We start from the raw sequence: 56583 nt of genomic DNA, 5'->3' as shown, positions 1-56583 counted from the left end.
GCGGGCCCGCGCAGCAGGTCGCCGCCTCGCCCACCCTGTCGCTCGAGGTGCTCGGTCTGCGCGCCGCAGCAGGGACCGACGCGGCCCGCCCGATCGGGCTGACGGCGACGTCCACCGCCTCGAGCGTCACCCTCCGCTGGAAGGGCGCTCCGGGCGTGACGGGGTGGCGCGTCCGCACCGCTCCGGGCACCGGGCCCGCGGCCAGCACGGCGGCAGCGGTCTGGGCACCCGGGACGACGTGGACCGGCGCGGCGACCGGTGTGACGACGCTCAGCGTCAGCGCGGTGACGAGCGACGGGGTCGAGCACCCGGCCAGCAGCGTGACCGTGCACCCGCTGGGGGCCGTGGCGGTCACCGCACCTCGGCTGGTCAGCGCCACCCCGTCCGGATCGCGGCCGTGGGCGCTGCACCTCGCGAGGACCAGCGGGACGGCCTCGGTGGCGACCCGGTGGGTCGAGTCCTCGGGTGCTGCCGGCGAGCACCCGGCCTGGCGCCCGTGGAGCGCCGGGGTCACCGCCGTCACGCTGCGCCCGGGCGGTGCCGCGACGGGACCGCTGCTCGAGGAGCACACGTACGCCGCCGAGCTCGTCCCGCTCGACGAGTACGGCAACCGCGGGCCGACGACGGTGGCCTCGATGGTCGTGGCGGAGGACGAGCGGGGCGCGGCCTACCGCGGGAGCTGGACGTCCGCGCGCGTGCGGCGGGCCGCGGGCGGCACGCTCGCCGTCACCACCTCGGCCGGAGCCAGCGCCCAGCTCGCGGTGGCGTACCCGGCCGCAGGCGGGCGGGTGCTCTCCGTGCTCGGCGAGCGCTCCCCCCGCGGAGGACGCTTCGCCGTGCTCGTCGACGGCCGGCGCACCGCCGTCGTCGACACGCGAGCGCCGAGGACCGCGGAGCAGGCCGTCCTCTGGCAGGGACCCGGGTGGCAGCGCGCCGGCCGGCACACCCTGCGCCTCGTCGCGCTCGCCGGGCCGCGTACGCGCGTGGCGGTGGACGGCTTCGCCGTGCGCTCGCCCCTGCCCGCGAGCTAGCCCACCTCCACGATCCCGTGGACCACTACGAAGCGCTCCACCTCGGCGAGCTCGACGTCCGCGTCCTGCGCAGAGGGGACGACGGGGCCGGCGACCCACCACTCCGCGCCGGGCAGCCCGGCAGAGAGGTACGCCCGGGTGCCCACCGCCGGCACTGCACGCGGCCGAGCGAGGACCCTGCCGTGGCCGGGCTCCCAGAGCTCGACGAACCCGCCCTCGGCGCCGGTCACCACCGCGTCGTACCACCGCCACACCACGCGGCCGCCAGCGGTGGCGACGAGGTTGCCCGGCGCCACCCGCTCGGCGCGGGGCCGCGGGAACGCGGCGGCCCAGGGCACGTCGCGGATCCGCCCGCCGTCGACGAGCCGGCAGACCTCCTCGTCGACGGCGAGCACCGTGCCGAGCTCCAGCCTCACGCGGCCACCGCCGTCAGGTGGCGGGCGAGGAAGTCCTCGTCCAGACCGAGCCACCGAGGTCGCCGGTGGTCACCCGGGTTGGCGTGCAGCGTCTTCTCCTCCGAGCCGAACGCGTCGAAGAGGGCGAGCGAGTCGGCGCGCGACGCGTGCTCGTCGTCCCAGGGCAGGAGGAACTGCACGGGTACGCGGATCCTGCGCGCCGCCTCGACGACGGCAGCACTGACGAAGAAGCCGCCGCCGAAGACCGCGGCGCGGATCCGGGGTTCCGCTGCGGTCAGCGGGATGCCGATGGCGCTGCCCAGCGAGATGCTCCCGCCGTAGCCGACCGGGGCGTCCGCCCCGACCTCGGGCAGGGCCTGCAGCGCGTCGATGACGGCCTGCCACTCGGGCACGGCCTGCTCGGCGAGCTCGGCCATGTAGCGGGTGCTGACCGCGGCGAAGCGCGCGGAGTCGTCGGCCGTACGCGCCGCCCGGATCTCGGCACGCGCCGCGTCGTCACGGGGAAGGCGAGGCCGCGCTCCGTGGCCGGGGGCGTCGATGGCGGCGACCGCGAAGCCGTGGGCGCTCACGGTCGCGCGGGCGCTGGCCACCAGGCGCGGGACGTCCATGCGCATCCCTCCGCCGTGCCCGAGCAGCACGAGCGGGCGCGGACCCGTCGCCCCCTCAGGGGTCCAGAGGATGCCCGGGACGTCGCCCAGGTGGAAGCGGCGCTCGGTGACGCCGTCGGTGGTGGTGGAGCTGGTGAGGAGCAGAGAGTCCATGGCAGGAACCCTTCGAGGAGGACCGGGACGCGGTGCTCCTCGGCGGCTCCTAGGCCGCTGGCTCGGCCGGGACGGCGAGCCGGAGCACCCGCGTGGGGGATGCGTGCACGGGTGCCACCTCCTCGAGCCGTTCGGACGGGTCCAGGTTAGCCCGACGGTCCTCGGTGCCGTCCAGTCCTTTTGCGGTCAGCGGCTGGCGGCGGGCTGCGCCAGCGCCATCGTCATGAACACGTCGGCGCGGGCGTACGGCATGTGGATGCTCTCCGGCGCGACGTGCTCGAAGCCGACCGACTCGTACAGGTGCACCGCGGGGGCGAGCTTCGTGGAGCTGCCGAGGAACAGCGTGGCCGCGCCCCGCTCGCGTGCGCGCTCGATGGCCGCGAGCAGGATCTGGCGGCCGAGCCCGGCGCCGCGGTGCGCGGGCGCCACCGTCATCTTCGACAGCTCGTAGACGCCGTCGCCCTCGGGACGGAGGGCGACGCAGCCGACGACCTCCCCGTCGAGCTCGGCGAGGAGGACCTCGCCCCCGGGCGCGACGATGGAGGTGAAGGGGTCCTCGAGCTGGCGGCGGTCCTCGTCCTCGAGGGTGAAGTGCAGCCGGATCCACTCCTCGTTGAGCGAGCGGAAGGCGGCGGCGTCCTCAGCGGTGGCCATGGGCCGGAAGGTGAGCTCCATGCGTCCATTGCAGCCCGTCCGTGGCGGGACGTCCAACATCTCGTTCGTCCTGAGTGAGACGCTGCAGATATGGACGTCGAGCTCCGTCACCTGCGCTACTTCGTCGCCGTCGCGGAGGAGCTGCACTTCGGTCGCGCCGCCGCTCGCCTGCACATGGCCCAGCCGCCGCTGTCGCAGGCCATCCGGCAGCTCGAGGAGATCGTCGGACACCCGTTGCTCACCCGCAGCTCGCGCTCGGTCCTGCTGACGCCGGCGGGCGAGGCGTTCCTCGACCGCGCTCGTCGCACGCTGCGCAACGTCGGCCGCGACGTCGAGGAGGCACGGAGCATCGGTCGGGGCGAGACCGGCGTGCTGAACCTCGGCTACGTCGGCTCGGTGATGATGACGCTGCTGCCGGGGATCCTGCGCGACCACCTCGCTGAGTTCCCCGGGGTGCAGCTGCGGCTGCACGAGTCCTTCACCTCGCGCGTCGTCGAGGGCCTTCGCGACGGCAGCATCGACGCGGGCGTCGTCCGCGACCGCGACCCGGTCGACGACCTCGTCGCCACGCCGCTGCTGCTCGAGCCCTTCGTCGCCGTCGTCCCGGCGGACCACGCCGCCGCGCGCGGGGACGCGACCTCCGCCCGCGCCCTGCGGGACGACGCCTTCATCTCGCCGATCCCGGCGGCGGGCACCCGGGCCTACGAGAAGCCCTTGAGCATCTGCGAGGAGCAGGGCTTCCGGCCGACGGTCGCGCACCAGGCGTCGCACTGGCTGACCATCATGCGGCTCGTCGGCGTGGGGCTCGGGGTGACGATCGCGCCGGAGTGCGTGCGCTCGATCGCCTCGCCCGACGTCCGCTGCCTCGCCCTGCCCGAGGCGCGCGTCACGAGCGAGGTGGCCCTGGTGCACCGGGCCGGCGAGAGGCGCCCGATGGTCACGGCGTTCGAGCGCGTCGCGCGAGGACATGCGCCTGCCGTGTGAGGTGTCGCCGTGGTGGTCGTCAGGTGCAGGGTTGGGGCTCGCGCTCGGTGAGGTAGTGCCGGCCGAACGGCGTGCGGGTGACGAGGGTGCCGTCGCGGTCGCGCCACGCGCCCCACCCGTGCCACGTCTTGAGGTTGTGGTCCCGCTGGCACTTCGGGTCGAGGTTCGCCCCCGTCGTCGGCCCCCCACGCGCCGGGTGCTCGTGGTCGAACGCCTCCCGGTGGTCCAGCTGCAGCTCGCGCGCCGCCCGGTCGCACGTCGGGTGCCCGCACGTCTGCTCCCGCGCCACGACGAACGCCCGGAGCCGTGCCGAGGGCTGGTGCCGCAGCGGCGCCGTCGCGAGCAGCTCCCCCTCCGGTCCGGTCACCCGCAGCGCCCACTCCGCGTCCGCCGCCACCGCCCGCCCGAGCTCCGCCGGGACCGGGCCGTAGCCCTCCAGGTGCGCCGGGTCCTCCGCCAGCCCGGCCACCGTCGCCAGCGACACCACCACCGAGACCGCCGGGCGTGCCGGCACCGTCCGCACCAGCCCCGGCAGCGCCTCCAGATCCCCCACCACCGCCGACGCCACGAGCACCAGGGCGTCGGCCCGGCGCTGCGAGAGGGACCGACGACCCGCAGGACCAGCACCCGCACCCGGACCCGACCCCGCGGCACCTGCCTCCGGCAGCGCGTCCACCACGGCGTCGAGCGCGCCCATCACGCCGAACGCCTCCGTCGCGGATACCACCGCCACCACCTCGGCCATCGCGTCCGGCAGCGGCCGCATGAACACCCCGCGGTCGCGCCGCACCGCGTCCGCGTGCCGCTCGGACGCGCCACGCGGGTCCGCCACCGCGACCGCCGTCCGCAGCCGCCGGCGCAGCTGCGCCACCGTCTGCTCCGGCGCGCGGCGCAGCACCCGCGCCTCCACCGCCGCGCAGCCCGCCAGGTCGAGCGGCTCGCACGCCTCCACCACCGCCGCCGCGTGCCGCGGGCTGATCTCCCCTTCCGCCAGCAGCCACCACGTCCCCGGGTGGCGGCCCACCAGCGCGGCCGCCTCGCCTGCCTGCAGCGCCGCCACCGCCGAGGGCAGCCGCAGCTCCAGCCCCAGCTGCGCGTGCACCGAGGGCTCCACCCCGTGCTTCGCGTGCCCAAGCTCCCGCGCCCGCTCCCCGAGCAGCGCCTCCGCCTCCGCCAGCGCCACCGCCCGGTGCGCCGATGCCCACGCCACCACCCGGTCGAACGACCGCGCCAGCGCCACCCGCGCCGACGCCTCCCGCTCGCGCCGTCCCAGGCCCGGATCCGGGTCCCCCGGGTCCGAGAAGGGGTGCACCCAGGCCGCCAACAACGCCGGGTCCCGCACCAGCTCCGCCAGCACCCCCGGCAGCACACCCGCTTCGATCCCCGTCAACGCGTCCTCGAACGGCAGGTGCGCCGACGGCTGCCGCACCTGATCGCTCGAACGCATGTTCGAAGCCTACCTCCTCTGGTCGTGCGGGGGAAGGCCCTTCTCGTCGCCCAGCGATGAACTGCGGACCTCGGCCCCGTCCCCCCTCCGACCCCGGCACCGCGACCAAGGAGCACCCCGTGGGCAAGGTCCTCGCCTCCATCACCACCTCCGTCGACGGCCGCGTCACCGGCCCCGACGACGGTCCCGGACTCGGACTCGGCAGGGGCGGCGAGCGGCTGCACTACTGGGTCATGGGCGGCCCCTGGACCTATGAGGGTGGTCACGACTTCGCCATGCACGGCCCTGACAAGGAGTTCTTCGACGAGCTCGTGAGCGGCGTCGCCGCCGGGGTCGTGGGGCGGGGCATGTACGACGCCTCCGGTGCCTGGGGCGGAACGAACCCGTTCCCGGGGCCGCTCGTCGTCCTCACGCACCGCCTGCAGGACCAGCCCGCTCCCGAGAGCGGTTTCCGCTTCGTCGGCGACCTCCACGAGGCCGTCGACCAGGCGCGGCGAGCCGCCGGCGACGGTGACGTCTCGGTGGGCGGGGGCGCGGACGTCATCCGCCAGGCGCTCGCCGCCGGCCTGGTCGACGAGCTCGTCATCTCCACCGCGCCGGTCATCCTCGGTGCCGGCAAGCGGCTGTTCGAGGGGTTCGCGCACGACCTCGACCTCGAGGTCCGCAGGGTGGTCAGCTCGCCGTACGCGACGCACGTGCGCTACGCGGTCCGCCGGACCGCGGGCTGAGGCCTGACCGGCTCAGGGCTCCCCGAGGTCGTACGCCGGCTCCCGCAGCTGCCCCCAGCCGAAGCGCGACTCCGCGACCCAGTCCTGCAGCTGGTCGGCGAAGCCCGCCGCGACCTCCTCGTCGCTCGGCCCCGTCTGCGCCCACTCGCCGCTCAGCAGCATGGCGACGTACTGCTCGCCGCACGCCGTGACGCAGACCCAGACGTCGTCCGGGTGGCCGTGCACCCCGTCCCTGACCGCGACCGCCTCGACCTCCTCCGGGGTGAGCAGGGACGCGACGACGGGGTCGACCACGACCCTGCGCCAGCGCCGCAGTCCCGGGTCACTGGCGTCCGTGCGCTCGCCGGAGCTCGCCCTGGGCGGCGGCGACTGCCCCGGAGGGTGGATCGTGAGCGAGCTGCGGTACGCGCTGGACACCCGCCGAACCTAGCCCGCCGACCCGCTCAGAACACCCGCTGGCGCGCCTTGCTCAACGAGAACCCGTGCCCCTGGCCGTTGGTGCAGGTGACCCCGCCCTGCGTCACCAGGCAGGAGAACGGCCCGAGGTGCCGCGTCGAGCCGTACGCCGCCACCGGCATCGCCGGGTCGGCGACCGTGTCGCCCGCGCAGCCGCGTACGCCCCTGCCGCGCGTCGCGAGGAGGTACGCGTGGCCGTAGTCGAGGTCGCACGAACGCGGACGGGCCGGCTCGTGCGCGACGGCGAGGATGTCGCAGCGCAGCCCCCACGAGCGGTCGTGCGCGGCGACGCAGTAGATGTTGTGCGACGGCGTCTGGAAGCTGCGCGGGACCGTCGCCGCGCGAGCCGTGGCGGGCGCGGCCGCACCGGTCACTCCGGCGGCGAGCAGGACGAGCACGGCGGCACGGGAGCGGGAGTTCCTCATGCCGCTGTTCCTACCGGGTCCGGCGCCGGGCGCGCACGTCCACCTGCCCGATCGGCCCTTCCCGCAGGCCCGCCGACCAGGGGTCTTACGACCATCGGCCACTGGTGGGCGCGACGCGGCGTGCCGCCTCATGGAGGGGTACCACTCCTCCTCCTCGAAGGGCACGCCCGTGAAGCGCCTCCTCGTCCTCACCGCCGCCGCCGGCATCGCCGCGGTCCCCGCCGTCCTCGGCCTGAGCGGCGGTGCATCGCTCGCGCAGGCCGTCCCCCTGCGCGCGACCAGCACCGCCTCCCCGTCGCCGGCGCCCAGCGCGACCCACCACCGCGCGGAGGACCGGCCGCGTACCGCCACGACCCGCTCGTCGAACCGTCCCTCCCCCCGCCCGACGGCGACCCGCGCCGACGACCGGCGACACGGGCCCGAGGCTTCGGACGACTCGCGCCAGCGCAGCCGCCACGGCGGGGGTCACGGCGCGGACGACTGAGACCCTTGCCGCGTGAGCCCTCCCGACGACGCAGGTGCAGCGGCCTGGCTGGTGCTGACCGGCCCGACCGAACGGCGCCACCGCGAGGAGCCGCCGGGGGCGCGCTCGATCCTCCTGCCGGTCGCCGCGGGCATCGCCCTCGTGCTCCTCGTCGTCGTCCTCGGGGGTACGTGGGCGAGCCGCCGCGTCGCCGAGCGCGAGGCGGTCGCCGAGGCGGCGCGTACGGCTGACCTGCTGGCCGAGGTCGTCGTGTCGCAGTCGCTGAGCGACGGCCTCGTCGCCCGTGACCACCAGGCCCTGGCACGGGTCGACCAGGCGGTCCGCTCGCACGTGCTCGGTCCCGGGATCCTGCGCGTCAAGCTGTGGGCGGCCGACGGGCGCATCGTCTACTCCGACGAGCCCCGCCTCGTGGGCGAGCGGTTCGCCCTCGGTCAGGAGGAGCGCGACGCCCTCGCGCACCCGCGGACGCGCGCCGAGGTGTCCGACCTCAGCCAGCCGGAGAACCGCTACGAGCGGGGACGCGGCAAGCTGCTCGAGGTCTACCGACCGGTCTGGACCCCCGGCGGGACACCGCTGCTGTTCGAGACCTACACGCCGTACGGCTCGGTCACCCGGCGCGCGCACGACCTGTGGCGAGCGTTCGCGGGCATCACGGCCTCGAGCCTGCTCTTCCTCGCCGTGCTGCTCCTCCCGGTGATGTGGCGGCTGCTCGACCGGCTGCGCGCGGCGCACGCCCAGCGGGAGGGGCTGTTGCAGCGCGCGGTCGACGCCTCGGACGAGGAGCGGCGGCGCATCGCCGGCACGCTCCACGACGGGCTGGTGCAGGAGCTCGCCGCCTCCTCGTACGCGGTTGCCGGCGCCGCCCAGCGCGCCGCGTCGGCGGGCCGGCCGGAGCTCGCCACGGAGCTGGACCGCGTGGCGGGGACGGTGCGCAGCGGCATCGGCAGCCTGCGCTCGCTGCTCGTCGACATCTACCCACCGACCTTGGAGCAGGCGGGCCTGGCCCCGGCCCTGGGCGACCTCGTGCCGGGGCTGCGCGCCCGGGGGACGGCCGTCCTCGTCGAGGTCGACGGGCAGGCGGCCGACCGGCTGGCGCCGGACGAGGCTGCTCTGGTGTACCGGGTGGCGCAGGAGTGCCTGCGCAACACGGGGAAGCACGCCGCGGCCACGGAGGTCTCGGTCCTGCTGTCTCCCGCGCCCGGGGCGGCGGCAGTGCTCGAGGTGCGGGACGACGGCCGCGGCTTCGACCCGGGCGAGGTCCTGCGCGGCCCCGAGGCCGGGCACTTCGGGCTCCGGGTGATGATCGACCTGGCGCGTGCCGCCGGCGCCACCCTCGCGGTGCGCAGCGCCGAGGGGCAGGGGACGACGTGGAGGTTGGAGGTGCCCGCGCGATGATCGGCGTGCTGCTGGTCGACGACCACGCCCTCGTCCGCTCCGGGCTCGCGGGACTGCTCGCGGCCACCGACGACATGCAGGTGCTGGGCGAGGCCGCGGACGGCGCGCAGGCCGTGGAGCGTGCCCGCGAGCTCGCGCCCGACGTCGTGCTCATGGACCTCTCGATGCCCGTCCTCGACGAAGTCGCTGCCACGCAGATGATCCTCGCGGCTCGGCCGGAGACGCACGTCGTCGTGCTGACGTCGTTCTCCGACCGCGAGCGCGTCGGTGAGGCGCTGGCCGCCGGAGCGGTGGGCTACCTGCTGAAGGACTCGGAGCCGCGCGACCTGCTCGCAGCCGTGCGCTCCGCGGCGCAGGGCCACGCTCCGATCGATCCCCGCGTGGCGCGGTCGCTGCTGCCCTCAGCGGCTCCGCGACCGCAGGACGCGCTCAGCGCCCGCGAGCGCGAGGTCCTGCTGCTGATCGCGAAGGGTCTGGCCAACAAGCAGATCGGCCGTGCCCTCGGCATCAGCGAGGCGACGGTGAAGGCCCACGCCGGCAGTGCCTTCCGCCGCATCGGCGTGGCCGACCGCACCTCCGCGGCGCTCTGGACCCGGGAGCACCTGGCGCCGTGAAGGCCGGTCAGCGCGCGGCCGGCAGCGGGGCGAACAGCCGCGACGCGGTCCGTACCAGACCAGCCACGCCGGGTGAGGTGCTGTGCGGCGGCCACGCGATGACGGTCCTGACCCGGGGCGCGTCCGCGAGCGGGACGACCGCCAGGCCGTCACCGGCGCCGGCGCGCGACGACTCGGGCAGCACGATCGCGCAGCGGCCGAGCCGGACGAGCTGCAGCACCTGGGTCAGGTCGCGCAGCTCCGGCCCCGGCCCGTCGCGGTAGGAGCCGTCGAGCTCGGGCCAGCGCGGCAGCGGGAGGTCGGGGATGGACCTCACCTGCGCCATGGTGAGCGAGCTCTCCCGGCTGAGCGGGTGCGCGGCCGGCACGACGACGACCTGGTCCTCCACCCGCAAGGTGTCCGTGTCGAAGCCGCGGAGGTCGTCGAAGGGCTCGTGCAGGAGCGCGACGTCCGCCCGGCCGTCGCGCAGCATGAGCGCCTGGTGGCCGGGCGCGCTGAGCACCACGTCGACCTCGACGGCGCCCGGCTCCGCGGCGTACGCCTCGAGCAGCTCAGCCATGAGCCCGCCGGACGCCCCCGCCTTCGCGGTGAGGACGACCGGCGCGCGGCCGCCCGCCTGGACGGCTCGGCGCGTACGCCGCTCCGCAGCCTCGACCGCCGCGACGGCCGCCCTGCCCTCCTGCAGCAGGGTCTCGCCGGCGCTCGTGAGGGTCATGCCGCGCGGCGAGCGGACGAACAGCTCGGCCCCGATCCGGCGCTCCAGCTGCGCGATCGCCCGCGACAGCGGGGGCTGGGCCATGCCGAGCCGCTGCGCAGCGCGGCCCACGTGCGCCTCTTCGGCGACAGCGATGAAGTAGCGCAGCTCGCGGATCTCCACCCGGGCAGCGTACGTCGCGCCATACCCTCGCGGTATCGCCCGCGACCCGATCGGTCTTGGCGTCCATGGCGATGGGGCCAGCACGATCGAGCCATGACCGAGAACACCATGCAGCACAAGAGGACCGCGCTCGTCACGGGCGCGAACAAGGGGATCGGCTACGAGATCGCCGCCGGTCTGGCGCGGCTCGGGTTCCGGGTCGGCGTCGGGGCGCGCGACGCAGGACGCCGGGAGGCCGCGGTCGAGGAGCTGCGGGCCGAGGGGCTCGACGTCTTCGGCGTCGCCCTCGACGTGACCGACGACGCGAGCGTCGCGGCGGCGGCCGAGCAGCTCGAGGCCCAGGGTGGCCTCGACGTGCTCGTCAACAACGCGGCGATCACCGGAGGGATGCCGCAGGAGCCGAGCAGGGTCAGCGCCGCGCAGGTGCTGCAGGTCGTCGACACCAACGTCATCGGCGTCATCCGCGTGACCAACGCGGTGCTCCCGCTGCTGCGCCGAGCGGAGTCGCCGCGCATCGTCAACGTGTCCAGCACCGTGGGCTCGCTAGGACTGCAGACCGCGCAGGCGGACGCGGTCGGGCCGGTCTCCGCGGCGTACTCCCCCACCAAGACGTACCTCAACGCCGTCACCGTGCAGTACGCGAAGGAGCTGGCAGGCACGGGGATCCTCGTCAACGCCGGCTGCCCGGGCTACGTCGCGACGGACCTCAACGGCCACCAGGGGACGCGTACGCCGGAGCAGGGCGCCGCCGTCTTCCTCGAGCTGGCCACGCTGCCCGACGGCGGGCCGAGCGGCACCTTCCGAGACGAGACCGGCATCCAGCCCTGGTGACCGACGCGGTCAGGGCTCCTCGTCGAGCGCGCGCTTCGGGGTGAGCGCGATCGCCGCGGCCACGTCGGGCAGCTCGCGCTCGGTGCGGAGGGCCAGGCTGACCAGCATCTCGAAGGCGCGGTCGACGTCGACGTCGTAGCGCTCCATGAGAACGCCCTGCGCGAGGCCGACGACGTGGCGGGCCTCGAGCGCGGCCCGCAGGTCGGCGCTCTCCGCCTCGGCGGCCTCGCCGCGCTGCGCCGCCTGCTCCCGGTCGGCCGAGGCGCGCTCCCGGTCCGCGGCAGCCCGACCCCGGTCCGCTGCGGCGGCAGCGCGCTCGGTGCGGGAGTCGCCGCGGTCCGCGGCGGCCTCGTCCCGGTCGCGGGCCGAGAGGTAGCGGTCGGCGAAGCCCCGGTCGGAGTCCCCGCTGCGTCGGCGGGCGCGCCGGTCGCGGGCGCTCGCCACGCCCTCCCGAGCCTCAGCGGCGACGTCCCGCTCGGTCGCCACCGCATCGCGGGCCTCCGCGAGCTCGTCCCACTGGGCGGCCAGGGCGTCGCGCTCCTTGGCCAGGGCAGCGAGCTCGTGCGCGGTCCAGTCCCCCGCATCCGCCGCGGCGGCTTCACGGTCGGAGAGGTCGGCATCGAGCCTGCCGAGGCGCTGTTCCCAGGACAGCACCTCGGACTCCCCCTCATTCGGCCGGCTCACGCCTGCGACCCTAGCGAGCCGTCACCCACCGTGGGTTCCGGAGCCCAGCTCGCGAGCAGCGGCAGGGTCTTCGCGGTCGAGGAGTCCGGCTCGACGGTGTAGACGACGAGGCGCTGGTCCGGGTCGTGCGGGCCGGCGACCACCTCGATGCCGAACTCCAGCGGACCGGCGACGGGATGCGCGATGCGCTTCTGCAGCGAGGTGCGGAACGTGACGCGCTGGTCGGCCCACCAGGCGGCGGCATCGGCGTCGCGGCGGCAGAGCTCCTCGACGAGCGCCGCCAGCCTGCTGTCATCGGGGTGCAGACCCGCCTCGTAGCGCAGGGATCCCATGGCCGCCGCGGCGAACTCCGCCCAGTTCGTCAGCCGGGAGCGGGCATCCTCGTGCAGGAAGAGCCAGCGCACGAAGGACCTCCCCGGCCGCACCTCGGGACCGAGGACAGCGGCGAGCAGGGCGTTGGTCGAGAGGACGTCCGAGCGCCGCCCCAGCAGCAGCACCGGGAGGTGGTCGAGCGCCGTCATCAGGCGCAGCAGGCCGCGCTGCGGCTGCTGCGGTGGCTCGGCAGCGGTGGCGCGTGCCCGGCGCGGAGCCGCGAGCGCGCGCAGGTGCGCACGCTCGAGGTCGTCCAGCTGCAGCGCCCGCGCCAGCGCCTCCACGACATCGTCGGAGACCGCGTGCTGGCGGCCCTGCTCGAGCCGGCTGTAGTGCTCGGCGCTCATCCCCGCGAGGACGGCGAGCTCCTCCTTGCGCAGGCCGGGAACCCTTCGTGCGCCGGGGAAGGGTGCGATGCCCGCCTGCGCCGGGGTCAGTCCGTCACGGCGCGAGCGCAGGAACGCCCCCAGCGCGGATCGGTCGGTCGGCACCCGACCAGCGTACGGACCGGCGGACGGATGAGCCTGGTCATGCCGTGACCCGGCACGGACCGCTCTGGCGCCCCTGTCGTCACCCCTCCACGGTGATGGGCATGACCTTCCCCGAGACCCTGCCCACCGTCCTCGTCACCGGCTCCACGAGCGGCATCGGCGCCGCCACCGCACTCAGCCTCGCCGCCGCCGGCTGGGCCGTCGTCGTCACGGGCCGCGACAGCGCCCGCGGCGCCGAGGTCGTCCGTGCCATCGAGGACGACGGGGGCTCCGCTGTCTTCGTGCCCTCGGACCTCGCCGCCGGAGCCGAGGAGCTGCGGGCCTTCGCCCGGGCCGCCACCGCTGCTGCCGGCGGCCGGCTCGACGCCCTCGTCCACAACGCCGCCCTCTGCCCGCCGGTGGACACCCCGTCCCTGTCGGACGCCGACCTCGAGGCCACGCTCGCCGTCAACATCCGCGCCCCGCACGTCCTCACCGCTGCGCTCGCTCCCGCCATGGCCGAGCGCGGACACGGCACCGTCGTCGTCATCGGCTCGTGGATGGCGCACGTCGGCTCGCCCTTCGTCGGGCTCTACTCCGCGACCAAGGCGGCCGAGCTGCAGCTCGCGCGCAGCTGGGCGGCGGAGTTCGGCGCCCGCGGCGTGCGGGTGAACTCCGTGTCCCCAGGCGCGACGCGTACCCCGATCAACGCCGATGCTGGCGACGTCCTCGACCAGCTGACCCGCGACCTGCCCGCCGGCCGGACGGGCACCCCCGAGGAGGTCGCCGCCGCGGTCACCTGGGTGATGTCGGACGCCGCGGCGTACCTGCACGGGGCAGAGATCGCCGTCGACGGAGGGATCACCAGCACGCGGACGTGAGAACCTGCTGCAGCCTCGCGGGAACCGGCCGGCCGCGCGGCGCGTCCCAGCGGTCGACCGGAGGAGGTCGACCGATGAGAGTCGCGTACGTGGCCGTGCTGACCGCGGCCCTGGTCGCCGGGTGCGCGCCGGCAGCCGGCACGGGTGCCGGCGTCGTCACGTCGGCGGCACCGGCGCCAGCCCCGAGCGACACCCGACTCCCGGCGATGACCGTGAGCTGCAGCGCGGATCCGGCCGCCGACCCAGGACCCGCCACGACGACGTACGCGCCGCTCCCCGGCGGCGTCACCGTGACGGGCGCACGGCTCTGCCGACAGCTGGTCGTGCCGCGGCCAGGGCGAGGGACGTGGCAGCAGACCGTGACGTACGCCGTGGTCGGCGGACTCGACGCGCTCGTCCGCACCTACCAGCGTCCGGACGGCCCGGCCGGGACCGGGATCTGCAGCGCGGTCGGGTACGTCCCCCTCCTCGTCACGTTCACGACGGCCCGCGACGGCGACATCGAGGCGCGCGAGCCACGGGGTCACTGCAACGAGCCGGTCGAGGAGGCGGTGCACGCGTACGCCTCGCTGCGTCTCCAGCGGATCCGCTCCGTCTGGGGGCGGCAGGTGGAGTCCCAGCGAGCCGTGGACAGCGGCTGCGCCGAGCAGTGGAAGGACATGCTCGTGGTCGAGCGCACCCGCGCCGCGGCCACGCTGCAGCCACGACCTCTCCAGGGACGCCAGCGGGTCTGCGTGTACCACGACCGCGCGCCGAACGGCTCGGCAGGGGATCCCGTGCTGGTGGCCGCTGCTCCTGCGGCACGGGAGCAGGTGGAGGCCGTCGTGCAGCACCTCCACGCGGGCGGTCCGGTGTGCCGCTCGACGGGGCGGACGTTCGTCGTGCTCGGCGAGCCGCAGGGCGACATCGTCTACGTCGCCCTGGACCGGTGCCGCGGCCGCGCCCTGTGGGACAGCGGGACGGGGACGCTGGACCGGCCCGGCCTGCGGCTGCTCGACGGGCTGCTCGCGCGGGCGCGCTAGCAGCTCAGCGCGGCGCGTCCTGGATGAGGCTCACGACGTTGCCGGCGGGGTCCTGCACCAGCGCCTTCGTGACCCACCCGTTGTCGGTCGGTGGCATGAGGACCTGGCCGCCGAGCCCCTCGACCGCGGCGACCGTCGCCGTGAGGTCGGCGACGGTCACGCCGAGGGTCACGCGCGGCTCCTCCGCGTCCACGACCGCACCGCCGGGTCCGTTCTCCGGGCGCAGCAGGGCGTATCCCGGACCGCGCTCGTCCACCTGCCAGCCCAGCAGGACACCGTAGAAGCGGGCCAGACCCTCGGACGGGCCGGCGATGTCGAAGTGGGCGACCTGGGCGGACACGGGTTCCTCCTGCTGTCTCGGTGGTCACTGCTCTGGTCGAGGGCCGAGGTGGGCCGACAGGGCGTCGCGGACGCGCTCCACGACGGTGAGGTCCGCGCGGTAGCGCCGCCACGTCCCCTCGGCGGTGAGCACGACGAACCCGGTCTTCCGCAGCACCTTCAGGTGCTCCGACGCCGTCGCCGGCGCGACCCCGAGCGCTGCGGCGATCTCGCCCGCCGGCAGCTCGCGCGCAGCTGTCAGACGGAGGATCTCGCGTCGCGCCGGGTGCGCCAGCGCGCGCAGGCACTCGTCGAGCTCGTCGTCACCCATCGGGCGGGACTTCCCCTCGGGCACGTCCCGACGATACTTCGGCTAGTGCCGAAACAGCAAGCCCCGAGCAGGAGGTTCAGGCGCTCCCGCCGAACGGGTGGTCGATGACGTACTTCCACGAGCCGTCGGCCTGGCGGCGGAGGAGCTCGGAGGTGACGCCGGCCAGCGGCACGGGGTTGCCGTCCGGGTCGGTGCCGCCCGACATGCTGAAGGCGACACTCGAGAGCGCGAGGTCACCGCTGACGAGCCAGTGGCGCGGGGTGAAGTCGAGCTGCCCACCGAGGCCGAGGAAGCCGCGCAGGGCAGCAGCGATCGCCTCGGTGCCGGCGATGGGCTCGGCCCCGGGACCCGGGACGAGGACGGCGTCGTCCTCGTACATCGTCATCAGCCGGGCGAGGTCACCGGCGTTGAAGGCCTCACCCCAGGCGCGGTTCAGCGTGTGCGGGGTGTCGTGGTGGGTGGTGGTGGTCTGCGTGATCGTCATGGGACCACCGTGCCGGGCGCGGGAGCCGCTTCCCATCCCAGGAACCTGGGGTTCTCGCCACGAGGCCCGGACCCGCTCAGAGGTCGTCTTCCCGCAGCAGCGATCGGAAGGCGAGCCAGCCCGGCACGGCCGGGAGGTACTGGGAGATCAGCTGGTAGAGCAGGACTCCGCCGATCGCCGCGCTCTTGGGCACGCCGAGGGCGAGCAGGGCCCCGGACAGGCCGACGGTGGCCACGGCGGCTCCCCCGCCGGGGAAGGGCACGAGGGCCGAGATGATGGTCACGCCGAGGTTGGCAGCGATGAGCGTCCAGATCGGCGGTGAGCTGCCGACCGCCCTCAGCGCAGCGGACAGCGCCAGGCCGTACAGCACGTACGCGAGGACGAACCCGCTCAGCAGCAGCGTGATCTGCCGTGGGCTGCGCATCACGTCGAGCACGCTGCGCGCCCCCTGGTGCACGGGCGGGAGGACGCGTCGACGGACGTACGGCACCGCGAGGACGAGCAGCGACGCCGCGACGACAGCCGCTGTCCCGATCTCCAGCAGGGCCGTGATCGCGCCCGTCGGGATCTGACCCAGGTCGATCCGCTCCGGAGAGGCCTGCGCGGCGACGAAGAACAGCGCGACCTGCGTGCCCGTCGCCGCGACGAGGTTGACGACGCCTCCCCCGGCAATGGCGGTGGCGGCGTCCACGCCCTGCTTCTGCAGGAAACGCACCTGCATCGCCTGGCTGCCGAACGGCAGGGCGAGGTTGCAGAACGCCCCTGCCGCCTGCAGCTTCACGTTGGGCCACAGGGGAAGCCGCTGGCGGACCGAGCCGGCGAGGGCGAGGGCGAAGCCGACGTTCGTGGACAGCACCAGGGCGAACCCGAGCAGCAGCGGCAGCGGGTGCGCACGCGCGGTCTCGCGCGCGAGGATCTCGGGGTCACCGACCGCGCTGAGCAGGGCCCCGACGCCGACGACGGTGCCGAGCGCGAGAGCCAGGCTGGAACCGCGTACGCGCTGGAGCTGCAGCAGTTCGGGCACGTCCGTGCCGACGGCGGCGGCGACCGTCGCCCGCAGCTCCTCGAGCCGCTCCCCGAGCTGGCGGCGCGGGAGCCCGACGATGCGGCGGGCCGCCCTGCTGAGCACGCCGGCCTGCAGCAGCGGCAGTGCGGCGCCGACCGCGTCGGCGCCGAGCGCAGCGACCGCCGCGCGTACGGCACGGTCGGGACCCACGAGATGAGCCGTCGTCACCAGCAGTTCTGCGGTGTCGGCGGCACGCGCCTCCTCGGGCGCCGCCGCGCTCGCCTGGCCGAAGCCCACGATGACGACACCCTGGTCGGTGGCGACGAGCTGACCGGTGTTGAGCCGGCCGTGCGCGATGCGCAGGTGGTGCAGCTGGGCGACCTGCTCCCAGACGTCCTGCAGCAAGGCGTCGTCGAGCTCCTCGGCCGGCAGGTCCGAGACGGGCCGGCCGCCGACGTCGCGCTCGGCCAGCAGCACCGTGCCCGGGCCACCGGTGCCGGCGACGACCAGCGGCGGGACGCGGACGCCGCCCTGGCTCGCGAGCAGGCTGACGTAGGCCTGGTGCTCGACCTCCTGCGTGCGCGTCAGGAAGAGCGTGGGGCCGGAGTCCTTGTAGTAGACGAACCGAGCGAGCTTGGCGAGGAGCTGGGCGTCGCGCTCGTCGCGGCCGAGGACCTTGACGACGAGGCGGGCGGTCCCGTCCGTCGCGTGCATGAGGGTGTTCTCGCGCGGCTGCTCGGGCGCGAGCTCGACGTGCGACACCGCGATCGCGCCGAGGTCGTGGAGGGCGGTCCGCACCTGCGCCGGTGTCGGACGCCCGCCGGGCGACCCGAACAGCAGGTGGATGGCCGCAGCAGCACCCCACCCGACCACCGCGGCGCACATCAGCGACCGAGGGAGCGCCACACCGAGGTAGAGCGCGGCCGGCGCCAGCAGGGTCGCGAGGACGACGCCGAGCCAGCGCACCTTCCGGGTGAGGTACGGACCGGCGGCCGCGACGACCGCGACCACCAGGGAGAGCGAGACCGTCGGGAAGTTCGGGGACACCCGCGAGCGGACGACGGCACGCAGGCCGGGCCGGAAGCCCTCGGCGAGCACCAGCCCCAGCCCGCGCGCCAGCAGCCACCCGAGGAGCCCGGCGAGCAGCAGGTCGCGGGCCAGCCGCCACCGCCGAGCGGCGAGCGCGGCGGCGACGACGAGCCCGACGGCCCACAGCGCGGCAAGGCGGTAGACCAGCTGGAAGACCGGCCGGAGGTTGCCGGGCAGCCCGTTGACGGCGTGGAAGACATCCAGCGACAGGGTCGAGTTGCGGGTCGAGTGCCGCGAGAGCCAGAGCACCGCCGCCACCGCCAGGACCACGCGCACGGCGTCGGTCACGCGCCGGCGGTACGGCTCCTCCGAGGCCCTGGCGAACGGCGGCTGGCGCGAAGGGAGGCGGTGCAGCACGCGCGCCATGCGCCGTCTCCAGCCTGCCCGTCGGGTCCCGACTCCTCGGGAGGACGGTCCTGCCGGACCTCCTCGGGCCCCATCGTAGGGACCGGGTCGGCCGCAGCCTCCTGGGCGCGCTCGCCCGCCTCAGCGGCGCCGGAGTGCCGGCGTGAGCAGAGCCGGCGGGGCGTCGTACTTCTCCTCGGGGGCGAGGTCGACACCCGGCGCGACGATCGCGTCGATGGCGTCCAGGACATCGGCCGGGAGGATGGTGTCGGCGGCCGCGAGCTGGGACTCCAGGTGCTCGGCCGTGCGGGGTCCGATGAGCGCGCTCGTCACGCCGGGGTGCGCGGTGACGAAGCCGAGAGCCAGCTGGACGAGGGTCAGGCCGGCCTCCTCGGCGACCCGGGCCAGCTCCTCCACGGCGGCGAGCCGGCGCTGGTTCGTCTCGCGGGTGAGGTCGAACCGGTCGGCCATGAAGGCGGAGCGGCTGGTCGTGACCTCCTTGCCGGCGCGGACCGCGCCGGACAGCCAGCCCGAGGCCAACGGGCTCCAGGCCAGCACTCCCATCCCGTACTGCTGGGTCACTGGCAGGACGTGGGCCTCGATCCCGCGCTGCAGGATGGAGTAGCTCGGCTGCTCGACGACGTAGCGGCTCAGGTGGTGCTCCCGGGCGGCCCACTGGGCCTCGACGATGCGGTGCGCCGGGAACGTCGAGGACCCGAAGTAGCGGATCTTCCCCGCGCGCTGCAGGTCCGTCAGTGCGGACAGGGTCTCCTCGTCACTGGTCTCCGGGTCCCACCGGTGCACCTGGTAGAGGTCGACGTGGTCGACGTCCAGACGCCGCAGGCTGTCCTCGAGCGCGACCGTGAGCCAGGAGCGGGAGCTGCCGCGGTGGTTGCGCTGCTCACCCATGGGCAGCCCTGCCTTCGTCGCGAGCACGACGTCGTCACGGCGGCCGGCGATCGCCTTGCCGACCATCTCCTCGGACTGACCGGCGCTGTACGCGTCGGCCGTGTCGATGAGGTTGATGCCGGCATCGAGCGCGGCGGAGACCATGGCGGTCGCCTCCTCCTGCGTCGTCCGGCCGATCGCGCCGAAGTTCATGGCGCCGAGGGCGAGTGCGCTCACCTGGACGCCGGTGGCGCCGAGAGTGCGGTACTGCACGGGGGTTCTCCTTCCGCCGCCAGGAGGCGGCGTTCGACCAGCGAGTGGGTCGGGCGGTGGCGCGGGTGGGCCGCCGCCCTCGGAGCGGGAGGCGCGCGCGGGGCGACGGCGGTGCCGTACGCTCTGTAGCGGAACGTCCTTCCAGAACAGTACCGGACGACTGTTCCGGAAAGCAAGACGAGCGTCACCGGACCGGTGGCGGAAGGGAGGTGCCCGTGGCCGTGGTGCCGGTCAGCGACGACGAGGAGCCCAGTACGCCCGCCGGGCGCCGCCGTCGGGTCGACGCCCGCCGCAACGAGGACGCCGTGCTGGAGGCGGCCGCCGCCGTCTTCGCCTCCTCCGGCGTCGACGCGCCGGTGCGGCAGATCGCCCAGGCCGCCGGCGTGGGCGTGGGCACGGTCTACCGCAACTTCCCGCAGCGCTCGGACCTCATCGCCGCGGTCTTCCGCCGCGAGGTCGACGCGTGCGCCGACGAGGCAGCGACCCTGGCGGCCCGGTTCGCGCCGATCGACGCGCTCGAGCGCTGGCTGCAGCGCTACGCGGGCTTCATCGCCACCAAGCAGGGCCTGGCGGCGGCGCTGCACTCGGGCGACCCGGCGTACGACGCGCTCCCCGCGTACTTCGACCAGCGCTTCCGGCCGGCCCTCGAGGACCTGCTGGCGCGCGCCGGGCTCCCGCCCGACCTCGATGCCGGCGACCTGCTGCGGGCTGTCGCGGACCTCAGCCACGGAGCGCCCCGGTCCGAGCGGATGGTCGCGCTGCTCGTGGACGGCCTGCGGCACCGCCTCTCCAGCGGCTGAGGATCCACGAGGGCCCGAGCAGCAGCTCAGGCTCTAGTCAGCGGGCCGTTCGCCGCGCCAGCGCACGCGCGCCCAGACGGACTTGCCCCCGCGTCGCCGCAGCTCGATGCCCACCTCGTCGGCCAGTGCGGTGACCAGGGTCATCCCGCGCCCGTGCTCGAGGCCCGTCGTGGGCGCGAGCACGTCAGGGGTCCGGTCGTCGTCGTCGGTGACGGCGATCAGCGTGCCCGACTCCTCGGCGACGACGCTGACCTCGACCTCGTGGTCGGCATGGCGCACCGCGTTGGACACGAGCTCGTTGGTCACCAGCTCGACCGCGTGACGGGTCTCGTCGTCCGCGGCTGGTGGGAGGGCAGCGACAGCGAAGCGGCGGGCGAGGACGGTCGCGACCGGCCAGGCGGGGAGCGTACGGGACCGCCGCACCGGTCTGCCGGGCGGCACGGCCACCGCGAGGACGCCGCGCACGCACGGCTCCAGCTCTGCCGCACGGAGCGCGGACTCGACCTCGTGGAGGAGGTGGCGGGCGGAGCTGTGGTCGTGCTCCTCGTCGAGTAGGGGAGCGAGCGCGGCGCGGACGGCCTCCCGCTCCGCGGGGGCGACGTGCGGGTCGAGCGCGACGGCGACGACGGCCGCGCCCCCCTGGGTCGTCATGACGAGCCGCTCCCCCGCCAGCCGGCCGTCGTGGGGCGGCGTCGGACTGCCGTCGCCCTGGGAGGTGCTCAGCAGGAGGATGTCCCCGTCCAGCGGGGCGACCGCGATCCAGCCGGATGCCGGTGAGACCTCGATGTGCGCGCCGGTGATGGGGCCGTCCAGGTCGACGGCCATGACGGAGATCGACTGGCCGACCAGCGCAGGGGGGACCCCCTGGCGGCGCGCGAGGGCGAGGACCCCGCTGACGGAGTCCAGCGTGGTAGCGGCGACGTGGGGGTCGGAGTCCAGCAGCGAGGCGAAGACCGAGGAGCTGCCTGGCGGCGAGCCCACCCGGTGCTGGAGGACCGCGACTCGGGCTCCGCCGGGCTGGGTGAGCGAGCAGATGCTCACGCCCTCAGGAGCTGGGTGCTCCTGGAAGCCGAGCCGGGCACGCGGCGGGGGGGACCAGTGCGCGCACGCCGCCGCCACCAGCTCGGACACGCTGACGAGGGCGTGCCGCTCGGGCTCCCCGAACTCGTGGCGGTCGTGCCAGCCCAGGCCGAGGACCCCGATGACGCGGCCATCGGCGTGCAGGGGGAGCGCGCAGAGGCTCGCGTTGTCGGGGTTCTCCGGCAGGGCGGGGTACGTGGCCCGCGCGGCCGCGACGTCCGAGACCCACAGCGGGCGGTCCTCGCGCACGCTCGCCGCCAGGGGCACCGCCGCGCTCGGGTCGAACTCGCGCCAGGGCTCCACCACCGACAGGTGCATCCCGGTCGCCGCCAGGACGTGCAGCGTGCCGTCCTGCGACTGCAGCGCGAGGGTCGCGACCTCGGCCTGCAGCACCTCGGCCACCACGGGCAGCACGCTGCGGATGACCTCGCCCGGGTCGGCGCGCTGCGCCAGGGCCCCGGCCACGTGCGAGACCAGGCCCAGGAGCCGCTCCGGCTCCACCCCCACCACCACGACGCGCCCCTAGTCGCTCATCCCCACTGTCGACGGCTCGGCTCGCAGGGGGTCGCGCGGGCGTCGCCGGCAGACCGGCACGCACCCAGACGCCACCTGCTCAACGACTGCACGCGCCCCATTCCCGCGCCAGCCTGCCCCCACACCGACGCGTACCGCGGTCACGAGCTGGACCAGCGGACCTCCCCGTCCACCACGTCCGCGGTCGGGCGCAGGCCGAGCGCCCGCGCGACGCCCGCGGAGGCCGCGTGCTCGGGGTGGACGTGGGCGACGAGCGTGTCCACCCCCTGCTCCCGCAGCCAGACGACCATCCCGGCGGACGCCTCACGTGCGTACCCCTGCCCCTGGTGCCCGGTGCTGACGACCCAGGCGACCTCAGCCGTCGGTCGTCCGTTCGCGACGGAGACCGTGGCCTGGACGGTGCCGACGAGCTCCCCGGTGTCGAGGCGACGGAGCATCCAGTTGAGCCAGCTCTGCGCGGAGTCCGCGGAGCGGCCGACGACCTGGCGCTCGTAGCGTGCGCGCAGCTGGTCGACAGTGGCCGGGCTCCCGCCGATGTACGTGTGCAGCGCCTCGTCGTCGAATGCCGGCGCCGCCTCCACGGCGTGCTCGACCCGTAGGGGGTCCAGCAGGAGCCGCGAGGTACGGATCGGCTGGGCCGCGAGGTGAGGTGGAGTCGCGGGGCTCACCCGCCGAGTGTCGCGCTGGCTGCCCCTCCTGCACAGCGCCTCGTGGTCGGGACCGGCGAAGACCCCAGGAACATGGGATGGGAGCACACCGCCCCGCGCCGGACCCTGGTGGCGAAGACGACTCGACCGCTGCACCTCACGCGGCCGCACCTCGCAAGGTCGCGGCAAGGAATCCGCGAGGAGCCGCGGCCACAGTCGTCACCAGCCGGCCGCACGAGGCGGTCGCCACAACCCGAGGAACCCCCATGCCCTCCCCCTCCGCCGCCCTCACGACCGTCCTGGCGCTCGCAGCCCTCGTGCCCGCGACCGCGGCTGCCGGTGCGCAGCCGGCTCCGGCCCGTACGAGCCTCGGCTCGATCGTCTACATCCGCGGTGCCAACGTGTGGATCGCCCGCGGTGACGGGGCGGGCAAGCGCCAGGTCACCCACGACGGGACGCGGAGCGACCCGTACTGGTCCCCGTCCGAGGCCGACGACGGCACCATCGCCGCCGCGCGTGGTGCCGCGATCGTCCGCCTGTCGCACACGGGCAAGGTGCTGGACCGGATCGACCCCCCAGCGCTGAAGGACTCCGCCGGCGAGTCGATGGACGGCCCGGTCTCGCAGGTCGCCCTCAGCCCTGACGGCAGGACGATCGCCTGGACCTACGTGCGGGCCGGCTGTCCCATCGGCGGCGACTGCCTCTTCCGCGCGGCGACCGGCTACACGGCGGCCAACCGCTACCGGTCCGTCGGCGTGAGCACGTACTTCCACGACCCGTCCTGGGTGACGAGCACCCGCACCTTGCAGAACGGGGGCTACGGGTCGCAGGTCCAGCTGCAGGACATGCGGTCGGCGCCGCAGTACTGGTTCGACGACCGCGACTACGCCGGGATGAAGGACACGGACCTGGCCGACACCGAGCTGAGCCCGGACGGCCGCCACCTCGTCGCCGTCCGCGGCTACGGCGACACCACCAGCATCATCTGGTACGACGTGGCCGGCGACGCCCGCCACGGGTCGGCGCCCGGGGTCCCGTCGCCCGTGTGCCTGACGGGTCAGCAGGCCGGGAAGTCCAGCCCCACCTGGTCGCCGGACTCCTCGTCGCTGGCCTGGGAGGCGCAGGGCGGCATCTGGATCACTACCGACGTGGCCGAATGCGGGGCGCACCAGGGAGTCCTGGCGATCCCCGGCGGCCACTCCCCCGACTGGTCGCCCGCGGCACGCTGAGCCCTCGGCACCAGGGGACTGCCACGTCGCCCTCCTGTGGGGCGGTCAGTGGTGGTACTCGTGGACGAGCGCGTGTCCCTTGCCCCGAGCGATGAGCGCCCGGTTCACCGGGACCGTGACCGCGAACGCGACGACGAGCGAGGCCGCCAGGGACGCCCAGAACAGCAGGTCGGAGAGCCCCGCGTCGAGAGCGCTCGGGACGGCGATGATGACGAGGTTGTCCATGACCTCCATCGTGACGATCGAGAGGGTGTCGGCCGCGAGGGCTACCTTCACGGCCTGCCGGAACGGCAGCCCCGAGCGCAGCACCGGGGCGATCGTCAGGGAGTACCCGAACACGAAGGCGAGAACGACCGACAGGGCGATGTTCGCGGCGTTGCCCCAGCCCCACCACGTGGACAGGACCATTCCGAGCACCTCGCCGATGGCGCAGCCGGTGAGGCAGTGCAGGGTCGCCGACACCGCGAGACGGGTGAGCTCGGTGGGGCTGGTGGGCGCCGTCCCCGCATGACCCTCGTGGTGGTGAGCGGACGGGGAGCCGGTCGGTCGCTGTTCGAACATGCCGTTAGTGTACCCCTGGGGGGTATCGGGGGGCAGTGTCGAGGGGCCCGCCCGCTGAGTCCTCGCGCCGACGACCCTCCGCGACACGCGCCGAGGGGAGCAGACCCCTGCTGCGGGGAACGCGCGTGCTCCCCGCGGCCCGGTCCTGCTCCCCTCGGCGAGTGTCGCCACAGCCACCGCCACCACGCAGAGCAACCCGCCGCGACGCCCATGCCAGTACGTCCTCGTGGCGGCGGGTTGCTTCCCGTCGTGCGCTGGCACCCCCCGATCAGCAGGGACATGCGCAGCGCGCGGGCATCGTGGTGGGATGTCGTCGTGCAGCGACGGCTCCGGGCGTGCCTGCGCAGCGCCGCACCTGCTGCTGCGGCGGCGCTGGTCCTGCTGGCCGGGTGCAGCGCGCCCTCGCACCCGCCGCACACGTACCGCGTAGCCGTCTGCGTCTCCCCGCGCCAGGGCATCCCCGCAGACGAGCAGGTCGAGCTCGACTTCCGCCAGCAGGGCGTGCGGGTCGCGGCGGGCTCCGTCCCCGCGGGCGGGGTGTTCGAGGCACCAGTGCCGAGCGGGAGGGAGACCGAGGTCTACGCCGACGGCAGGCTCACCAGGACGGCGACCGGCGGCGGTGGCACGGCGGCGGTCTACCTCCGCGGGCCCGGCTGCCCGGAGACACCCACGGGCTGAAGGGCCCCCAACCTGCTCACGTCGACGAGCCGTGCGCGGTGACCGCGGCGTACAGGCTGTCGTACGCCGCTGCCCGGCCCCGGTAGTAGTCCGCGCGCTCGTGCGAGGGCGTGAAGGTCGGGCCTGTCGAGGGAGGAGTCCGCTCCGTATCGGGCGCGAGGACTTCCAGGGCGTGCAGCGCGGTCCCGTGCAGCGTCGTGCGCTTGATGGTGACCGGCTCGACCGGCGCCTCCAGCACATCGGCGAGGATCTGCTGCCACGCAGGCACATCTTGCGTCACCCGCCCGCTGGCGAGGATGCGACCGGGCCTGGCGACGGTGCGCAGCTGATCAGCGATGCGGGCGTACGAGATCGCCACGCCCTCCATCGCGCCACGGAAGAGCTGCGCGCCCGTGGTCGCGGCCGAGACCCCGGCGAACGTCGCCCGCGCGTCTGCGACCCAGCCCGTGGCCCGCTCGCCGGAGAGGTACGGCAGGACCAGCGGTGTGGCCGGGTCCGGCTCCGCGGCCAGCACCTGGTCGGGGTCCGCCCCGCCGAGCTGCACGGTGCTCTCCAGCCAGCTGACCACGCGGCCGACGTCGTTCACCGCTCCACCGAGGAGCGAGCGGCGCGCATCGACCCGGTAGCACCAGAGGCCCGACGGGATCCGCTCGGGGACCTGGTGCACCAGCACGCGGATGGCACCGCTGGTGGCGGCAGCGACTGCGGCGGAGTCCTCGTCGTCCGCCCCCGCTCCGAGGTTGCTCGCGAAGCCGTCCGTGATCGGCGGGAACCACCGGGCCTCGGCCAGCGCCGGCCACGCGCCCGTCGCGCCGCCCGCCGTCGTCAGCGGGCGGTCGGGGTCGCGTACCTCGGACAGGTGGTCGGCCGCGATGCCCGCGGCCGCGAGCAGCTCGGCGTCCCACGCCCCCGTCCGCCGGTCCAGCATCCCGGTCCAGGCCGCGGTCGACGTGCCCGCCGCGGTGGCCCCGATCAGGGAGAGGTACGCGTACTCCCCCAGCGACATCCACCACCGCACGCGACCGAACGTCGCCGCGTCCGTCTCCTTCAGCCAGCGCAGCCGCGGTGCGAGGTAGCTGGTGTGGATGCGGCACCCGGTCCGCTGCTGCACCTCCGCCTCGTCGAGCTCGCGCCGGATCTGCGTCGCCTGCGCGGAGCAGCGGGAGTCGGCGTACGTGTAGCAGGGCGTGAGCGCCGAGCCGTCCTCCGCGACGCCGACGAGGGAGGAGGCGAAGGTGTCGAGCGCGACGCCGCCGATCTCCGCGTGCCTACGCCGCCCGGCGAGCTCGCTGATGATGTCGCGCAGCTCGGCCACCACCTGGTCCGGGTCGATCTGCGACGTCCCGTCCGCCGCGGTGGTGAACGCGTGCGGCTTCTTGACCCGCCCGCCCTCGACCGGGCGTCCCGTGGCGTCGAAGACGTCGCCCCGGCTCGCGGTCGAGCCCACGTCGAGCGCGAGGACCAGCGGCCCGACGGCATCCTCCGCCGGCACCCGGCCGAAGCCCTCCTTCATCCCGTGTCCCCTCCCGCTCGCCGCACGTCGGACGAGATCGCCCTGCCCCACCTGGGGCTGTCGTCCCCCACGCGGTCAGGTCGTACTCCAGCCCGGTCGCGCGTCAGCGGGTGAGGGGCAGCTCCGGCACACCTGGAGGGTCGAAGCCGAGCGCCTGGCCGTAGAACGAGAGCTCCGACTCCAGCGCGCGCACGATGCTCTCGGCCTTGCGGAAGCCGTGCTGCTCGCCGGCGAAGACCACCAGTGCGTGCGGCAACCCCTTGCGCCGCAGCGCTTCCGCGAAGGCCTCGGCCTGCTCCGGCGGCACGATCCTGTCCTCGTCGCCCTGCAGGAGCAGCACCGGGCACGACAGCCCGTCGACGTGCGAGAGCGGCGCGCGCTCGGCGTACGTCGCGGCCGCCTCCGGCAACGGACCGACCAGGCCGTCGAGGTAGCGCGACTCGAAGTCGTGCGTGTCCTCCGCGAGGGCGCGGAGGTCGGCCACGCCGTAGTAGGACGCCCCTGCACCGAAGGCGTCGGTCCCCGTGAGGCAGGCCAGCACGGTGAACCCTCCGGCGCTGCCGCCCCGGATCGCCACCCGTGACGGGTCCGCGTGCCCCGACTCCCCCAGCCACCGGGCGACCGCGACGCAGTCCTCGACGTCGACGATCCCCCACGCGCCCTGCAGGAGCTGGCGGTAGGCCCGCCCGTAGCCCGTGGACCCGCCGTAGTTGACGTCGGCGACCCCGATGCCCCGCGAGGTGAAGTACGCGACCTCCGGGCTGTAGACCGCGAGCGACTGCGCCGTCGGGCCACCGTGCACGAACAGCACCCAGGGCGGCCGCTCCCCCTCGGGCCCGACCGCGTCCGGGCTGGTCGGCGGGTAGAGGTGGGCATGCGTCTCGCGCCCGTGCGCCGACGGCACGACGACCGAGCGGGGCACCGGCAGCCACGCGGGGTCCGGCGCCGAGTCCAGCGAGAGCCGCGCGACGTGCGACCCGCCCGTCGCGACGTCGACCGTCACCACGGCGTGCGGCGCGGTCGGCGATCCAGCGACCGTTGCGAGCGTGCCGCCGGACGCCACGACCGTGCGGTACGCCGTCCACGGCAGGTCGAGGGGCACGAGCTCGCCCGTCGCCGGGTCGAGCAGGTCCAGCGCGTACGCGTCGCTGCCGTGCACGAGCGCGACGCGCCCGTCGTCGAGCGGCTGGTACGACGCCTGCCCGAACACCCACTGCGGGAAGGCGTGCTCCTCCGGGCCATCGGGCAGCAGCGGGCGGAGCACGGGCTCGGCGCCCTCGGGGCCGTCGACCGCGCACAGCCGCCACCAGCCGCTGCGGTCGCTCACCACCAGCAGCGCCCCGTCATGGGTCCACCCGGGTTGCACGAGCGACTCCTCGGCGCCGCCGGCGATCCGTCGCACGCCCTCGAGGCCTCCGCCGGTGACCGTCCCGGTCCAGAGCTCGGTGCCGTCCCACGGCATGCGCGGGTGCTCCCACGAGAGCCAGGCGAGCGTCGTGCCGTCGGGCGAGAGCCGCGGGGTCGAGAGGAAGCGAGGCCCGCTGTGCAGCTCCACGACCGGGCCGCCCGCGAGCGGGACGCTCACGAGGGCGCGGCGCACGTCGCCGCCGCTGACGTCCTCCTGCACGCAGACCACGGCATCGCCGACGACCGTGAGGTCGGCGTAGCGCACCTCGCCGCCGGAATCGGGCGTGAGCGGGCGCGGCTCCACCCCCGGGGCGGGCACGAGCCACAGCCGCTGGTCGTCCCACCGAGCCGCGACGACCCCGTCACCGGCCGGGGCCCAGGAGCCCCCGCCGTACTCGTGCACCCGCGTACGCGCGTTGAAGTCCCGCGGCAGCAGCTCTTCCGTCGACCCCACGCCGCCGTCCGGTCCGAGCGCCGCACGGACCAGTGCCGTGCGCCCGCCCTCGTCCGGGCGGCCCTCGGACCACCAGAGCCGGCGCCCGTCCTGGTCCAGCGCGATCTCGCCCAGCCTGGTCCCCGCCCGGGCCACCTGCTCGGCGGAGAGGGGCGAGGGCCAGGCGCCGTACGGCAGGGTGGTCGTCATCCCGGCAATCTACGGCGCGACCCCACGCGCTCAGCGCCCGGCGGCCCGGGCCGCGGCGCAGGGGCTGGACGACGCGGCGCTGGCCGCCCGCGTGCGCGCGCTGCCCGCGCGCCGATGAGCATCGGCACCGGGCGCCGTCTGCACGTCCATGAGCCGGATCACCGTCCAGACGGTCGCCACTCTCGACGGCGTCATCGAGACGCCACCCGAGGCGATGTTCCCCTACATGACCGACGAGGGGCGGCAGGCCACCCTGGACCTCGCGCTCGCCTCCGACGCCCTCCTGCTGGGCCGGGTGACCTGGCAGCACCTCGCCGTGGCGTGGCGCGACCAGTCCGGCCCGATGGCCGACCGGCTCAACTCCATGCCGAAGTACGTCGTCACCTCGACGCTCACGTCCTTCGACGACTGGGCCTCCTCGACCGGCGTCGGCTACGACGAGATCGCCGGCCTGCGCGAGCAGCACGACCTGCTCTCGTACGGGTGCGGCGGGCTCGCCCGCGACCTCGTGCGCGACGGGCTCGTCGACGAGGTGCTGCTCAACGTGACGCCGGTGGTCGTGGGGCAGGGCCGCCGCATCTTTGACGGATCGTCGGGGCTGCTGGCCTTCGAGCTCGTCGAGAGCCGGGCGTACTCGACGGGCGCCCTGCGCCTGCTCCTGCGACCGGCAGAGGCGTCGTGAGCGGCTACCGGTAGGGGCGGAAGAACTCCCGCAGCTCCTGGGCGTAGGCCTCGGGCTCCTCGAAGGGCGCGAAGTGCCCGCCAGCAGGGGGTTCTGTGACGCGGACCAGGTTGGTGGTGCGCTCGAGCCACGCGCGCGGCGGGCGGGAGAGGTCGGCGGGGAACAGCGCGAACCCTGACGGCACCTCCACCCGTCGCGCGTGCTGCGCGACCGGGATCGCGGCGTTGGCGGCGTACATCCGCATCGAGGGGCCGATCGTCCTGGTGTGCCAGTAGGTCGAGACGTTGGTGAGGATCTCGTCCTTGGTGAAGCGGGACTCGACGTCGCCGCTGCAGTCGCTCCAGGCGCGCAGCTTCTCGACGATCCACGCCGCGAGCCCGACGGGCGAGTCGGTCAGCCCGGCCGCCGCGGTGTTGGGGCGGGTGCGGTGCATAGCGGCGTACGCGCCCTCGCTCGCGCCCCAGGCCGTGACCAGCTGGACCCACTGCCGCTCCTCCTCGGAGAGGTCAGGGAACGCCGCGGCGACAGGCAGTCCTGCGTCGGTGCGGTGCACCGCCACGACGCGGTCCGGGTGGTCGAGGGCCAGGAAGCGGCAGACCCCGCTGCCGATGTCCCCACCCGCGGCGCCGAACCGCTCGTAGCCGAGCGCCGGCATCAGCTGCGCCCAGAGGCCGGCGACCGTGATCGAGTCAAGCGGCGTACGCGGTGCGTCGGACCACCCGTAGCCCGGCATGTCCGGCACCACGACGTCGAAGGCGTCGGCCGGGTCCGCCGGATCGGTGAGGAGGTCGAGCACCTTCTCGAAGCGCCAGGAGGAGTCCGGCCAGCCGTGGCAGAGCACGAGCGGCAGGGCGGGGGCACCCGACGCCGCACGGACGTGGACGGCGTGCACGCGCAGGTTCCCGAGGTGCACGAGGACCCGTGGGTGAGCGGCGAGCGCGGCCTCCTGCGCACGCCAGTCGAACTCCTCGCTCCAGTGGTCCACGAGCTCCCGCAGGTACGCCGGGTCCGCGCCCAGGCTCCACGCGGGGTCGGCCGGGAGGTCGGGCCAGCGCGTGGCGCGCAGGCGAGATCGCAGGCCCTCCAAGGCTTCCTCGTCCACGTGGACGGTGAACGGTTCGACCAGCGGCGACGTGCCCACAGCCCTCACCCCTCCGCGACGAGCCGCCCGATCATCTCGCGGCGACTGCTCACCCCGAGCTTGGCGAAGACCGCCTTCAGGTGGTCCTGGACCGTGTGCGGTGAGAGGTGCAGGGCGCTGGCGATGTCCTTGGTGGACGCCCCTTGGAGCACCAGCTGCGTGACGTCCTGCTCCCGTCCGGTGAGTCCGCGGGCGGCCAGGGTGAGCTGGCCGACTGCTGCTGCGGCCGCGGCCTCGACCGTGACGACGACCGAGCGCACGCCACCGGCGCCCTCGAGCGGAAGTGCCTGCAGCGCCGTCCATGCGCCCTGCCCGGAGGGCACGATCGTGCGCACCGGGGCGCCGGTGCGCCGAGCGGTGGCGACGACGGCGAGGATGCTCGCGGGGAGGGCGCCGTGCTCCCAGCCCCCGAGGTCGCTGATGCGGTCCTCCACCGCGGCGGTCGCGTCCGTCACGCGGTCCTCGGCGTCGACCACGAGCACCGCCGGGACTCCAGCGGCAGCAGCCCGCGGCCCGGCGAACAGGATGCGCTGCAGCGCTTCGGCGACCGGCTCCGCCAGAGCCGCGAGCAGCTCGCCCTCCGCAGCGGTGAAGGCAGGCTCTCCGGCGCGGCGGTAGACGGCCACCGCGCCCCACACCGCACCGCGCGAGCGGCACGCGAGGCGGATCTCGTCGACGAACCCGAACTGGGGCGTCATGTAGTCGCGCAGCCGCAAGCACGTCTCCGGCTGCCCGCCGGTGTCGAGCGACAGCACCCCGACCGGTACGGGCCGCTCGGCGATCTCGGCGAAGAGGTTGATGTCCGGGGCGCCGTACTCCGCGGCCGCGAACTCCTGGTCCCCGAGCGGGAGGTCGTGCGACTTCACCGCTCCCGTGATGAGCCCCGTCGCCGGGTCCGTCGTCGCGAGGCAGGCGAAGGCGAAGGGCACCGCTGGGGACAGCGCGACGAAGACCGCCCGCGCCAGGTCCTGGACGGTCCCGGCGGAGGCGCCGGTCCGGGCCACCCGCTCGGCGAGGGCCTGGGGCGCGGGCATCGGCGTCGGCATGGGGCCATCGTGCCCCACGGCCGCGGGGAGGAGGGGCGCTAGCGCGAAGACCCCAGGAAGCTGGGATGGGACCGGGGTGCTGGGCGGACGACTCTCGTCGACATGACGACTCCGCCGCTGGACTTCCTCACCGCCCCGCACGCCCACACCTCCGCCTGCTGGTGGAGCCCCGCCGAGGCGCGGTGGGTCTGCACCCCCTCGCCACCGGAGCCTCCGCTGGTCGACGTGCGCGACATGCTCGTCGTGCACACCGCCCTGCTGCGCGAGTTCCGGCTCGCGCCCGCGGCCGTCTCGCGCACGCCGGACGGCGACCGCCGGCAGGCCCGCGCCGTCGCCGGGCACCTGCGCTTCGTCGGCGACATGCTGCACCACCACCACGAGGGCGAGGACGAGCTGCTCTGGCCGCTGCTCGTCGAGCGGGCACCGGACCGCGCCCGTCTGCTCGCCGACGGCGAGGCCCAGCACGCCGCGCTCGACCTCGCGCTCACCGACGTCGCCCGGCTGCGCGACGCGTGGGCGGCCGCGCCGGACGCCGGGCGGCGCGACGCGCTGGCCGCCCGGCTCGAGACCCTCTCGGGGCTGCTGCGCGACCACCTCGACCTCGAGGAGCGCGACGTCCTGCCCGTCGCCGCGGCCGTCCTGCGACCCGAGGAGTGGGCGGCCATCGGCGCCCGCGGCGCGGCGTCCATGTCGAAGCCGGACCTCGCCCTCGCCTTCGGCATGTTCGCGTACGAGGGCGACCCGGCGGTCCTCGCCGAGATGCTGCACGAGGCACCGGCACCGGTGCGGCTCCTCATGCCCCGGCTCGCCCCACGGGTCTACGCGCGGCGGGCCCGCCAGGTGCACGGCACCCCCACGCCCTGAGACCCGCCCTCGCCTGCGTCGCGACCGGGGCCAAGGTCGCGCCAAGCACGCGCCAAGCCCCCCCGACCAGGCTCCGACCGCTCCTCCCCCCTCGCCCCTCCCCGTCCTCTGGAGACCTCTGTGCCCTCGATCCGTACGCGCGCCACAGCCCGTGGTGTGCAGTCCCCGCTCCCCCCACCGGGCCGCTTCCGCGGCGCCGTCGCCGTCGGCCTGGTCGCGACCGCGCTGCTCGCCGCCGGCACCACTCCCGCCCTGGCCTCCGGCCCCGCCGCTCGCGTGACGGCGACGGCGGGCGTCGCCGCCCCCAGCTGGGCGTACCGCACGGTCAGCGGCTACCTCCCGAGCGAGGAGGCGCCCCTCGAGGCCACCGCGACCAGCGACGACGGCAGCGTCGTGCTCTACCAGGCGCGCGTCGACGGCGGCTCCGACGCGAGCCTGCTCCTCCGCGACACCCGCGCCGGCACCACGACCCTCGTCGACCACGCGCACGGTCTGGCGACCACGGCCGACCAGGAAGCGGAGACGTTCGCGCTCTCCGGTGACGGCAGCACCGTCGCCTTCACCAGCCGCGCGGGTGACCTGCTCGGCACCGACGTGCCGAACGGCGCCGACGTCTACGTCACCGACGCGCACGGCGGCGCGGTGCGCGCGGTCGCCCACCCGGGCGTACCGGACCGCGACGTGCGCGAGGTGTCCCTGTCGGCGGACGGCTCGCGCCTCGCCATGGTCGTGGGGCACGCCGAGGGCGTCTCCGTCCTCGTCGTCGCCGTCGCCACGGGCGCGACGCTGTACCGCTACGACGGGGACTACGCGACGCGCAGCGTGCGGCTGAGCGGTGACGGCCGGACCGTGGTCTACGGCGCCACCGCAGACGGGACCAGTGCGCTCCAGGTCGTCGACGTCGCCTCGGGCACCGTGGTCGCGTCCCTGCCGGAGTGGTCGGGGGACGGCCCGCAGGTCGACCGGACCGGCACCCGCGTCGTCTACCGCGCCGGTGAGGGCCCGGTCCCGCCCGGCGGCTGGTTCGGCCCGGCGCGCTTCCTCGTCTGGGACCGCACCCACCCGGCTGACGCGGGGACCGAGGTCCTCGCCCCGGTGGGCCTGCGTCCGACCGGTCCGGTGGTGAGCGCCGACGGCAGCCGGCTGCTGCTGACCGCGGCACCGTCGGACGGTGGCAGCATCCCCAGCGCGGCGTACGCGGTCGACCTGCCCGGTGGCGCCACGCAGCTCGTCGCGGGCGGCGACCCGGACGGCGGCGCGACGGGCACCGGGGCGTACGCCGGGTCCCTGTCCGCCGACGGCAGCGCGGTGACGCTCTGGCTCGACGGCAGCATCGTCTCCGCGACCCGCAGCAGCACCAGTGCGGGTGCGCCCACCTGGCCCGGCGGCGCCTCGCTCAGCGCGACCCCGCGCAGCTCGACCGCGGTGCAGCTCGACTGGCCCGCCGCGGCGGGCGACCTCAAGGGCTACGAGGTCAGTGTGGACGGCACGGTCGTCGCGACGGTCGCCCCCGACAAGCGCTCCACCACGGTGACAGCTCCGGACGCGACAGCACCGCACACGTACGCCGTCACCGCGGTCAGCACGAGCGGCGCACGCGGCACCGCGCTGTCCGCCGACGCCCGGGCCCTCGCCCCGCTCGCCGTCACGCGCGGTGCCGCCGGCACGCTGCACCTGGCGTTCCCGCTGCCCGCCGGCACGACGGGGATCACGGGCCTCCGGGTGCTGCGCGCGCCCGGCGGCCAGCAGGCCGACCACCCGGCCGTCGACCCGGCGTCGTACGCGAAGGTCGCCGACCTCCCCGCCACCGCCACCTCCTACGACGACACGGGGCTCGCCGCCCTCACCTACTACGGCTACCGCGTCGACGCCCTCCACGCGGACGGCAGCACCAGCCCGCTGAGCGAGAGCACGGTCGAGCGCACCGACCTGCCTGACGCGGTGCCGGTCCTGGTCAGCGGTGTCGGCTCGACCTCGGCCACCGTCACCTGGCCGCCGGCTCCCGCCGGCACGCCGCTCACCGCGTGGCGCGTCGAGCGGCAGGACTCGGGCGGAGCCTGGGCGACCGTCGCCTCGCTCTCCGACGCGAGCCGCACGTCGTACGCCGACACCGCCCTCACGCCCGGCACCGCCTACGCCTGGCGAGTGTCCGCCGTGCTCGGAGCCGGATGGCCCGTGCGCAGCTGGGCGACCGCGACCGCCGCCACCACCCGCGGCAGGGCGTCGAGGGCATCACGCTCGACGCGCCGCGGGTCATGGGCGGGCGCGCCCTGCAGCTCGGCGGGGACCTCGTCGTCCGCGCCGCCGACGAGCCCGGGATGACCGGCGAGGTCCGGATCTGGGACGACCGCGCCGGCACCGGGAGCCCGCAGGTCGTGCTCCCGGTCAGCGAGACCGCTCCCGGCACGTACGCGACGGCGGCCTACCGGCTCGACGGCACCGCGCTCCACGCCGCGGGCAAGGTCGAGGTCGTGCTCACCAAGGGCGGGCGCACCGACACCGCGCAGCTGCTCGACGGCGGGCCCGTCGGCGGCCGGGCGCAGGTGAGCATCGCGGCGTCCACCGCCGACCTGCCCGGCCTCACCCTGCACCTGCGGGGGGCGGGCACCGACGAGACGCGCAGCGTGACCGCCGGCGCCGCGGTGGCCGTCGACCTGGCGCCCGACACGTACGACGTCACGCTCGAGACGGCCGACCACGACGTGGTCGCCCGCCGTGACGACCTCGTCGTCGGCCGCGGCAGCGTCGTCCCGCTCGCGCTCACCCCGCAGCGGCACGCCGAGCTCGACGTGACGCTGGCCGGGCCGGCGGGCGCCGACCCCACTGCCGGGACGCTGACGGTCGCCGACACGACCGGCACGGTCCTCGCGACCGCGCACCTGACGGCCTTCACGCCCGCGGTCGACCTGCAGGGCCTGCCGACCGGGACGGCGCTCGTCCTCACCGAGCGGCACGACGACCAGACGGCGCGGGTCACCCAGGCCACCGCCGCGCTGACGACCGCGAGCGGACCCGCTGCCGTGACGCTGCAGCAGAGGCTGATGCCGGCCGCCGACGCCGCCGTCACCGTCACCACGGCCGGCGCGGCCACCGCGGGCGGCACCGTCGTCGTCACCCAGCACCTCGACGGGCGCACCTTCACGCAGTCCGCGCGCACCGGCACGGACGGCAAGGCGCTCGTCCACGCCCTCGCCGGAGCTGCCGGCGTGCACGCGGAGTCGCCGTTCTCCGTGCCCTCCACGGTGAGCGCCGTGCTCGCCGCGGGTGCGCCGACACCGGTGTCCCTCGACCTGCTGCGTGCGCCGACCTACCGGATCCGGCCGCACGTCATGACCCGCTCGGTCGGGGCCGCGGAGGTCGAGCAGCCGGTCGACCCGGCCACGGCGCTGCACTTCGCCGAGACGCTCACAGCCGGCAGCACGGCGCTGGCCGTCGGTCCCGCCGTCGCGTACGACGGCAAGGCGGGCGACACCGTCACCCTCTGCGCCGACGGGCGGGAGGACGGGCTCAGCAAGGGCTGCGCCAGCATCGTGCTCGGCAGCGACCCCGACGTCGACGTCACGCTCCACCTCGCGCAGGCGGGCTCCGTCACCGCGCACCTCGCCGGCCCGGCGGGCACCGCGGAGACCTCGTGGAGCGCGGACGTGGTGCACGCCGGCGACGGCGGCCAGGTCTGGTCCGGTCACTTCCGCGGTGGCGGTGCTGACGCCGTCATCGGGGTCCCCGCGACGGGTGACTACGAGGTCCACTGGCGTGACGCCGACGGTGCGGTAGCCGTCTCGAAGGTGACGGTCCCCTCGTCGACCGCAGTCGCCCTGGGCACCGTCACCCTGTCCACGAGCGCGGCTCCCCCGGCCGGGCTCACGGTGCAGGCGCTGCCCGCGCCGGTGCTGCCGGGTGGTCTGCTCACCTACCGGCTCGACCTCCCTGCGTCGCCCGCGGCGCGTACGGCGCTGCGGCTCACGCTGCCCGCCGGGGCGAGCGCCGCGGCCGGCACGGCGACGGTCGACGGGCGTACGGCGTCCTCCACGGTCGCGGCCGGGGTCGTCACCGTGCCGCTCGCCGACGCCGCCGCCCACGTCGTCCGCGTGCTGCTCACGGTCGGCGACGCCACCCCGGGCGGCCCGCTCGCGGCCCCGGTCACCGTCGCCCTGGCGAACGGGTCCGTCCAGGACCTCGGGGTCGCCGAGGCGCAGGTCGAGCGGCTGACGCTCGACGCGCCGACGACGGCCGGCAGCTCCTCGTTCCCGGTCTCCGGGCTGGCCGTGCCCGGGGCTGCCGTGAGCGTCCTCGACGGTGCGGGTCGCGTGGTCGGCTCCGGGACTGCCGGTGCCGGCGGCCACTGGAGCGCGCGGGTCCAGCTCGTGAAGCCTCTGGGGGGCCAGCGCTATCCGCTGCACGCGGTCGCCGGGACGAGCTCCAGCGCGGTCGCGGAGGTGGCGTACGACGACGACGCCGTCGACCCCATCTCCGTCACCGTCGACAACTCGACCTCGGACAACCAGCGGTCGTTCACCTTCGACCCGAGCAAGGGCGTCCCGTCCTCGACGATGGTCTACGTCCCGAGCGCGCCGGTCACGATCACCGCGACCTTCGCGGACACCAGCAGGGTCAGCGACTTCCGCGCCTACGTCGGTGAGCTCGAGGCCAAGGGCTCGTGCAGCGGCACGACCTGCACCGCGGTGGTCACCCCGTCCGGCCCCGAGGACATGGGCGACATCTCCATCGGCTACGACACTGCTGCACTGCCGGTGCCGGTGGGCGACACGACGCCTGCGCCGGTCGACTCGCTCGTCGGGAGCATCCCGTCGCCGGCCAACGCTGTGAGCGACGTCGACGTGCAGGTCGCGGACGACGGCTCCAGCTGGAAGGGCACGGAGAAGGTCTCGGGGGTGCCGGTCGAGGTGACGGGCACGTTCGGTACGCCCACGACCCTGCCGGCCCAGACCGCCGACGAGCAGCAGGTGCAGAGCGCATCCGGCCTGCAGCTGCGGAACTTCTCGTCCACGGTCGAGGAGACGAAGGACGCCTTCGTCATCACGACGTCCTACGCGCTGCCCAGCGAGTACCTCGAGGGCACGCGACCCGGTCTCCGCGCGGCGGCCGACGCCCCCGGCAAGTTCGACAAGGTCACGGACATCCTCAAGGTCTACAAGGGCTACAAGAACGCCAAGACGCTCTACGACCTGCTGACCAACGGGGGCAACACCCCGCAGCTCGACGGCCTCGACGACTGGATCGACCTCAACGTCACCGCCTGCAACCCGGAGATCGGGGCGGAGCTGCACCACGACGTCGACGACGCGCGCAGTGTGCTGTTCGTGAACAAGGCCGCCACCAACGCCGGCGACTGGATCAGCCTGCTCGCCAGCAGCTGGCAGACGGCGGTCGGGCTGGACAGGACGAAGCTGGGGAAGGCGACGTCGTTCCTCATCGACCAGTCGATCGGGTACGGCATCAAGAAGCTCGACCAGATCGCGGTGGACCGGGCCGTGGAGGACGTGAAGCGGGTCAAGGAGGGCGGTCTCAAGGAGTGCGACCCGCGCATCAAGTTCAGGCCCAAGGGGTTCCGCTACCCCGCGCCGAAGAAGGTCGCCACGCCGACGTGGATCTTCGACCCGAGCGGCACGGCGTACGAGTCGGTGGCCGCGGCCCCGCTCTCCGGCGTCACTGCGACCCTGCTCACCGGCCCGAGCGCGACCGGCCCGTGGACCACGTGGGACGGCGCGGCGTACGGCCAGACCAACCCGCAGACCACGACCGCGACCGGCAGCTACGGCTGGGACGTGCCGAGGGGCTGGTGGAAGATCCGCTGGACCAAGCCCGGGTACGACACGGCTGAGTCGGCGGCGATGCAGGTCCTGCCCGAGCACTTCGGGGTCGACGTCGACCTGCACCGCACGGGTGCGCCCACGCTGGTGTCCACGTCGGCCGGTGTGGGCTCGAACGGCGCCGTCACCGTCGACCTCGGGTTCGACCGGTGGATGCGGACGGCCTCCGTCTCCGCTGCGGTGAGCGTGAAGGACGCGGCGGGCAAGCCGGTCCCCGGCACGGTCGTCGCGGTGGACGGCACGACCTCGCCGAGTGGGCTGGCGCTGGGCCGGGCGTACCGGTTCACCTCGAGCGTGCCGGTGAAGGCCGGCACCGTGCTCACGGTCACCGTCGGGACCACTGCTGTCGACTCGGCAGGCGCGCCGCTGGCGGGCGCGGCCACCGCGAAGGCGACGGTGCCGGGCAGCGGGACCACCCCGGCCCAGCAGCTGCTCACCGGGTTCGACGCGCTCGTCGTGGCGCAGAAGGTCAGCCCCGCCGTCGCCGCCCCGCTGCGGGTGACGCTGGAGCAGGCCGCGGTGCAGGCGGCGGCCGGGCAGCGGGCCCCGGCCCGGGCGACCCTCGCGGTCTACCGCACCGAGGTCGCCCTGGCGAAGGCGCTCCGCCAGGTCGACGAGGTGCAGCGCAAGGCGCTCAGCGGCTACTCCGACACCGCGCAGAAGGTGCTGGGCCTCTAGCCCTCCACCTGCTCGTGATCATGCACGACCTGGGTCTCCAGGTCGTGCATGATCACGTCCAGGGGCTAGTGCAATCAGCACGGGCTTTCGATCGGAAGCCGGTGATGTACGTTCCTCGCATGGACAGTCCCTCACGGCACGCCGTGATCCTCGACCGCCTCCACGCCAGCGGGCGCGTGGACGTCGGCGAGCTGGCCGTCGAGCTCGACACCTCCGAGGTGACGGTGCGGCGCGACCTCGACCTGCTCGCGGGAGCGGGCGTCCTCCGGCGCGTACGCGGTGGCGCGGTCAGCCTGCTGCTCCGCGGCCAGGAGCTGCCCTTCGCGCTGCGCGAGACCAGTGCCTCCGGGGAGAAGGAGCGGATGGCCGCCGCCGTCGCGGGGCTCCTCCGCGACGGCGAGGCGGTCGTCGTCGACAGCGGGACGACCGGGCTCGCCGTCGCCCGCGCGCTCGTGGGCCGCTCGCTGACGGTCACCCCGCTCTCCGTCCACGCGGCCGCCGCGCTCGTGGCCAGCTCGACCGTGCAGGTGCTGCTGCCGGGCGGTACGGCGCGGCCGGGCGAGGGCGCGCTCGTCGGGCCAATGGCGGAGTCGGCGCTGCGCGGACTGCGCTACGACACGACGGTCCTCACCTGCTGCGGCGTCTCGGCCGAGGCCGGGGTGATGGCCTACGACGTGCAGGACGCCGCGGTGAAGCGCACCGCCGCGCAGGTGGCGGCGCGCACGGTCCTCGTCGCGGAGGGCGCCAAGCTCGCGCGTACCGCCCTCGCCGTGGTCTGCCCCGTCGCCGAGCTCGACGTGCTCGTGACGGACACCAGCGCACCCCCGGACGCGCTGGACCGGATCCGCGAGGCGGGCGTCGAGGTGGTGCAGGCATGACCGCCGGCCAGACCGTGGCGAGCCCGAGGGCGGCTGACAGGGCCTCCCTCGCCCGCTGGCGTTGGGCGGTGACGGCGGCGTTCGCCCTGGGGGGCATCACCGTCTCGACGTGGGGACCGCGCCTGCCCGACCTGCGCGCCGACCTCCACGTCCGCGACGCCGCGATCGGCCTCATCCTCTCCGCCTTCACCGTCGGCTCGATCACCGGGCTCAGTGCGGCCTCGACCCTGCTCGCCCGGCTCGGCGGCCGCGGCGCGCTGCGCAGCCTGCTCCTCCTCGTCGCGCTCGGCCTCGCGGTCATCGGCGCAGGGGCAGGCATCGCGCACGAGATCATCCTCGTGGTGCTGGGGTTCGCCGCCGTCGGCTTCGGCATCGGCGCCCTGGACGTCTCCATCAACGTCGAGGGTGCGGAGGTGGAGCGCGCGTACGGCACGACGCTGATGCCGCTCATGCACGCCGCCTGGTCCGCCGGTGCGGTGGTCGGCGCAGCGACCGGAGCGGCGTGCGCCGCGCTAGGAGTGTCGCTGCAGGCGCAGTTCCTCGCCGAGGCGGTGCTCCTCGCCCTGGCCGCCGGCATCGCCACCCGGGCCGTCCCGGACGCGGTTCCTGCTGAGGCGACGGGAGAACGACTCCCGCTCGCACAGCGCCTGCGCACCTGGGCGAGCGGCTGGACGGACCTGCGGCTCCTCCTCATCGGCCTCGTCATGCTCGGCGTGGAGCTCGGCGAGGGCTCGGCCAACAACTGGCTGACGCTGGCCGTGCGCGACGAGCACCACCAGCGAGAGGCTGTGGCTGCGCTGTTCTTCGTCGCCTTCGCCGCCGGCGAGACCATCGCGCGCGTCGTCGGCGGTCCGCTCGTCGACCGCGTCGGGAGGGTCCGCGCCGTACGCGCCACCACCGCTGCCGGCGTCGTCGGGATGCTGCTGTTCATCCTCGCGGCCCCGGCCTGGCTCGTCCTGATCGGCACGGTCCTCTGGGCGGTCGGCGTCTCGATGGGCTTCCCGCTCGGCATGTCGGCTGCTGCGGAGAGCGGGCCGAACCCCGCCGCCCGGGTCAGCGTCGTCGCCTCCATCGGCTACGTCGCCAACCTCGCCGGTCCGCCGGTCGTCGGCGCCCTGTCCCAGGCGTTCGGCCTGCTGGACGCGCTGTGGCTCGTGCTCGTGCTGATGGCGGTGGCGTTCGTCGTCAGCGGCGCGCTGCACCGGGACGAGCCGGCGCGCACCCCCTGAACCGCCGCAGCCGTCGGCGGGACGGTCAGGACAGGGCGAGCAGCACGCGGCCGTGCGCCCTGCCGCCCTCGACCAGCTCGTGGGCCCTCGCGATCTGCTCGAGCGGCAGGACCTCCGCGAGCGGGATGCTGAGCGCCCCCTCCGCCGCTGCGCTCGTCAGGTCGGAGACAGCCTGCCGGCGCGCCTCTTCGGGGAAGTCGTCGCTGCCCAGCAGCCGGATCAGGAGGTTGTCGAACAGCATCGGCCAGAACGGGAAGGTGGGAGTCCCGTCGGGACTCGCGTACGCCGCGACCACCCCGCCGTTGCGCAGGACCTGCGCGTCGAGCTCGACGTTGGCGGAGAAGGCCACTTCGACGACACGGTCCACGCCGTCCGGCGCCACGGCGCGGATCGCGGCGGCCGGGTCGGCGTCGAGGGCCACGACCGTGTCGACGGCACCGGGCTCGACGCGGGGGACGTCCGCGGAACGCACGACGGTGCCGATGACGGTCGCTCCCGCCCGGCGTGCCAGCGCTGCGGCCAACGACCCGACGCTGCCGAGCACGCCCTGCACGACGACGACCTGCCCCGCCACGGGACCATCGGCGAAGACCGCGCGGTGCGCGGTGATCCCGGGGATGCCGAGGCACGCGCCGATCTCGTCGGTGACACCGTCGGGGAGGGCCACGGCGCGGTCGGCGGGGACGACGGTGCTCTCGGCTGCCGTGCCGAACGCGCGGTACGACTGGGCCCCGAAGACCCAGACGCGCTCACCGACCCTGCTCCTGTCGACGCCCTCCCCCACCGCGACGACCGTGCCGGCGCCGTCGCTGTGCGGCACCACCCGCGGGTACGCCATGGTGCTGCCGAGCCACGCCTGCCGCTTCTTCACGTCCCCGGGGCTGATCCCCGAACGGGTCAGGGCGACGCGCACCTCGCCGGGCCCCACCGGTGCCTCGGGCAGGTCCCCGACCTGCAGGACCTCCGCGGGCTCTCCCTGGCGGTCGTACCACGCTGCGCGCACGGGCTGCACTCCTCGGGCCGGCTGGGCGCGACGGGTCCGTCGCTCACCAGCACCCTAGGCGCGCCACCACCCGGCTGGCGCGTCCGTCGGGCGGCCCGCCGCCCGCGCCAGCGCCGCCCACCCCTGCGGCAACGGGCAGGGCGCGGGAGGCTGGTCCTCCGGCGGCAGCTGGGGCAGGCGGGGCAGGTGCTGGTGTTCGGCCATGACCCCACTCTCGACCGCGAGCCCGAGGGTCCACCTGAGCACGCGTGCTCATCTCCAGGCTGCTCGACCGGCCCGGTGTCGGGAAGAACCCGGTTGCCGGTACCCGCCCCCGCACCGCACCCTGTCCGCATGACCGCGCACCCGCTGCACCCGCTGCCCGTCGACGCGCCCGCGTCGACGCAGCAGACGGGCACCCGCCGGAGGTGCGACCCGCGACGACCGTGAGCGCCGGCAGCAGCGCCATGGCGGGCCTGCTCGCGGGCTACGCCGTGGCCGTGCCGCTGGGAGCGGTCGGCGCGTACGTCGTGGCGCTCTCGGCGCGCACCTCGTGGCGGGCCGGCCTGGCCGCCGGGCTCGGCGTCGCGACCGCCGACACCGCGTACGCCGCGGTCGCCGTCCTGGGCGGCGCTCCCCTGGCCCGCTCGCTCGCCGTCGTGGCCCGCCCGCTCGCCTGGGCCTCGGTGGCGGTGCTCGTCCTGCTCGCCCTCGGCGTCCTGCGGTCCGCGCTCCGCACGCCCCGCGCGGACCGGGGTGTGCGCCCGGTCGGGCGCCCGGCGCGCGCGTACGCGGTGCTCCTCGCCACCACGCTCGCCAACCCGGCGACGGTCATGTCGTTCGCGGCGGTGGCGCTGGGCATGCAGTCGCGGGCGGAGGCGGGGGTGGCGGACGGTGCCGCGTTCGTCGTCGCCGCAGGCGTGGCCTCCGCGAGCTGGCAGGCGCTCCTCGCGGGTGCCGGTGCGGCGCTGGCAGCGGTCGTCACAGGAGTCCGCGTGCGCGTGGCGACCGCGGTGGTGTCGGCCGCGGCGATGCTCGCGCTCGCTGCGCGGATCGCCGTGGGGTAGCCGCCGCGCCTAGTCGTCGGGTTCCCACTCGATCAGCTGCTGGAGGACGCGCCCGTCGCCCTCGAGCCGGAGCGCGTCCGCCGATATGCGGCCGTAGCAGAGCATCACCAGCTCGTGCGCCGTCCCTTCGACGGAGGCGTCGGCCGGCGGGGCCCCTGGGGCCAGCCGGCTGGTCCGCGCGCCGTCGGCGGAGAAGGCGGTCCGCCAGGAACGGCCCTCGACGGCGTGGTAGTCGAGCACCGCGGCGTCGTGCGGCCAGGGCGTGGTCGTCGCGACGCACGTGCTGAGGAACTCGTCGACGCCGTCCAGTGCGACCTCCTCCGGCAGCGTTCGCGGCATCCCCACCGCGACCTGGGCGTCGTAGGTGTGCACGGCGACCTGCTGGAGCTGGTGCCGGGCGACGGCGCCAGCGGTCGGCGGCGACTGCGAGGTCCCCCACCAGGTCCAGCACCCGCGGTCTGGTCCGGCGTCGCGCAGCGCGTCCAGCAGGTCCTCGGTCGACGTGGTGAACCAGGACAGGAGGGCCTCGCGCCCCTGCGGCACCACGGGGTCGGGCAGCGCGGGAGGAGCGACGGCGGGGCCGGCGGCGACGGTCGCGGCCCACCTGCGGCGCCCCTCGCAGAGGTGCTGCACCAGGTCCGCGAGCGACCATCCGGGGCACGTCGGCACGGGCACGCCGAGGTCGGGCGCCGCGCCGACGGCCTCGCGGAAGGCGGCGGAACGCTCGTCCATCAGCTGCAGGAGGTCGACGAACGGCAGGGTCTCGTCCACTCCGGCTTCCTACCACGCCTCGCGCCGCAGACGACCGGTCAGTACGCCGATCCGCCCCGGGCCAGCAGCTCGGCGAGCGAGGTCGCCGCGTGCCCGGTGAGCCGGGGGACGTCGTCGGTGACGCCGGCCACCTCCCCGTTCGCGATCGCGGTGTACGTCGACACCCAGGCGTCCACCTGCCAGTCCGGCGCGCCGTAGGAGGCTCGCGACGCGTACGCCTCCTCGAGGGTCTCGGGCTGGTAGCGCGCGGGACGGCCGAGCTGGGCGGTGAGCACCTCGGCGACCTCGGCGAGGCTCAGCGCCTCCGGCCCCGTCAGCGAGTACGTCGCGTCGGCATGGGCACGGGGGTCGAGGAGGACAGCGGCTGCGGCGTCGGCGATGTCGTCCACCGCGACGGCGGACACCCGACCGTCGCCCGCAGGGCCGCGGATGACGCCGTCGTCGCCGAGCAGCGCCGGCATGAAGTCGGCGTAGAGGTTGTCGCGCAAGAAGGTGTGACGCGTACCGGACGCGCGGATGTGCTGCTCGGTCGCCCAGTGGTCGCGCCCGAGCGTGAAGGTGCAGTCCTCCGCAGCGCCGTAGAACGAGATGTAGACCAGGTGCTCGACGCCGGCGGCGGCTGCAGCATCGACGAAGGTGGTGTGCTGCGCCAGGCGTTCGCGGTCCTCGGACGCCGAGACCATGAGCACCGTGGGCACGCCCTCGAGGGCTGCGGTCACCGCGGCGGGGTCGGAGAACGACGCCTCCGCGACCTCCGCGCCGGACAGCTTCGGCGCGCGCGAGGGGTCACGGACGAGGAGGAGCTGCTGCGCACCAGCGGCTTCGAGGCGCCGGGCGACCCGGCCGCCGAGCCGGCCGGTCGCGCCGGTGACAGCGATCGAGGGGGCGTGCGCCATGCGGGGCTCCTGGTCGAGAGAGGTGGGGGCGGTCAGCGGAGGGCGAGGCTGCGCAGGGAGCGCTCCTCCGCCGAGCCGGGGGCGGCGGTGACCATGACGACCTGCTGGTCGTCCTCGGGCACCAGCAGGACGTCGCAGTCGACGGTGAGCCGCCCGAGGACGGGATGGTCGACCTGCTTGGTGCGGTGCCCGGGAAGCCGCGCCGGGTCGCTGGCCCACAGCCGGCGGAAGGGCGTACTGCCCTGGGCGAGCTCCTGGACCAGCGCCGCGAGCTCCGGGTCGGCGGGATAGCGGGTGGCCGCGGCCCGCAGCCGTGCGACGGCCACCTCGCCGAACTCCACGCTCGCCGTGCTCCAGTGCCGGCCCTCGAGGAAGTGGCGCCGCGCGAGGTTCGCGCGCTCGTCGGTGAGGCCCAGCAGCGCCCGTGCCGGCGCGTTGCTCGCCACGACGTCGTACGCCGCTGACGTCACGAAGGCGGCGGTGCCCGGCAGCCGGTGGAGCAGCGCGGCGACGTGCGGCCGCACCTCGCTCGGCACGCGGTCCGGCACCGGGGCCACCGAGTGCGCGAGGGCGAACAGCCGCTGGCGCTCGGCCTCGTCGAGCTGGAGGGCGCGGGCGAGCCCGTCGAGGATCCGCGGCGACGGGCGCGCGCCACGCCCCTGCTCGAGGCGGGCGTAGTACTCGACGGACATCCGGGCGCCGTCCGCGACCTCCTCGCGCCGCAGCCCGGGCGTACGCCGGCGGCCCTCCCCCTGCGGCGGCCGCACGCGTGCGCGCCGCTCGCGCAGGAAGCGGGCGAGCTCGCGGCGCCACACCGGCGCCGGGACGGCCGTGCCGGGCACGGGCACCTCCTGGGTGGTACGCCTCGGGCCTGGTTCGCGCCTCGCGCGCCGCGCAGGCTCGGCCCATGGACTCCTTCACCGTACTCATCACCGGCGCGACCAGCGGCATCGGACTCGAGACCGCCCGGCAGCTCACGGCCACCGGCGCCACGGTGCTCGTCGGCGCCCGGGACCCGGATCGCGGCGCATCGGCTGCCGCTGAGGTCGGCGGCACCGTCCTCGCTCTCGACGTCACGGACGCGGCGAGCATCGCCGCAGCAGCGGAGCGCGTCCCGCACCTCGACGCCCTCGTCAACAACGCGGGCGTGTCCCTGGAGGACGGACCGCTGACGGCCACGGGCATCGACGTCTTCAGGAGGACCTACGAGACCAACGTCTTCGGCGTCGTCGCGGCGACGAACGCCTTCCTGCCAGCACTCCTCCGCTCCCCTGCAGCGCGCATCGTCAACGTCTCCAGCGGCACCGGGTCGATCGCGTGGAGCACCGGGCCCAACCCGCAGTTCGACCACGGCCGCGGCGCCTGGGCCGCGGCGTACCGGTCGTCGAAGACGGCGCTCAACGCCCTCACCGTGCTCTACGCGCAGGCCCTCGCCGACGACGGCATCAAGGTCAACGCGCTGGCCCCGGGGCTCCGCGCCACGGGGCTCAACGCCGCCGCCGCCCGCAGCGGCGGCGACCCCGCCGAAGCAGCCGCAGCCGTCGTCCGGCTCGCGCGCCTGCCGGAGGACGGGCCCACCGGCGGCTTCTTCTCCTGGGACGGCACGGAGGTCCCCTGGTGACCTCGCGCAGGGCCGTTCGCGTGCGGTAGGACTGACCTACCGAGGTTCGCACCGTGGAAGAGGTTCCCGTGCCCGAGTACGCCGTGCTGATCTACGCCGGGGACTCCGCCCACTCCCCTACGGCCACCGCGGCCGACACGGCGTCCTGCGACGACCACGCCGACGAGCTGAGGGCGGCGGACTCGATGGTCCTGGCGTACGCGCTGACCCCTCGTGACATGGCGAGGTCGCTGCGACCCGGCTCGGTCACCGAGGGCCCCTTCGTCGACGCTGGTGAGATCGTCGCCGGCTTCTACGTCATCGAGGCCCCCGACCTCGACGCCGCCCTGGCCATCGCCGGCACCAACCCGGTGCTGCGCGAGGGGGGCGGCGTCGAGGTGCGACCGGTGCACAGCGGTGGCCCGGTCCAGCGGGCCAGCGGCGCGAGCACCCGCGAGCGCTAGGCCGTCAGCGCCCGGCGGTCACCTCGATCTCGACCGTCATCCCCGGGATCGCCAGGCGGGTGACGCCGACGAGCGTCGCCGGCGGAGTGGCGCCCGCCGCGGCCAGCCGGGAGACGATCGCGCCGTACGCCGCCAGGGTCCCGTCGACGTCGGTCGTGAAGACGGTCATCCGGAGCACGTCGCGCAGCCCCATGCCGCCGGCGGCCAGCAGCTCCTCGACGTTGGCGAAGGCGGCGGCGAGCTGCGGCGCGACCTCACCGGGGTGCAGCAGCTGCCCGGAAGCGTCGACCGGTCCCTGGCCGGCCAGGGTGAGCAGCATCTCCGGGGCGCGGCGCAGCTGCGCCTGGTCGTAGTGGAAGCCGGCGTTCCACGTGGTCGGGTTGATGTGGACGGTGGTGTCGTGCGCGGTGTGGGTCATGGCTCGACCTTCGCCCGCGGCACTTGGGAAGGGCTTGGGACGGACTTGCGGCGCGCACGACGAGGGGGAGGGAGCCGCGGCTCCCTCCCCCTCGTGCGGACGCGCAGTGCGGTCAGCCCCTGACGGCGGCGCCCGTCCCGTACATGCGGAACTGGCCGCTGTCGTACAGCAGGCCCAGCAGGTAGAGCATGCCGTCGTAGTAGCGCGCCCGGCCGGAGGGCACGGGGGTGTTCCAGAAGTCACGGACGAAGTCGAGCCGCTGGTCGCCGGTCGCCGTGATCGCCGAGGTGGAGTTCATCGCCACGAGGCCCTCGGCGTGCGCGGGCTCGTAGGTGTTCTGGCCGCCCTTGAGCGGCGTGCCGTCCAGCTGGTAGCGGCTGACGTAGGTCGAGACGCCCTGGCCGACGAAGAAGTCCTCCAGGGTGTTGGAGAACTGCGTCTGCCACGGCTGGACTCCCCACCACGACGCGTCGAGGTTGGCGTTCGCGATGACCCGCCAGGCGTCCTCCTGGAAGGTGATGGAGTACGTCTCCGGGTTGGTCGGCGACTCCCACGGCGCGAGGTGCGGCGACCCGTCGAAGTTCGAGTAGCACGGCGAGAGCCCGGTGGTCGGGTTGTGCGCCGTCTGCAGCAGCTTCTCGCCTGCGGTCACCGCGTTGTCCCACTGCTGCTTGTCAGCAGGGTCGGCCTTGGCGAAGACGCGGTAGAAGGCGGGCAGGGCGTACGACGCGTCGCTGAAGTTGGTGACGCCGGGCGGGGAGAACGTCGGGAGGTAGGTCTTCGCGTCGTACATGTTGACGCCGCCGCTGTCGGCGTTGTGCCACATGGCGTGCAGGATCTGCCGCGCCTCGGAGCCGTAGCTGTAGATGCCCGAGCCGTTCCCCCACCGGCCCGCGGCGAAGGTGAGCGCCGCGGCGATCCACTGGTCGCCGTCGGGGGCGATGCCGCGGTCGATGATGGTGCCGTCCGTGCGCGTGTGCCAGGCGAAGAAGGACTTCGTCGGGCCGCTCTGCAGCTGCATGTTGGTCTTCGCGAAGTTCCACAGCGAGTCGAACTCGGTCTTCTTGCCGAGCTGCACGGCGATCATCATCGCGTAGCCCATGCCCTCGGTGCGCACGTCGTGGTTCGCCACATCCGTGACGTAGGCCTTGTCGGGGGCGACCTGGTAGTAGATGGACTGGCCGTCGTAGTAGTCGGGCGCCGTGCCGGGGGCGCCGTGGAAGAGCTGGTCCCACGCTGCCTCGATCTTGGCGTTCACCGCCTTGTTCGAGTAGCCCGCCTGCCCGAACACGTTGACGGGGTGGCCGCTCGGACGGGCACCGTCCTGGGCGGCCAGGCCCGCGGCCTGGGCTGTGGCGGTTCCGGTCAGGACGGCGGCGGTGGTGATCGCGGCCATCCCGATGCGAGCGGTCCTGCGCATGCGGCACTCCTCTGTGTCGACGATCGAGCCCTCGGCTCGGCCCGTCGGACGTTAAGTCCGACTAGCAAACAAAGTCAAGGTCTGCGCCTGCGTGAGTGGTTCGGGCGGAATGGCCGGACTCGCGCGGGCCACCTAGCGCGCAGGGTCGACCGTGCTCGCGAGGGTGACCGTGCCACAGGTAGGGAGCGCCACGGAGGCCGCGAGGAAGGGGCCCCCGCGCGCCCCGACCGTCACCTGGACCGGCTCAGCGGCGCAGGTCCCCGTCCAGGACAGCCGCAGCACCACGGTCGCGCCGGGGGCGAGCGCGACCGACCGGCTGCCCGCGGCGGCCAGCACCCGGCCCTGGGCGGTGGTCGCGCTCCCGGGCAGCAGCAGGCAGGTCCCCGACGCGTCCGCACTGCGGTGGACGCTGATCGTCTGCACAGAGGGACCGGCCACGGTGGGCGGGTCGGCCGCGAGGTCGCCGGCGGCGCACGACGCAGCGGCGGCGGGAGGTGCCGGAGAGGCAGGTCCCGCCGTCGACGCGGTGGTCCCCGGAGGCGCCGCGGGCACGCCGTGGTGAGCCGGCAGCGGGAGGCCGCCGAGGACCACGCCGGTCGCGGCGGCGGCTACGGCGACGAGCCCACCCGCCTGGGCGCCGCGGCGTACGTGGCGGCGGCGGCGCACGCGCCGGGCGAGGCCCGGCGGGGCAGCAGCCGGCTCGGCGCCGAGCCCCAGCGCGCGCAGCCGCTCGACCAGCGGGTCCTCCGGCTCGTGCGGCCGCTGCGGGCCGTCCTGTCGAGGGGTGCTCACGACCCGGCCCTGCCCGGCTCGGCCAGCAGCTCGGCGAGCCGGGCGCGCCCCCGCGCGGCCGAGGCCTTCACCGTGCCGACCGCGCACTCCATGACCGCGGCGCACTCGGCCTCCGGCAGGTCCAGGCAGTAGCGCAGCACGACGGCCGTCCGCTGCCGCGGCGGCAGCTGGAGCAGCGCCGCGCGCAGGGCGGCGTCCTCCAGCACGGCGTCCGCGCGGTCCGCCTGGACAGCGTCCCCGACGCCCCCGGGCCCGTACGCGAGGGCCGCCTCGTGCGCCCGCGCCCGGCGCACCGCGAGCCGCCGCAGCCAGGAGCGCGACGCGTTGACCACGGCCCGCCGCAGGTACGCGTCCAGGTCGTCGACCCCGCTGCCGCCCCGCGCGAGCAGCCGCACGAAGCAGTCCTGCACGAGGTCGTCCGCCACCTCCCGGTCGCCCACCAGCAGGTGGGCGAGCCGGCGGGCAGCGGGCGCGTGGGCGCGGTAGAGCTCCTCGATCTGCCCGTCGTCCCGCATCGCGGCCATCGTGCCACCGGCCCCGCGCACGGCGGTCCCACCGCGCGGCACCACCACCAGCACCAGGGTCGTCTCCACGCCCGTCCAGACGCGCGAGCCGGGCGCCGGGTTGACCGGGTGCGGGCAGCAGTCCCGCGCGCCCCGGCTGCAGGGCACCGCCCGGTCCGGGTAAACGCCGGACGCGGGTCGCGCGTCGTACGGGTCGACAGCGCACCGCAGGAAGGCAGCACCGATGAGAACCCGTCCGCCCGTCGCCCCCGTCGTCACCCTCGGGCTGCTCGCCCTGCTCGCGGGGTGCGGCACCTCCTCGCCAGCAGCCGGTCCCAGGAGCGCGGCTGGCACTGCGCCGGCGCCAGCCCCCTCCACTCCGGCCTCGACCGGAGCGACGCCCGCCCCGGAGGAGAGCAGCGGCGCGATCCCCGCGGGTGCTGGGACGGCGACCGGCGTCGACCTCGACGGGGACGGTCGTCCCGACACGCTTTGGCTGGCCGACGACGGCGGGCGCCGGCTGCTCGGGGTCCGCACCAGCGGGCACGGTGGCACGTCGACGACGTTCACCAGTGCCTCGCCCATCTCTGCCCGGGCCTCGTCCGCGCGGCTCGTCGGCGGCGCAGCGGTGGTGCTGCTGGACACCGGCCGCTCGGCACAGCTCTACGCCTACGTCGTCCGCGGCCGCGCGAGACGGCTGGTCCCGGTCCCGGGCGTGGACGGGCGGCCGTACTCCTTCAGCTTCGGCTTCACCGACGTCGGCACCGGGCTGGCCTGCGACGGGCCGGAGGGAGACCGGGTGCTCTACGGCGAGGACGCCCGGGAGACGGGCGGCAGCTGGACCGTCACGCGCACGCCGGTGACCGTCGCCGCCGACGGGTCGACCGCGCGCAACGGCACGCCGCAGACGGTCGTCCGCTCAGCCAGCGGTGACGACCAGCGCGTCGCCGCTGCCCGCGGCCGGACCTGCGGGGACCTCCCCCGCTCCGCCGTCGCCCTGGAGCCGGAGTCCTGAGCGGGCCGTACGGCCCGGCAGGTCGGCTGGGCCCAGGCCGACAGTCGCGCGACGAGGGGTCGGATCAGCCCGACCCGATCCCGATCCCTGAGCTGGTCGGCGGGCAGCTCAGGTTCGCCAGCGGGAACCGGATGTCCCGGACGACGTCGGGGAAGGGCTTCGAGCGGTCGAAGACCACCTGGACGTGCACGGTCCAGTCCTGCGCGGGGTCGTAGCCGCTCGACGTGACCGCCATCAGCGTCTGGTAGGTGCGCGACGAGAGCAGCGCGGGTGCACCTGCGGCGGGGTACTGCCGGCTCGCGTACGCACCGGGCTGGATCGCGCCGGCGTCCGAGGGGTGCTCCAACCTGATCTTGAGCACGAAGTGGCGCGCGGTGCTGTTGACGTGCGCGCCGTTCTCCGCCTTCATGTAGCCCTTGCTCGTGACGTGGTAGAGGCCGTGCGCGTCGGCGGTGCACCTCGAACCCCGGGAGATGAACGACGCCCAGCTCGGCAGCGCCGCGTCGGCTCGCGCCGGGGCGAGCAGGACCGGCGCGAGCAGCGCGGCGGCGGCGAGGAGCGGGCGGATGGTCCGTCCACGGCGGGTGGCGGTGCGGGTCATGGGCTGCTCCCTGTGCTGGAGGGGACGGGAACGCTGGGGACGGGTCACGACGTACCGCACCCGGAGCCCTTGCCGAGCCGGCGCAGGCCCGCGACGTCGCCGGCGCCGTACGCCGTGGTGCCGACGTCCTGCGGGAACATCACCTGGGTCGGGTCGGCGACGTGCTGCAGTCCCATGACGTGCCCGAACTCGTGCAGGAGGACGGGGAGCCAGCCGTCGGCGCTGGTGTCGGGGCTCAGCTGGGCGGAGCGGTAGAGCAGGACCGTGCCGCCCCCCGGGTGCTCCCGCCCACGCCCGTCGGTCCCCTCGATCACGTACGCCCTCCCCCAGACGTCGCGGTCGGCCTCGGCCTGGATGTCGGACTCCCTGCTCCCCACCCACTTCACGAGGATCATCGGCCCCCGGCCCGTGGCGAAGCGGCCTTGCGACTCCCGCTTGCTCGGCCTGGCGGTCGACAGCCCCACGAACCTGAAGGTGCCCCCGGTGGCCGTCGCGACCCGGCGCACGGCCTCCGCCACCAGCGCCTTCGCGCCGGGCGGAGCCCCCTTCGCGTTGAGCGCCCAGGTCACCGGCCGGCACGGGTCGAACCGCACCGGCTTCCCGCGCGAGTCGTCGGCGAGGGCGTACGACCTGCGGCTGCCCGCCGGGCGGCTCGGGCCGAAGGGGACGGAGAACGTGCGGCTCACCGCCGGCCCGTGCCGCGCGTCGCCGGCGAAGGAGAGCCGGTAGACCAGGGGACCGCGCCGGGGCGTCGGGAACGGCACCGCGACGTGGCGGTAGCCGGGGAGGAGCTGGTAGGAGAAGGCGAAGTCGCTGCGCCCCGTGCTGACCGCGCGCCAGCCACCCGCCCCGTCCGGCACCTCGCCCGTGACCGTGGTGCCTGTCGGCCCCTCCACGGCTCCGGTGGCGACGAAGGGGGCGCCGGCGGGCGGGTGCGTCTCGCCGGGCAGGACGCGGGTGAGGTCGGCGGGCACCGGGACGACCACCGAGGCGCTGAGGCCGCCGGGCCCGCTCACGGTGAAGGTCTGCGTGGCCATGCCCGGGCCGCCGTCGTGGTTCGCCGGGTAGACGCCGCGGAGCTGCCAGGCGCCCGTCGAGTCCGTGACGACCGTCCGGGGCTCGAAGCTCGTCAGCGGACCGTCCGCGTCGGCGTCGGTGATGGTGAGCGTCTGCTGGAGGCGGTAGTCCGCGCCGCTGCCGTCGTCGTAGGTCCCGGACAGCGAGATCGACCCCCACGGGTCACCCGTGCTGGCCGGGCGCTCGAGCTGCGGCACGCTCGAGCTGATGGTGAGGACCGGGGCCACGTCGGCCTCCGCGTGGGGCAGCGCCTGGACGCCGCCGGACGTGACCACGGCGCAGACCAGGGTCGCGAGGACGCCCGAGCGGGATCTCACGAGCGGAGCATGGCACCGCGCAGGCACGGGATCCATGGCCCGTCCGAGCCACTCCGCAGCTCGGGGCCGCTCGACTCCCCTCGCGGCCGTCGAGGTGCTGAGCGGGAGGATCTCGGGGACGATCCGGGAGTGCCCCTGCTGCCCGCTCCCCCCACCGGTCGCGACGACGTCGTCGACTGGGTGCGCGAGCACCTGGGGCACCTGAGCTGCGACGAGGTCCGCCCCTCGCGCATCCGCGGCGGGCAGGCGGCAGCGGACGCCGCGCTGGCCGCGCTGGACGTGACGGGGTACGCGTCGCGGCGCAGCACCGTGCTGCCGGCCGGGTCACGCGGCGCGAGCGGGCTCTCGCCGTACATCCGCCACGGGCTGCTCGACCTCCCGACGGTGTGGGACGCGGTCGAGCACGCTCCTGCTCGTGACCGCGGGAAGTTCCGGGACGAGCTGCTCTGGCAGGAGTACGCCCGCCACCTGTACGCCCGGATCGGCAGGGCGACGGCACAGCCCCTGCGCTTCGGGCCACCGAGGGTCGACGAGCCGTGGGCGAGAGAGCCCTGGCCGCAGGAGATGGCGTGCATGGCGGCGACGACGGCCGAGCTGCGCGAGGACGGCTGGCTGGTCAACCAGACCCGCATGTGGCTGAGCTCGCAGTACACCGTCCGCGCGGGAGGGGACTGGCGGGAGGGCGCGCAGGAGATGTACCGCCACCTGCTCGACGGGTCTCCGGCGGCGAACCGGCTCGGCTGGCAGTGGACCGTCGGCACCGGGACCGGCAAGGTCTACGGCTTCAGCCGCTGGCAGGTCGAGAAGCGTGCGCCGGGGCTGTGCCGGTCGTGCCCGCTCCAGCGGGCCTGCCCCGTACAGGACTGGCCGACCGCGCAGTCGGGACCGCGCGTCAGCGCCCCCGAGGGCCTGCGCGACGGGCTGACCGACGGCGGTCCCGTAGAGCCCGTGGTCACGGGCGGAGCGGAGGCCGTCTGGCTGACGGCAGAGTCGCTCGGGGACCGCGACCCCGCCCGGCGCGCGCGCCCGGACCTGCCGTCGGTGTTCGTCTTCGACGAGCCGCTGCTCGCCAGGCTCCGCCTGTCCGGGAAGCGGCTCGTCTTCCTGGCCGAGGCGCTGGCCGAGCTCGGCGCAGAGGTCAGGCTCGGGGATCCAGTCGTCGAGCTGCGAGGCAGGCGGCTCGCGACCACGTGGACGTACGTGCCGGGCTGGAAGGTACGAAGCCGCCGCCTCGAGGTCGTCGCGACGTACCCGTGGCCCTGGCTGCGCCGCCCGGGTGCCGGCTCCCTGCAGTCGTTCAGTGCGTGGGCGCGATGAGCGCCGGCGAGACGAAGCCGTGCGCCGCCTGCGGGCGCACCATCACCTGGCGCAAGAAGTGGGAGCGGGACTGGGACTCCGTGCGCTACTGCTCCGAGAAGTGCAGGCGCACCAAGGTGTCCACCACCGACCGCGCCCTCGAGGAGACCATCCTGCGGTTGCTGTCCACCCGCGCCGACGGCGCGACGATCTGCCCGTCCGACGCGGCCCGGGCCGTCGGTGGCGACGACTGGCGAGGACTCATGGAGCCCGCTCGCGCCGCGGCGCGACGGCTCGTCGTGGCCGGCGACGTCGTCATCACGCAGGGCGGGAAGGTGGTCGACCCCTCCACCGCCAAGGGGCCGATCAGGATCCGGCGGACGCGTACGGGGTAGCGCTGGGACAGCGCTTCTCGACGCCGCCGAGCACCTCGAGCAGCCGCGCCGGGCTCCGGCCGTGCGTCCACCGATCCCTGGGTCAGGTCGTGAGGACCATGCGGAAGCGCGGCTTGCCGGCCATCATCGCGTCGAACGCCTCGGTCGCCCGCTCGAGCGGCTCCGTCTCCACCATGGGCCGGACACCGCTCAACGCTGCGAACCGCAGCGTGTCCTCGCTGTCCTTCGCCGACCCCGACGCGTGCCCGGCGACCATCGCGCTCGGGCCGATGAGGGCGACGGCGGGCACCTGCAGCGGCTCCTGCGGCGCACCGACGACGACGAGCCGACCGCGGTGGCGCAGGCCGCCGAGAGTCGCTGTGCCGGCGTCCGCGCTGGTGACCGTGGACAGGACGGTCTGCGCGCCGCCCAGGCGCTTGAGCTCGGCAGCGACGTCCTGGGTGGTGCTGTCGAGGTAGTGGTGCGCGCCGAGCCGGTCCGCGAACTCCCCCTTCTCCTGGCCGCGGGCGATCGCCACGACCTCGAAGCCCATGGCGCGGGCGAACTGGACGCCGAGGTGCCCGAGGCCGCCCAGTCCGACGACCGCGACGAGGTCGCCGGCCCTGGCGCCACTGCTGCGCAGGCCGTTGAACGTCGTCACCCCGGCGCACATGAGCGGAGCGGCCTCGGTGTCGGAGAGCTCGTCCGGGATCGCGGCGAGCGCGTCGTGCGGCGCGACCACGTAGTCGGCGTACCCGCCGTCGGCGGTCAGCCCGGTCACCTTGCCGACCTCGCAGGAGATGAAGTCGCCCTCGCGGCAGGCGGTGCACTCGAAGCACGCGCCGCCGAACCAGCCGATGCCGACCCGCTGCCCGACCTCCCAGCGGCTGACGCCCTCGCCAAGGGCTTCGACCCGACCGGCGACCTCATGGCCGGGTACGCGGGGGTACGCCGCCGACATCCCGACCTTGGCCATCACGTCGCTGTGGCAGACCCCGCACGCCGCCACCCGGACGAGCACCTCGCCCGGGCCCGGCTGCGGGACCTCCCGCTCGACCTGCTCGAAGTCGCCGTTCGGCTCCGCCACCTGGACTGCGCGCACTGCCCGCCCCTCTCGTCGGTCTGCCGCCAGTCCATCACGACCGTCCCGCGCACGCGATCGGCAGGGCGTTCGCGCTCCTGACGTCCGCGTTTGGGCGATTGCCGGACGCTCTCGACGGTGCCCCTCAGGCCCACTCTTGCCGCGCCCACGGAGCGGCCCGGACTAAGTGCCAGCTCGGGCGTTCTCGTCACTGGTTCGGCCGCAGTCCACGCAGACCATCCAATCGCCGTCGAGCCGCATCATGTCGTGGTGCTCGCGCTCGAGGCAGGGTGACTGAGCACGCCACTCCCCCTCGATCACGTCGGGCTCAGGCTGCCCCTGGACCCACCCGTCCTCTGTCGGCAGCCAGACGACCTCACCGGCGTACGCCCAGAGCTGCTGGAGCACGGCGGCCAGATCCGCCCGCTCCGCCTCTGTGACGACCAAGGCCCTGACGGGGGCGGGGATCCAGGTGGTCGTACCACCCCTGCTGACGCGCTCTCGCGCAGAACCTCACGTACCGGGCCCACTCCTCGTCCGTGCAGTCGTACGCATCGGGCCCCACACCGAGGTACTCCCAGATGGACGGTTCGCTGCCCGCGAGGAAGCCGTCGAGCCACGCCTGCGCAAGCGGCGACAGCTCGCTCAGCTCTCGGTACGGGTCGATCAGCGCCTCGCAGGCGCCGGAGCCCGGGATGTGCACCCGGCCCCGCCCGAGCAGAGCGTTGCCCTCGATGTAGCCGATCTCGCCACTGTCAGCCATGCGGACCCAGAGCGCCGCGTCGAGGACGACGCCGTCCCCGTCCAGCTCGAACGTACGCAGCTGCTGGCCGATGCGAGCAGCATCAGGGGTGGGAGGGCCACCAGCGGTACCTGAGCCAGGTGCTTCAGGCACGCGAAGACCCTCCCCATCCGCTGCCGGCAGGCGGGCTGAGCTCGCTACAGCCCGTTTCGCCGGCGGTGAGCGCGGGGTCGGCGAACGTCCGCTCTTGCTTGATATGCGGGTGATCTTCGTGGACATTCCGGTGGGCCGTCCGGGCCTGCTGTCCTCGGAGTTGGAGGGTTCCGCATGCCCGTCCCCGCTCTTGTCCTGACCCGCTCGCAGAGCCCGGCCGGGGGGCTGGCGGTCCGGTTGGGTGAGCCGCTGCTCGACGCCTACCTCGAGTTCGTGGGCGCCCGGTCCCGGGCGAACACGTTGCTGG

56 protein-coding genes (1 of these 56 only partly in view) are annotated in these 56583 nt (G+C 75.0%); 23 read left to right on the top strand and 33 right to left on the bottom strand.

Going from position 1 to position 56583, the window contains the following annotated elements; translation table 11 throughout:
• Positions 1-1031 carry the 3' portion of a TolB family protein gene (locus tag EV189_RS20350; RefSeq protein ID WP_165400361.1) on the top strand. The gene continues 886 nt to the left of window position 1, outside the view, so 1031 of the gene's 1917 nt are visible here — the last part of the coding sequence; the start codon falls outside the window, past its left edge; the stop codon is at positions 1029-1031.
• Here the strand turns inward: EV189_RS20350 and EV189_RS17015 are convergent.
• From EV189_RS17015 to EV189_RS17005, 3 genes are all read right to left on the bottom strand, one after another.
• Complete coding sequence (locus EV189_RS17015) at positions 1028-1447, bottom strand: hypothetical protein (RefSeq protein WP_130494204.1); 420 nt, start codon at positions 1445-1447, stop codon at positions 1028-1030. The genes EV189_RS20350 and EV189_RS17015 overlap by 4 nt on opposite strands.
• Positions 1444-2208 carry a dienelactone hydrolase family protein gene (locus EV189_RS17010; protein ID WP_130494203.1) on the bottom strand — a complete coding sequence of 255 codons (765 nt, stop codon included), beginning with the start codon at positions 2206-2208 and terminating at the stop codon, positions 1444-1446. The genes EV189_RS17015 and EV189_RS17010 overlap by 4 nt, the downstream gene beginning before the upstream one ends.
• A 186-nt stretch (positions 2209-2394) precedes the next feature.
• On the bottom strand, positions 2395-2883 hold the full coding sequence (locus EV189_RS17005) for a GNAT family N-acetyltransferase (protein WP_130494202.1): 489 nt from the start codon (positions 2881-2883) through the stop codon (positions 2395-2397).
• A gap of 69 nt (positions 2884-2952) precedes the next feature.
• Here EV189_RS17005 and EV189_RS17000 point away from each other — a divergent pair, with 69 nt between their 5' ends.
• Entirely contained in the window at positions 2953-3846 is an 894-nt protein-coding gene (locus EV189_RS17000; protein WP_130494201.1) for a LysR family transcriptional regulator, read from the top strand.
• A 19-nt stretch (positions 3847-3865) separates the two neighbouring features.
• Here EV189_RS17000 and EV189_RS16995 read toward each other — a convergent pair whose 3' ends face one another.
• A complete protein-coding gene (locus tag EV189_RS16995; protein WP_130494200.1) occupies positions 3866-5293 on the bottom strand; it encodes a DUF222 domain-containing protein in 1428 nt (475 codons plus the stop codon).
• Between the two features lie 119 nt (positions 5294-5412).
• On the opposite strand from EV189_RS16995, the gene EV189_RS16990 reads away from it, so the two are divergent.
• Positions 5413-6021 carry a dihydrofolate reductase family protein gene (locus EV189_RS16990; protein WP_196788591.1) on the top strand — a complete coding sequence of 203 codons (609 nt, stop codon included), beginning with the start codon at positions 5413-5415 and terminating at the stop codon, positions 6019-6021.
• A 12-nt stretch (positions 6022-6033) separates the two neighbouring features.
• On the opposite strand, the gene EV189_RS16985 is transcribed toward EV189_RS16990, so the two are convergent.
• On the bottom strand, positions 6034-6438 hold the full coding sequence (locus tag EV189_RS16985; RefSeq protein ID WP_130494198.1) for a hypothetical protein: 405 nt from the start codon (positions 6436-6438) through the stop codon (positions 6034-6036).
• Positions 6439-6464: 26 nt separating this feature from the next.
• Complete coding sequence (locus EV189_RS16980) at positions 6465-6902, bottom strand: DUF6636 domain-containing protein (protein WP_130494197.1); 438 nt, start codon at positions 6900-6902, stop codon at positions 6465-6467.
• Positions 6903-7071: 169 nt separating this feature from the next.
• On the opposite strand from EV189_RS16980, the gene EV189_RS16975 reads away from it, so the two are divergent.
• Genes EV189_RS16975 through EV189_RS16965 form a run of 3 tightly spaced genes read left to right on the top strand, consistent with a single transcriptional unit; the run spans position 7072 to position 9395 of the window.
• Entirely contained in the window at positions 7072-7386 is a 315-nt protein-coding gene (locus tag EV189_RS16975) for a hypothetical protein (RefSeq protein ID WP_130494196.1), read from the top strand.
• 12 nt (positions 7387-7398) lie between these two features.
• Positions 7399-8781 (top strand): sensor histidine kinase, encoded by a 1383-nt coding sequence (locus EV189_RS16970; protein WP_130494195.1) that lies wholly within the window; start codon positions 7399-7401, stop codon positions 8779-8781.
• A complete protein-coding gene (locus EV189_RS16965) occupies positions 8754-9395 on the top strand; it encodes a response regulator (RefSeq protein WP_231116511.1) in 642 nt (213 codons plus the stop codon). Before EV189_RS16970 ends, EV189_RS16965 begins: the two co-directional genes overlap by 28 nt.
• 7 nt (positions 9396-9402) lie before the next feature.
• On the opposite strand, the gene EV189_RS16960 is transcribed toward EV189_RS16965, so the two are convergent.
• On the bottom strand, positions 9403-10272 hold the full coding sequence (locus tag EV189_RS16960) for a LysR family transcriptional regulator (protein WP_130494194.1): 870 nt from the start codon (positions 10270-10272) through the stop codon (positions 9403-9405).
• A 108-nt stretch (positions 10273-10380) separates the two neighbouring features.
• Here EV189_RS16960 and EV189_RS16955 point away from each other — a divergent pair, with 108 nt between their 5' ends.
• Complete coding sequence (locus EV189_RS16955; protein WP_196788594.1) at positions 10381-11103, top strand: SDR family NAD(P)-dependent oxidoreductase; 723 nt, start codon at positions 10381-10383, stop codon at positions 11101-11103.
• Between the two features lie 9 nt (positions 11104-11112).
• On the opposite strand, the gene EV189_RS16950 is transcribed toward EV189_RS16955, so the two are convergent.
• Together EV189_RS16950 and EV189_RS16945 are read right to left on the bottom strand one after the other, a co-directional pair.
• Positions 11113-11787, bottom strand: a complete 675-nt coding sequence (locus tag EV189_RS16950; protein WP_130494192.1) for an ANTAR domain-containing protein — start codon at positions 11785-11787, stop codon at positions 11113-11115.
• Positions 11784-12650, bottom strand: a complete 867-nt coding sequence (locus EV189_RS16945) for a helix-turn-helix transcriptional regulator (RefSeq protein WP_130494191.1) — start codon at positions 12648-12650, stop codon at positions 11784-11786. The genes EV189_RS16950 and EV189_RS16945 overlap by 4 nt, the downstream gene beginning before the upstream one ends.
• A gap of 101 nt (positions 12651-12751) precedes the next feature.
• On the opposite strand from EV189_RS16945, the gene EV189_RS16940 reads away from it, so the two are divergent.
• A complete protein-coding gene (locus tag EV189_RS16940; protein ID WP_130494190.1) occupies positions 12752-13510 on the top strand; it encodes an SDR family NAD(P)-dependent oxidoreductase in 759 nt (252 codons plus the stop codon).
• Positions 13511-13584: 74 nt separating this feature from the next.
• Positions 13585-14532 carry a hypothetical protein gene (locus EV189_RS16935; protein WP_130494189.1) on the top strand — a complete coding sequence of 316 codons (948 nt, stop codon included), beginning with the start codon at positions 13585-13587 and terminating at the stop codon, positions 14530-14532.
• Positions 14533-14536: 4 nt separating this feature from the next.
• Here EV189_RS16935 and EV189_RS16930 read toward each other — a convergent pair whose 3' ends face one another.
• The 5 genes from EV189_RS16930 to EV189_RS16910 form a co-directional block, all read right to left on the bottom strand.
• The gene (locus EV189_RS16930) at positions 14537-14872 is read right to left on the bottom strand and encodes a VOC family protein (protein ID WP_130494188.1); all 336 of its coding nucleotides are present in this window, start codon (positions 14870-14872) and stop codon (positions 14537-14539) included.
• Positions 14873-14896: 24 nt separating this feature from the next.
• Positions 14897-15205 (bottom strand): ArsR/SmtB family transcription factor, encoded by a 309-nt coding sequence (locus EV189_RS16925; protein ID WP_231116510.1) that lies wholly within the window; start codon positions 15203-15205, stop codon positions 14897-14899.
• A 52-nt stretch (positions 15206-15257) separates the two neighbouring features.
• A complete protein-coding gene (locus EV189_RS16920; protein WP_130494187.1) occupies positions 15258-15665 on the bottom strand; it encodes a YybH family protein in 408 nt (135 codons plus the stop codon).
• A 76-nt stretch (positions 15666-15741) separates the two neighbouring features.
• Positions 15742-18126 carry a lysylphosphatidylglycerol synthase domain-containing protein gene (locus EV189_RS16915; RefSeq protein ID WP_130494186.1) on the bottom strand — a complete coding sequence of 795 codons (2385 nt, stop codon included), beginning with the start codon at positions 18124-18126 and terminating at the stop codon, positions 15742-15744.
• A 120-nt stretch (positions 18127-18246) separates the two neighbouring features.
• Complete coding sequence (locus tag EV189_RS16910; RefSeq protein ID WP_130494185.1) at positions 18247-19266, bottom strand: aldo/keto reductase; 1020 nt, start codon at positions 19264-19266, stop codon at positions 18247-18249.
• 215 nt (positions 19267-19481) lie between these two features.
• Here EV189_RS16910 and EV189_RS16905 point away from each other — a divergent pair, with 215 nt between their 5' ends.
• On the top strand, positions 19482-20066 hold the full coding sequence (locus EV189_RS16905) for a TetR/AcrR family transcriptional regulator (protein WP_231116509.1): 585 nt from the start codon (positions 19482-19484) through the stop codon (positions 20064-20066).
• 33 nt (positions 20067-20099) lie between these two features.
• Here EV189_RS16905 and EV189_RS16900 read toward each other — a convergent pair whose 3' ends face one another.
• Together EV189_RS16900 and EV189_RS16895 are read right to left on the bottom strand one after the other, a co-directional pair.
• On the bottom strand, positions 20100-21659 hold the full coding sequence (locus tag EV189_RS16900; protein ID WP_130494183.1) for a GAF domain-containing protein: 1560 nt from the start codon (positions 21657-21659) through the stop codon (positions 20100-20102).
• 161 nt (positions 21660-21820) lie between these two features.
• Positions 21821-22348, bottom strand: a complete 528-nt coding sequence (locus tag EV189_RS16895; RefSeq protein ID WP_231116508.1) for a GNAT family N-acetyltransferase — start codon at positions 22346-22348, stop codon at positions 21821-21823.
• A 245-nt stretch (positions 22349-22593) separates the two neighbouring features.
• Between EV189_RS16895 and EV189_RS16890 the strand changes: the two genes are divergently transcribed.
• Complete coding sequence (locus tag EV189_RS16890; RefSeq protein WP_165400360.1) at positions 22594-23556, top strand: TolB-like translocation protein; 963 nt, start codon at positions 22594-22596, stop codon at positions 23554-23556.
• Positions 23557-23601: 45 nt separating this feature from the next.
• Here the strand turns inward: EV189_RS16890 and EV189_RS16885 are convergent, their stop codons facing one another.
• Positions 23602-24117 (bottom strand): DUF4396 domain-containing protein, encoded by a 516-nt coding sequence (locus EV189_RS16885; RefSeq protein WP_130494181.1) that lies wholly within the window; start codon positions 24115-24117, stop codon positions 23602-23604.
• 315 nt (positions 24118-24432) lie between these two features.
• On the opposite strand from EV189_RS16885, the gene EV189_RS16880 reads away from it, so the two are divergent.
• Positions 24433-24795: a hypothetical protein gene (locus EV189_RS16880; RefSeq protein WP_130494180.1), complete on the top strand. Its 363-nt coding sequence runs from the start codon at positions 24433-24435 to the stop codon at positions 24793-24795.
• A 16-nt stretch (positions 24796-24811) separates the two neighbouring features.
• On the opposite strand, the gene EV189_RS16875 is transcribed toward EV189_RS16880, so the two are convergent.
• On the bottom strand, positions 24812-26308 hold the full coding sequence (locus tag EV189_RS16875) for a gluconokinase (RefSeq protein WP_130494179.1): 1497 nt from the start codon (positions 26306-26308) through the stop codon (positions 24812-24814).
• 103 nt (positions 26309-26411) lie between these two features.
• A complete protein-coding gene (locus tag EV189_RS16870) occupies positions 26412-28358 on the bottom strand; it encodes a S9 family peptidase (RefSeq protein ID WP_130494178.1) in 1947 nt (648 codons plus the stop codon).
• Positions 28359-28506: 148 nt separating this feature from the next.
• On the opposite strand from EV189_RS16870, the gene EV189_RS16865 reads away from it, so the two are divergent.
• Entirely contained in the window at positions 28507-29040 is a 534-nt protein-coding gene (locus EV189_RS16865) for a dihydrofolate reductase family protein (protein WP_130494177.1), read from the top strand.
• 4 nt (positions 29041-29044) lie between these two features.
• On the opposite strand, the gene EV189_RS16860 is transcribed toward EV189_RS16865, so the two are convergent.
• Both EV189_RS16860 and EV189_RS16855 read right to left on the bottom strand, forming a co-directional pair.
• Positions 29045-30181: an epoxide hydrolase family protein gene (locus EV189_RS16860; RefSeq protein WP_196788590.1), complete on the bottom strand. Its 1137-nt coding sequence runs from the start codon at positions 30179-30181 to the stop codon at positions 29045-29047.
• A 5-nt stretch (positions 30182-30186) separates the two neighbouring features.
• On the bottom strand, positions 30187-31227 hold the full coding sequence (locus tag EV189_RS16855; RefSeq protein ID WP_130494176.1) for a helix-turn-helix transcriptional regulator: 1041 nt from the start codon (positions 31225-31227) through the stop codon (positions 30187-30189).
• Between the two features lie 102 nt (positions 31228-31329).
• Here EV189_RS16855 and EV189_RS16850 point away from each other — a divergent pair, with 102 nt between their 5' ends.
• The 4 genes from EV189_RS16850 to EV189_RS16835 all read left to right on the top strand — a co-directional run bounded on the left by EV189_RS16850 (position 31330) and on the right by EV189_RS16835 (position 40707).
• Positions 31330-32091 carry a hemerythrin domain-containing protein gene (locus EV189_RS16850; protein ID WP_130494175.1) on the top strand — a complete coding sequence of 254 codons (762 nt, stop codon included), beginning with the start codon at positions 31330-31332 and terminating at the stop codon, positions 32089-32091.
• Between the two features lie 156 nt (positions 32092-32247).
• Positions 32248-34413 (top strand): fibronectin type III domain-containing protein, encoded by a 2166-nt coding sequence (locus tag EV189_RS16845; protein ID WP_130494174.1) that lies wholly within the window; start codon positions 32248-32250, stop codon positions 34411-34413.
• Between the two features lie 4306 nt (positions 34414-38719).
• Positions 38720-39478 (top strand): DeoR/GlpR family DNA-binding transcription regulator, encoded by a 759-nt coding sequence (locus EV189_RS16840; protein ID WP_130494173.1) that lies wholly within the window; start codon positions 38720-38722, stop codon positions 39476-39478.
• Positions 39475-40707 carry an MFS transporter gene (locus EV189_RS16835; RefSeq protein WP_130494172.1) on the top strand — a complete coding sequence of 411 codons (1233 nt, stop codon included), beginning with the start codon at positions 39475-39477 and terminating at the stop codon, positions 40705-40707. The genes EV189_RS16840 and EV189_RS16835 overlap by 4 nt, the downstream gene beginning before the upstream one ends.
• 25 nt (positions 40708-40732) lie before the next feature.
• Here the strand turns inward: EV189_RS16835 and EV189_RS16830 are convergent, their stop codons facing one another.
• On the bottom strand, positions 40733-41710 hold the full coding sequence (locus tag EV189_RS16830) for an NADPH:quinone reductase (protein ID WP_130494171.1): 978 nt from the start codon (positions 41708-41710) through the stop codon (positions 40733-40735).
• Positions 41711-42135: 425 nt separating this feature from the next.
• On the opposite strand from EV189_RS16830, the gene EV189_RS16825 reads away from it, so the two are divergent.
• Positions 42136-42756: a LysE family transporter gene (locus EV189_RS16825; protein ID WP_231116506.1), complete on the top strand. Its 621-nt coding sequence runs from the start codon at positions 42136-42138 to the stop codon at positions 42754-42756.
• Positions 42757-42765: 9 nt separating this feature from the next.
• Here EV189_RS16825 and EV189_RS16820 read toward each other — a convergent pair whose 3' ends face one another.
• From EV189_RS16820 to EV189_RS16810, 3 genes are read right to left on the bottom strand one after another with little or no spacing between them, the layout of a single operon-like run.
• Entirely contained in the window at positions 42766-43527 is a 762-nt protein-coding gene (locus EV189_RS16820; protein ID WP_130494170.1) for a maleylpyruvate isomerase family mycothiol-dependent enzyme, read from the bottom strand.
• Positions 43528-43565: 38 nt separating this feature from the next.
• Entirely contained in the window at positions 43566-44423 is an 858-nt protein-coding gene (locus EV189_RS16815; protein WP_130494169.1) for an SDR family oxidoreductase, read from the bottom strand.
• A gap of 32 nt (positions 44424-44455) precedes the next feature.
• A complete protein-coding gene (locus EV189_RS16810; protein WP_130494431.1) occupies positions 44456-45238 on the bottom strand; it encodes a helix-turn-helix transcriptional regulator in 783 nt (260 codons plus the stop codon).
• A gap of 92 nt (positions 45239-45330) precedes the next feature.
• Here EV189_RS16810 and EV189_RS16805 point away from each other — a divergent pair, with 92 nt between their 5' ends.
• Together EV189_RS16805 and EV189_RS16800 are read left to right on the top strand one after the other, a co-directional pair.
• A complete protein-coding gene (locus EV189_RS16805) occupies positions 45331-46044 on the top strand; it encodes an SDR family NAD(P)-dependent oxidoreductase (RefSeq protein ID WP_130494168.1) in 714 nt (237 codons plus the stop codon).
• 53 nt (positions 46045-46097) lie between these two features.
• Entirely contained in the window at positions 46098-46487 is a 390-nt protein-coding gene (locus tag EV189_RS16800) for a YciI family protein (protein WP_231116504.1), read from the top strand.
• A gap of 4 nt (positions 46488-46491) precedes the next feature.
• Here EV189_RS16800 and EV189_RS16795 read toward each other — a convergent pair whose 3' ends face one another.
• The 4 genes from EV189_RS16795 to EV189_RS20345 all read right to left on the bottom strand — a co-directional run bounded on the left by EV189_RS16795 (position 46492) and on the right by EV189_RS20345 (position 49710).
• On the bottom strand, positions 46492-46905 hold the full coding sequence (locus tag EV189_RS16795) for a RidA family protein (RefSeq protein WP_130494167.1): 414 nt from the start codon (positions 46903-46905) through the stop codon (positions 46492-46494).
• Between the two features lie 112 nt (positions 46906-47017).
• Positions 47018-48325 (bottom strand): glycosyl hydrolase family 8, encoded by a 1308-nt coding sequence (locus EV189_RS16790; protein WP_130494166.1) that lies wholly within the window; start codon positions 48323-48325, stop codon positions 47018-47020.
• A 132-nt stretch (positions 48326-48457) separates the two neighbouring features.
• Positions 48458-49117, bottom strand: a complete 660-nt coding sequence (locus EV189_RS16785; protein WP_130494165.1) for a hypothetical protein — start codon at positions 49115-49117, stop codon at positions 48458-48460.
• Positions 49114-49710: a sigma-70 family RNA polymerase sigma factor gene (locus EV189_RS20345; protein WP_165400359.1), complete on the bottom strand. Its 597-nt coding sequence runs from the start codon at positions 49708-49710 to the stop codon at positions 49114-49116. Before EV189_RS20345 ends, EV189_RS16785 begins: the two co-directional genes overlap by 4 nt.
• A gap of 154 nt (positions 49711-49864) precedes the next feature.
• Between EV189_RS20345 and EV189_RS20340 the strand changes: the two genes are divergently transcribed.
• Positions 49865-50635, top strand: a complete 771-nt coding sequence (locus tag EV189_RS20340; RefSeq protein ID WP_165400358.1) for a hypothetical protein — start codon at positions 49865-49867, stop codon at positions 50633-50635.
• Between the two features lie 64 nt (positions 50636-50699).
• On the opposite strand, the gene EV189_RS16770 is transcribed toward EV189_RS20340, so the two are convergent.
• Entirely contained in the window at positions 50700-51236 is a 537-nt protein-coding gene (locus EV189_RS16770) for a hypothetical protein (RefSeq protein WP_130494162.1), read from the bottom strand.
• A gap of 44 nt (positions 51237-51280) precedes the next feature.
• A complete protein-coding gene (locus EV189_RS16765) occupies positions 51281-52630 on the bottom strand; it encodes a matrixin family metalloprotease (RefSeq protein WP_130494161.1) in 1350 nt (449 codons plus the stop codon).
• Between the two features lie 129 nt (positions 52631-52759).
• Here EV189_RS16765 and EV189_RS16760 point away from each other — a divergent pair, with 129 nt between their 5' ends.
• Positions 52760-53947 (top strand): FAD-binding domain-containing protein, encoded by a 1188-nt coding sequence (locus tag EV189_RS16760; RefSeq protein WP_231116503.1) that lies wholly within the window; start codon positions 52760-52762, stop codon positions 53945-53947.
• A complete protein-coding gene (locus EV189_RS16755) occupies positions 53944-54321 on the top strand; it encodes a DUF2256 and DUF3253 domain-containing protein (RefSeq protein ID WP_130494159.1) in 378 nt (125 codons plus the stop codon). The genes EV189_RS16760 and EV189_RS16755 overlap by 4 nt, the downstream gene beginning before the upstream one ends.
• Before the next feature lie 82 nt (positions 54322-54403).
• On the opposite strand, the gene EV189_RS16750 is transcribed toward EV189_RS16755, so the two are convergent.
• Positions 54404-55402 (bottom strand): alcohol dehydrogenase, encoded by a 999-nt coding sequence (locus EV189_RS16750; RefSeq protein ID WP_130494158.1) that lies wholly within the window; start codon positions 55400-55402, stop codon positions 54404-54406.
• A gap of 355 nt (positions 55403-55757) precedes the next feature.
• Positions 55758-56276: a hypothetical protein gene (locus EV189_RS16745; protein WP_130494157.1), complete on the bottom strand. Its 519-nt coding sequence runs from the start codon at positions 56274-56276 to the stop codon at positions 55758-55760.
• Positions 56277-56583 lie beyond the last annotated feature (307 nt).

Source organism: Motilibacter rhizosphaerae (genome assembly GCF_004216915.1).
Classification (GTDB): Bacteria; Actinomycetota; Actinomycetes; order Motilibacterales; family Motilibacteraceae; genus Motilibacter; species Motilibacter rhizosphaerae.
The sequence above is the reverse complement of the archived record's forward strand: the minus strand, read 5'-3'. Positions and strand labels throughout refer to the sequence as shown.

Bases quoted from the DNA above. Each gene is read 5' to 3' on its own strand.
- EV189_RS16940 (WP_130494190.1), top strand. From the start codon at position 12,752: ATGACCTTCCCCGAGACCCTGCCCACCGTCCTCGTCACCGGCTCCACG.
- EV189_RS16870 (WP_130494178.1), bottom strand. From the start codon at position 28,358: ATGACGACCACCCTGCCGTACGGCGCCTGGCCCTCGCCCCTCTCCGCC.
- EV189_RS16790 (WP_130494166.1), bottom strand. From the start codon at position 48,325: ATGCGCAGGACCGCTCGCATCGGGATGGCCGCGATCACCACCGCCGCC.
- EV189_RS16920 (WP_130494187.1), bottom strand. From the start codon at position 15,665: ATGACGATCACGCAGACCACCACCACCCACCACGACACCCCGCACACG.
- EV189_RS17005 (WP_130494202.1), bottom strand. From the start codon at position 2,883: ATGGAGCTCACCTTCCGGCCCATGGCCACCGCTGAGGACGCCGCCGCC.
- EV189_RS16855 (WP_130494176.1), bottom strand. From the start codon at position 31,227: ATGCCGACGCCGATGCCCGCGCCCCAGGCCCTCGCCGAGCGGGTGGCC.
- EV189_RS16865 (WP_130494177.1), top strand. From the start codon at position 28,507: ATGAGCCGGATCACCGTCCAGACGGTCGCCACTCTCGACGGCGTCATC.
- EV189_RS17000 (WP_130494201.1), top strand. From the start codon at position 2,953: ATGGACGTCGAGCTCCGTCACCTGCGCTACTTCGTCGCCGTCGCGGAG.
- EV189_RS16915 (WP_130494186.1), bottom strand. From the start codon at position 18,126: ATGGCGCGCGTGCTGCACCGCCTCCCTTCGCGCCAGCCGCCGTTCGCC.
- EV189_RS16770 (WP_130494162.1), bottom strand. From the start codon at position 51,236: ATGACCCGCACCGCCACCCGCCGTGGACGGACCATCCGCCCGCTCCTC.
- EV189_RS16815 (WP_130494169.1), bottom strand. From the start codon at position 44,423: ATGGCGCACGCCCCCTCGATCGCTGTCACCGGCGCGACCGGCCGGCTC.
- EV189_RS16795 (WP_130494167.1), bottom strand. From the start codon at position 46,905: ATGACCCACACCGCGCACGACACCACCGTCCACATCAACCCGACCACG.
- EV189_RS16840 (WP_130494173.1), top strand. From the start codon at position 38,720: ATGGACAGTCCCTCACGGCACGCCGTGATCCTCGACCGCCTCCACGCC.
- EV189_RS16805 (WP_130494168.1), top strand. From the start codon at position 45,331: ATGGACTCCTTCACCGTACTCATCACCGGCGCGACCAGCGGCATCGGA.
- EV189_RS16890 (WP_165400360.1), top strand. From the start codon at position 22,594: ATGCCCTCCCCCTCCGCCGCCCTCACGACCGTCCTGGCGCTCGCAGCC.
- EV189_RS17010 (WP_130494203.1), bottom strand. From the start codon at position 2,208: ATGGACTCTCTGCTCCTCACCAGCTCCACCACCACCGACGGCGTCACC.
- EV189_RS16955 (WP_196788594.1), top strand. From the start codon at position 10,381: ATGCAGCACAAGAGGACCGCGCTCGTCACGGGCGCGAACAAGGGGATC.
- EV189_RS16980 (WP_130494197.1), bottom strand. From the start codon at position 6,902: ATGAGGAACTCCCGCTCCCGTGCCGCCGTGCTCGTCCTGCTCGCCGCC.
- EV189_RS16935 (WP_130494189.1), top strand. From the start codon at position 13,585: ATGAGAGTCGCGTACGTGGCCGTGCTGACCGCGGCCCTGGTCGCCGGG.
- EV189_RS16755 (WP_130494159.1), top strand. From the start codon at position 53,944: ATGAGCGCCGGCGAGACGAAGCCGTGCGCCGCCTGCGGGCGCACCATC.
- EV189_RS16850 (WP_130494175.1), top strand. From the start codon at position 31,330: ATGACGACTCCGCCGCTGGACTTCCTCACCGCCCCGCACGCCCACACC.
- EV189_RS16885 (WP_130494181.1), bottom strand. From the start codon at position 24,117: ATGTTCGAACAGCGACCGACCGGCTCCCCGTCCGCTCACCACCACGAG.
- EV189_RS16835 (WP_130494172.1), top strand. From the start codon at position 39,475: ATGACCGCCGGCCAGACCGTGGCGAGCCCGAGGGCGGCTGACAGGGCC.
- EV189_RS16995 (WP_130494200.1), bottom strand. From the start codon at position 5,293: ATGCGTTCGAGCGATCAGGTGCGGCAGCCGTCGGCGCACCTGCCGTTC.
- EV189_RS16875 (WP_130494179.1), bottom strand. From the start codon at position 26,308: ATGAAGGAGGGCTTCGGCCGGGTGCCGGCGGAGGATGCCGTCGGGCCG.
- EV189_RS20340 (WP_165400358.1), top strand. From the start codon at position 49,865: ATGAGAACCCGTCCGCCCGTCGCCCCCGTCGTCACCCTCGGGCTGCTC.